General features: G+C 36.6%; 33 protein-coding genes and 1 other RNA gene. 9 read left to right on the forward strand and 25 right to left on the reverse strand.

The window, feature by feature from the left end; all coding sequences use genetic code 11:
* From KO502_RS16835 to fabB, 4 genes are all read right to left on the reverse strand, one after another.
* A partial coding sequence (locus tag KO502_RS16835; RefSeq protein ID WP_289846798.1) for a FimV/HubP family polar landmark protein occupies window positions 1-1603 on the reverse strand: 1603 nt, incomplete at its 3' end.
* A 407-nt stretch (window positions 1604-2010) separates the two neighbouring features.
* Entirely contained in the window at window positions 2011-3030 is a 1020-nt protein-coding gene (locus KO502_RS16840) for an aspartate-semialdehyde dehydrogenase (RefSeq protein WP_216023739.1), read from the reverse strand.
* 13 nt (window positions 3031-3043) lie between these two features.
* A complete protein-coding gene (locus tag KO502_RS16845) occupies window positions 3044-4216 on the reverse strand; it encodes a 4-phosphoerythronate dehydrogenase (protein WP_216023740.1) in 1173 nt (390 codons plus the stop codon).
* Between the two features lie 218 nt (window positions 4217-4434).
* Complete coding sequence (gene fabB, locus KO502_RS16850) at window positions 4435-5646, reverse strand: beta-ketoacyl-ACP synthase I (protein ID WP_216023741.1); 1212 nt, start codon at window positions 5644-5646, stop codon at window positions 4435-4437.
* A 309-nt stretch (window positions 5647-5955) separates the two neighbouring features.
* On the opposite strand from fabB, the gene mnmC reads away from it, so the two are divergent.
* Window positions 5956-8010, forward strand: a complete 2055-nt coding sequence (gene mnmC / locus KO502_RS16855; RefSeq protein WP_216023742.1) for a bifunctional tRNA (5-methylaminomethyl-2-thiouridine)(34)-methyltransferase MnmD/FAD-dependent 5-carboxymethylaminomethyl-2-thiouridine(34) oxidoreductase MnmC — start codon at window positions 5956-5958, stop codon at window positions 8008-8010.
* A gap of 84 nt (window positions 8011-8094) precedes the next feature.
* On the opposite strand, the gene KO502_RS16860 is transcribed toward mnmC, so the two are convergent.
* The 9 genes from KO502_RS16860 to KO502_RS16900 all read right to left on the reverse strand — a co-directional run bounded on the left by KO502_RS16860 (window position 8095) and on the right by KO502_RS16900 (window position 16190).
* Complete coding sequence (locus KO502_RS16860) at window positions 8095-8415, reverse strand: YfcL family protein (protein WP_216023743.1); 321 nt, start codon at window positions 8413-8415, stop codon at window positions 8095-8097.
* A gap of 66 nt (window positions 8416-8481) precedes the next feature.
* Entirely contained in the window at window positions 8482-9651 is a 1170-nt protein-coding gene (locus KO502_RS16865; protein WP_216023744.1) for an ATP-NAD kinase family protein, read from the reverse strand.
* Window positions 9644-10210: an elongation factor P hydroxylase gene (locus tag KO502_RS16870; RefSeq protein WP_289846799.1), complete on the reverse strand. Its 567-nt coding sequence runs from the start codon at window positions 10208-10210 to the stop codon at window positions 9644-9646. Before KO502_RS16870 ends, KO502_RS16865 begins: the two co-directional genes overlap by 8 nt.
* 154 nt (window positions 10211-10364) lie before the next feature.
* Window positions 10365-10697, reverse strand: coding sequence for a Na+/H+ antiporter subunit G (locus KO502_RS16875; protein WP_216023746.1), 333 nt, complete (start codon window positions 10695-10697; stop codon window positions 10365-10367).
* Between the two features lie 10 nt (window positions 10698-10707).
* Window positions 10708-10977 carry a K+/H+ antiporter subunit F gene (locus tag KO502_RS16880; protein WP_216023747.1) on the reverse strand — a complete coding sequence of 90 codons (270 nt, stop codon included), beginning with the start codon at window positions 10975-10977 and terminating at the stop codon, window positions 10708-10710.
* Window positions 10971-11507: a Na+/H+ antiporter subunit E gene (locus KO502_RS16885; protein ID WP_216023748.1), complete on the reverse strand. Its 537-nt coding sequence runs from the start codon at window positions 11505-11507 to the stop codon at window positions 10971-10973. Before KO502_RS16885 ends, KO502_RS16880 begins: the two co-directional genes overlap by 7 nt.
* On the reverse strand, window positions 11507-13054 hold the full coding sequence (locus tag KO502_RS16890; RefSeq protein ID WP_216023749.1) for a monovalent cation/H+ antiporter subunit D: 1548 nt from the start codon (window positions 13052-13054) through the stop codon (window positions 11507-11509). The genes KO502_RS16885 and KO502_RS16890 overlap by 1 nt, the downstream gene beginning before the upstream one ends.
* A complete protein-coding gene (locus KO502_RS16895) occupies window positions 13051-13398 on the reverse strand; it encodes a Na+/H+ antiporter subunit C (RefSeq protein ID WP_216023750.1) in 348 nt (115 codons plus the stop codon). The genes KO502_RS16890 and KO502_RS16895 overlap by 4 nt, the downstream gene beginning before the upstream one ends.
* On the reverse strand, window positions 13398-16190 hold the full coding sequence (locus tag KO502_RS16900) for a monovalent cation/H+ antiporter subunit A (RefSeq protein WP_216023751.1): 2793 nt from the start codon (window positions 16188-16190) through the stop codon (window positions 13398-13400). Before KO502_RS16900 ends, KO502_RS16895 begins: the two co-directional genes overlap by 1 nt.
* A gap of 315 nt (window positions 16191-16505) precedes the next feature.
* Between KO502_RS16900 and KO502_RS16905 the strand changes: the two genes are divergently transcribed.
* Window positions 16506-16973, forward strand: a complete 468-nt coding sequence (locus KO502_RS16905) for an Lrp/AsnC family transcriptional regulator (RefSeq protein WP_216023752.1) — start codon at window positions 16506-16508, stop codon at window positions 16971-16973.
* 73 nt (window positions 16974-17046) lie between these two features.
* On the opposite strand, the gene dnaJ is transcribed toward KO502_RS16905, so the two are convergent.
* From dnaJ to grpE, 3 genes are all read right to left on the reverse strand, one after another.
* Window positions 17047-18183 carry a molecular chaperone DnaJ gene (dnaJ, locus tag KO502_RS16910; protein WP_216023753.1) on the reverse strand — a complete coding sequence of 379 codons (1137 nt, stop codon included), beginning with the start codon at window positions 18181-18183 and terminating at the stop codon, window positions 17047-17049.
* Window positions 18184-18557: 374 nt separating this feature from the next.
* Window positions 18558-20474 (reverse strand): molecular chaperone DnaK, encoded by a 1917-nt coding sequence (gene dnaK, locus KO502_RS16915; RefSeq protein WP_216023754.1) that lies wholly within the window; start codon window positions 20472-20474, stop codon window positions 18558-18560.
* A 229-nt stretch (window positions 20475-20703) separates the two neighbouring features.
* Window positions 20704-21348, reverse strand: coding sequence for a nucleotide exchange factor GrpE (gene grpE, locus KO502_RS16920; RefSeq protein ID WP_216023755.1), 645 nt, complete (start codon window positions 21346-21348; stop codon window positions 20704-20706).
* Window positions 21349-21500: 152 nt separating this feature from the next.
* On the opposite strand from grpE, the gene nadK reads away from it, so the two are divergent.
* The 3 genes from nadK to bamE all read left to right on the forward strand — a co-directional run bounded on the left by nadK (window position 21501) and on the right by bamE (window position 25027).
* On the forward strand, window positions 21501-22382 hold the full coding sequence (nadK, locus tag KO502_RS16925; RefSeq protein WP_216023756.1) for an NAD(+) kinase: 882 nt from the start codon (window positions 21501-21503) through the stop codon (window positions 22380-22382).
* A gap of 271 nt (window positions 22383-22653) precedes the next feature.
* Complete coding sequence (gene recN, locus KO502_RS16930) at window positions 22654-24351, forward strand: DNA repair protein RecN (RefSeq protein WP_216023757.1); 1698 nt, start codon at window positions 22654-22656, stop codon at window positions 24349-24351.
* Window positions 24352-24571: 220 nt separating this feature from the next.
* Window positions 24572-25027: an outer membrane protein assembly factor BamE gene (bamE, locus tag KO502_RS16935; protein WP_216023758.1), complete on the forward strand. Its 456-nt coding sequence runs from the start codon at window positions 24572-24574 to the stop codon at window positions 25025-25027.
* Between the two features lie 259 nt (window positions 25028-25286).
* Here bamE and KO502_RS16940 read toward each other — a convergent pair whose 3' ends face one another.
* Both KO502_RS16940 and KO502_RS16945 read right to left on the reverse strand, forming a co-directional pair.
* Window positions 25287-25685, reverse strand: a complete 399-nt coding sequence (locus KO502_RS16940; RefSeq protein WP_216023759.1) for an RnfH family protein — start codon at window positions 25683-25685, stop codon at window positions 25287-25289.
* Window positions 25686-25687: 2 nt separating this feature from the next.
* Window positions 25688-26128, reverse strand: coding sequence for a type II toxin-antitoxin system RatA family toxin (locus KO502_RS16945; RefSeq protein ID WP_216023760.1), 441 nt, complete (start codon window positions 26126-26128; stop codon window positions 25688-25690).
* Between the two features lie 187 nt (window positions 26129-26315).
* Here KO502_RS16945 and smpB point away from each other — a divergent pair, with 187 nt between their 5' ends.
* The 4 genes from smpB to KO502_RS16965 all read left to right on the forward strand — a co-directional run bounded on the left by smpB (window position 26316) and on the right by KO502_RS16965 (window position 29895).
* Window positions 26316-26807 carry an SsrA-binding protein SmpB gene (gene smpB / locus KO502_RS16950; protein ID WP_216023761.1) on the forward strand — a complete coding sequence of 164 codons (492 nt, stop codon included), beginning with the start codon at window positions 26316-26318 and terminating at the stop codon, window positions 26805-26807.
* A gap of 123 nt (window positions 26808-26930) precedes the next feature.
* Window positions 26931-27281: a transfer-messenger RNA gene (ssrA, locus tag KO502_RS16955) on the forward strand.
* Window positions 27282-27980: 699 nt separating this feature from the next.
* A complete protein-coding gene (locus tag KO502_RS16960; RefSeq protein ID WP_216023762.1) occupies window positions 27981-29174 on the forward strand; it encodes a reverse transcriptase family protein in 1194 nt (397 codons plus the stop codon).
* Window positions 29161-29895 (forward strand): retron Ec48 family effector membrane protein, encoded by a 735-nt coding sequence (locus KO502_RS16965; protein ID WP_216023763.1) that lies wholly within the window; start codon window positions 29161-29163, stop codon window positions 29893-29895. Before KO502_RS16960 ends, KO502_RS16965 begins: the two co-directional genes overlap by 14 nt.
* Before the next feature lie 262 nt (window positions 29896-30157).
* Here the strand turns inward: KO502_RS16965 and KO502_RS16970 are convergent, their stop codons facing one another.
* The 7 genes from KO502_RS16970 to KO502_RS17275 all read right to left on the reverse strand — a co-directional run.
* Window positions 30158-32104: an EAL domain-containing protein gene (locus KO502_RS16970; RefSeq protein WP_216023764.1), complete on the reverse strand. Its 1947-nt coding sequence runs from the start codon at window positions 32102-32104 to the stop codon at window positions 30158-30160.
* Window positions 32105-32108: 4 nt separating this feature from the next.
* Window positions 32109-32744, reverse strand: a complete 636-nt coding sequence (locus tag KO502_RS16975) for a transglutaminase-like cysteine peptidase (RefSeq protein WP_216023765.1) — start codon at window positions 32742-32744, stop codon at window positions 32109-32111.
* A gap of 70 nt (window positions 32745-32814) precedes the next feature.
* A complete protein-coding gene (locus tag KO502_RS16980; protein ID WP_216023766.1) occupies window positions 32815-33417 on the reverse strand; it encodes an OmpA family protein in 603 nt (200 codons plus the stop codon).
* Window positions 33414-34811, reverse strand: a complete 1398-nt coding sequence (locus KO502_RS16985; RefSeq protein ID WP_216023767.1) for a TolC family outer membrane protein — start codon at window positions 34809-34811, stop codon at window positions 33414-33416. The genes KO502_RS16980 and KO502_RS16985 overlap by 4 nt, the downstream gene beginning before the upstream one ends.
* A gap of 122 nt (window positions 34812-34933) precedes the next feature.
* Window positions 34934-36307, reverse strand: a complete 1374-nt coding sequence (locus tag KO502_RS16990; protein ID WP_216023768.1) for an HlyD family type I secretion periplasmic adaptor subunit — start codon at window positions 36305-36307, stop codon at window positions 34934-34936.
* The gene (locus tag KO502_RS16995) at window positions 36304-38478 is read right to left on the reverse strand and encodes a type I secretion system permease/ATPase (protein ID WP_216023769.1); all 2175 of its coding nucleotides are present in this window, start codon (window positions 38476-38478) and stop codon (window positions 36304-36306) included. The genes KO502_RS16990 and KO502_RS16995 overlap by 4 nt, the downstream gene beginning before the upstream one ends.
* 153 nt (window positions 38479-38631) lie before the next feature.
* Window positions 38632-41339 (reverse strand): VCBS domain-containing protein (locus KO502_RS17275; RefSeq protein WP_216023770.1); only part of this gene is annotated, 2708 nt, incomplete at its 5' end.

Consider the following 41339-nt stretch of genomic DNA (forward strand, 5'->3'; position numbering starts at 1 on the left):
CATCATTTGCTGAGTCATCGTTTACTGACTCATTGCTTACTGAGTCAAGCAAGGCATCAATGTCATCTGGATCTGTTATGTCAGCTTCTGGCTCTGCTTCAGCTGGCTTAACTGTTTCAGCTGTTATTTCATCAGTATCTTCAGAGTCATCATCATTCAAGCCGTTTAAAAGATCATTTAAATCATCCTGATTTAATTCGCCGCCTTCAAGTTCTTCACTCTCTTGTTCTTCTGTTAATTCAATTTCATCATCTAAATCAGATAACAACGAATCTAAATCATCTTGACTTAATTCTCCGTTTTCAAGTTCTTCATCAACTGGATCAGCAGTTTTAACAGGTTCATCATCTAGGCCTGATAATAAAGAATTGAGTTCATCATCTTCTGCATCACTAACGTCTGGCAGTGCGCTGTCAGAATCATCATCGAGTAATATATCGTCAAGATCATCTAAGTCATCAAGATCATCTAAGTCGTCATCGTCATCTAAATGAATGACATCATCATCAACAGATAATTCATCCTCAATCGATAGATCAAGATCACCGTCAAGTGACACATCAAGTTCATCATCAAGGGATAAGTCAAGCTCATCATCCAAGGATAGATCTAAATCGTCATCAAGTGATAAATCTAATTCATCATCGGCTTTAGATTCTTTTACCGCTGTTTCAGCAGGGGCTTTAGGCGCCGACTCTTTATTCTCTAGTTCACTAAAGAAAACTTCATCAGAAGCTTGTTTTCTTCGCTTAAATAAAAAGGCTAATAACCCTAAAACAAGAGCCGCGGGTAGTGTGGCCATAAGCATAATAAACCACCATTGTGAGGTGATATCTTGCTTAGACAATTCAGCTAATTGCTTTTCTAGTAATAATTCTTTTTCTCTCGCTTCAGCTTTGGCTAATAAGGCTTGTTGCAATTTGATCATATCGTCCATTTGCAATTTGATCTCTTTGCCTTTTGCCACTTCTTCTTGCATTACGCCAAGTTTGTCGCTAAAAGTGCTCAGACGCTGACGTAAATCATCATTCTCTTTTAAAATAGTTTGTAAGCCGTCAATTGAATCGGTTATATCATTTTGAATAACTTCTAGACGTTTTTGCTGCTCACCGTCAAACTTTTGCATTTGGTCATTAATTTCAACCTTAACGCTGTCTAAATCTTCTTTTTTAACACTAGGTACTGTGGGTACGACTTTTTTTGCTTGGGCTGGTTTACTTAAAACCTTACTGGCCTTTTGAAAGTTAGCTTTAGCTTCATCGGCACTTACTGAGGTCATTTCATTAAGCGAGGGTATTTTTAAATATTGTCCTTCAACTAAGTGATTAATATTATTGTCTAAAAAACCCTGTGGGTTTTCTATATATAAGGCGTGCATTACCTGATAAATAGTTACGCGAGCATTGGGGCGTACTCGGGTTGCAATATTCCATAAAGTATCTGATGACAGTATAGGTCCGTATCTATCATAAGAAGACACATCAGTATTTTTAGGACCGAGCATGCGAATGCCACGCTCTTCTTCAGCATAGCTTGGAAAATGAACGGTTAGTATGCTGAGAATAATAGCCTGCCACAGGCACAGGCGTAATAATTTTTGCATCGGGATGTCCTAATTTATATGTCGAATTTAAGTATCTAATTTAACTGACTAATGTAAATAATGGCCTAAAAAATAGGTTTAGCGCCAAAAAAATATCATATTACTTCACTCTTTTGAGATAAAGCTTCCTATTAGATAAAATGCAATGTTTATTCCAAAAAAGCATTAACTAACAAGATAATAGCAAATTAAGCGAAGAAGTCTCGCTTTTTATACGTGTTCTATTAATGATTAGTAGTCCGTAAAGCCTGTTTACTTTAAAGCCTAATATTGATTTTAACTAGGCTGTAATTGGATAAAAAAAACTCGCCGTTATCTATATTGCTACAGTTAACGGCGAGTTTAATAAATTCTAAAATACTTTCTAAATGTTTTTAAGTATTTTATTTACCTTAAAAAAGTATCAATTAACTTAAATGATCTTTAATAAGTAATTCTGCAATTTGTACGCTATTTGTTGCCGCACCTTTACGAATGTTATCCGCAACAATCCACAAGTTGATGCCGTTTGGATGACTGATGTCTTCACGAATACGACCAACAAATGTTTCATCTTTACCGCTTGCTTCACCAATTTGCGTCGGGAAGTCAGCATCGTTTTCACATAAAACAACGCCTGGAGCGTCTTTTAATAATGCTTTAACTTCATCAACAGAAATTTGGCTACGTGTTTCAATATGTAATGCTTCAGCATGACCGAAGAAAACAGGTACACGAACAGCAGTAGGGTTAACTAATACATTTTCGTCGCCGAAGATTTTCTTTGTTTCCCACACCATTTTCATTTCTTCTTTGGTGTAACCATTATCAAGGAATACATCAATTTGCGGTATTACATTGAAAGCGATTTGACGTGAGAAGTTTACACTCTCAACTGGCTTACCTTGTAATAAATCAGCAGTTTGTTTTGCTAATTCGTCCATTGACTCTTTACCGCCACCAGAAACTGATTGATAAGTACAAACGTTAATACGATCAATACCTACAGCGTCTTGAATTGGTTTCAATGCCACTAACATTTGAATTGTAGAACAGTTAGGGTTAGCAATAATGTTACGGTTGCGGTACTCAGCTAATGCGCCTGGGTTTACTTCAGGTACAACTAATGGAATATCTTCTTCGTAACGGAACTCTGAAGTGTTATCAATAACGATACAACCAGCTTCACCTGCAATTGGTGCAAATTTAGCTGAAATAGAACCGCCAGCTGAGAAAAAGCCGATTTGAGCTTGGCTAAAGTCGAATTCATCAGCGTTAAGCACTTCAATACTTTCGCCTTTAAATTCAATAATTTCGCCAGCTGAACGAGCACTTGCTAATGGATAAAGCTTATTAATTGGGAAATCTCTTTCTTCTAAGATTTCCATAATTGTTTTGCCAACTAATCCAGTTGCGCCAAGTATACATACGTCAAATTTCTGTGCCATGATCCTCTCTCTTCTAGTTGGATTTTTTACTAAAACCTAAGCGATGTGGCACACCACTATGGTCATTGTATAATAAAGTTACTTCGACAGCTGAGAACTCCCTACGAACAGGGTAATTCTTACGTAAGCTATCAAAGCCTTGAGTAAATAATTGTTGACGAAATATAGCATCGTCTCTTCTTACATCGTAAACCATTTTAACAAGCTGGTTTAGTAGTATTTGGTCAAACTCGGCATTAACTTCTACCGCAGCAATATTCGCCGGAGGAAGAAATTTTTTCAGCTTGTGTTTAGGTTCAATACTTAACTGCTGACATAATGCCTGATAGAGCATTTCACTACCACGAGCTTTTCCTTCTAAGCTATAACCAGCAATATGTGCCGTCGCTATTTCAGTATAAGGAATTAACGCTTCAAGTACGTTTGGCTCACCTTGCCACACATCAAGTACAACCTTTAAACCATGGCCTGACTCTTTTAACGCCAATAACGCATGGTTATCAATAACATCGCCACGACAAGCACTGATCAATATTTGATCATCTCGCAATAAAGCTAAGTTATCAGCATTTAATAATTTATTTGTTGCGTGCTCTCCGCCTACCACTTTAGGTACATGTAAGGAGATAACATCACAGCTTAATATTTCAGACAACGAAACGTATTCACGTTTATCGGTATTGCTAGCTTCAGCTTGTTTTTGGGCGAGTAAAGGATCGCATATTTTATACTGAATACCTAACGCCTGTAACTTTTCACTAAGCCTTGTACCCGTGTTACCGCCACCAACAATACCAACCGTCAATTCAGACAAGTTAATTAAGTAACGCTCAGCCAAAACAACTAACGCACTTAAAACATATTCAGCAACCGATACTGCATTACAACCTGGCGCGGAATGAAAGGCTACTTTACGACTTGCAAGGTAGTCTAAATCAATATGATCTGTACCAATAGTGGCACTACCTACAAACTTCAATTTACTATTTAAATGAAGTAACTGTTCGTTCACCTGTGTTATTGAACGTACTAAAAGCACATCAGCATCAGCAACCTGCTCTGCTGTTAATGTTCTCCCAGAAAAAGGAACTAGTTCCTCAACGTTATCGCCATCGACATTCAGTTGACAGAGTTCGCTAAAAAACTCTTTAGCAAAAGGCATGTTCTCATCAAAATATATTTTCATTAAGGCTAACTTTTATCTGTAAATTTTTGGCTGCAAATATTAAAGCGCGTAATTATACCTTTATTAAGGACAATAACGCTATGCTTTAGGCAAATGATGGGTATTTAGATTGCAAATTCAGACAATAAAAAACCACATTAAAGTAATTTAATGTGGTTTTTACACTACTCATAAAGAAAAATAACTAAATGCTATTTTTCTTTAATAAATATAAGTAGTTATTTATATTTTTTCATGACTAAGGTAGCGTTTGTACCACCAAAACCGAAGCTATTAGACATAATTAAGTCTAATTCAACATCGCGCTTTTCAGTAACAATGTCTAAGCCTTGTGCTTGTTCATCTAAATTTTCAACATTAATTGATGGGGCAACAAAGCTGTTTTCCATCATCAAAATTGAGTAAATAGCTTCATGAACACCTGCAGCACCTAACGCGTGACCTGTCATAGCTTTAGTTGCACTAATTGCTGGTGAGTCTTCGCCAAATAATTCTTGAATAGCGCCTAACTCTTTAACATCGCCAACAGGTGTAGAAGTACCGTGTGTGTTTAAGTAATCAACTTTACCTTCTACACCTTGCATAGCTTGTTGCATACAACGAACTGCACCTTCACCACTTGGAGCAACCATGTCGTAACCATCAGAGGTTGCGCCATAGCCAACTAATTCAGCATAGATATGCGCGCCACGAGCAAGTGCATGTTCTAGTTCTTCAACTACAACCATACCGCCACCACCTGAGATAACAAAACCGTCACGGTCAGCATCATAAGTACGTGAAGCAAGCTCTGGTGTATCGTTACGACCCGCAGATAATGCGCCCATGCCGTCAAACATCATAGCCAATGACCAATGAACTTCTTCACCACCACCAGCAAAAACAACATCTTGTTTACCAAGTTGAATAAGCTCCATCGCATTACCAATACAATGCGCACTAGTTGCACAAGCAGAGCTAATAGAATAGTTAACACCTTTAATTTTAAATGGTGTTGCTAAACAAGCTGATACTGTACTACCCATAGTTTTAGGAACAGCATAAGGACCTACACGACGAATACCACGCTCACGTAATGTATCAGTAGAAGCTACAATATTTTCTGAAGATGCACCACCAGATCCAGCAACAATACCAGTACGAACATTTGAAATTTGTTCTTCAGTTAATTTAGCATCTTTAATCGCTTGATCCATAGCAACGTATGCATAACCTGCTGCATCACCCATAAAACGAATCGCTTTACGGTCAATATGATCTTTAGTTTCAAGTGTAGGTTTACCCCAAACTTGGCTGCGCAAGCCTTGCTCTGCGAAGCTTTCTGCACGAGATATACCTGATTTACCTGCTTTTAATGAAGCTAAAACTTCATCAGCGTTATTACCAATACTTGAGACAATACCTAAGCCTGTTATTACGACACGTTTCATTTAACTAACCATCTATAATTATAAAATTTTGCGCTATTATATCGAGGGATTGACTTTCAATCTACCGCGATAATAGCCATTAAACTGGTTAAAATTATTTACCTATTTCTTAGTAAGTTCTTAGTAAGAGTTTTACGAAGAAAACCAGCGTACACTTGTACTCTATAATAAGTGATCCACTTTAATATATCTATGACAATTTAATGAATCTTTAGAAATTTTCTGATCAAAATATATATTTTTCACGTAAAATACTACGGATATACTTCTCAGCTCTAGCAAATTCAGTGGTAGCACATAAATATTTCTATGAATGACACAGATAAATGTAACAATACCAGTCAATTATCTTATCAAAAAGATGGGGCTCCCTACTGCGAGCGCTTTGATGATATTTATTTTGATAGTGAATCAGGTTATGCACAAAGTGATTTAGTTTTTATTCAAAAAAATGACATTAAGTCACGGTTACAAAAGGTAAAAAATACATTCACCATTGCTGAAACAGGTTTTGGTACTGGCTTAAATTTTTTATTAACATTACAAGCATACCAAGCCGCACAACAAGCTTCTAATAGCCAACTGGCTCCCCTACATTTTATTAGTGTTGAGAAATATCCGTTATCAAAAGCACAATTAATAAAATCCTTATCAATATTGCCACAACTACAAGAATTCGCTTTTGCGTTAACCGAGGCTTATCCCGAAGACTTAAAGCAAATCACTCTTAATGCTGACAAACAATTTACGACCCGCTTTTTAGACGATAAAGTACAACTTACCCTAATTTTTGATGACGCTGCCAACGGTTTATCTTCTATTAAATCAACAAAAAAAGGTGTAGTTGATGCTTGGTATTTAGATGGCTTTTCACCCGCTAAAAACCCTGATATGTGGAGTGAAGCGCTTTTTGCTGAAATAGGTAGATTATCTAAAGAGCAAGCCAGTCTAACAACTTTTACTGTGGCCGGCTTGGTAAAAAGGCAATTACGAAAAATAGGCTTTCGCCTTGAAAAACAGTTAACTCATGGTAAAAAGAAAGAAATGTTTTTCGGAATTATGCAAAGTAACCCCTTAACTAACAAAGGTTATCAATTAAGACCACGAATTATAAAGCCGCAACACGTAACAATTATTGGTGGCGGTATAGCTTCAGCTTGCGCCGTTTATGCGCTAACGAAACAAGGCATAAAGGTCACCTTATATTGTAAAGACAGCACCTTAGCGCAAGGGGGGTCAAGTAATGCTATTGGCGCATTATTTCCTTTACTGCATCAACAAAGTGATGATATCAGTGCTTTTTATCAACAAGCCTTTTGGCGTGCTAGAGAATTATACGATGAAATTAACGATACAGGATTTACCTTTGAACATCAGTGGTGTGGCTTATTAGAAGTTTCGTACAAGGATGCATTAGTAAAAAGGCAATGTACTTTTGAACAACTTAATACATGGCCCAAAGAGCTTATTCATGGCGTAAATGCCAAACAAGCAACAGATCTCGCTAATATAAGCTTACCTTACGGGGGTTTATTTATGCCAAATGCAGGTTGGGTATCACCACCTGATTTAGTTAAAAAAATATTTGCAGCCGCGCAAGCAACTAACCATTTAAGAGTGTTCACCGATACCCATGTCACTAAAATTAAACAAGTAGCCAGTGCTGCTAATAATGAACATACCTGGCGTTTATCGAGCAACCAAGGAGAGTTTACTGCTGATGTTTTAGTCCTTTGCGCTGGCGCAGACTCGATTGAAATTGAGCAACTAAAAGCATTACCGATAACGCCTACCCGTGGGCAAATTACCAGTATGAAAAGCAATAGCGCGATTAACAAACTTGCTACGGTAATATGCCACAAAGGTTACCTGACCCCAGAAAGTAATGGCATTCATTGTATTGGCGCAACATTTCAAAAAAATGATACTGATATCACTACTAATGACGCCGATAATCAATATAACTTAACCACGTTAGCTAAGTGTTTACCTGATCTAGCTGAGCGTATTAATTGGCAGACTGAAGATATTTCAGCAAGTAAAGCTAGGTTGCGTTGTATGTCGCAAGATCATTTACCTTTAGTAGGCGCAGTTCCAGATATTAGTGCACATAAAGAAAGTTATAGTCATTTAGCAAAAGATAAAAATTGGAAGTACAAACAAGCAGCGCCTTGTATTGATAACTTGTATGTATTGTTAGGGCTTGGCGCCAGAGGTTTATGCTCAGCGCCTTTAGCAGCAGATATTTTAGCCGCAGATTTATGTAATACACCTTATCCGATGGATAACAATATGCTTTTTAATTTAAGTCCGAATCGATTTATTGTTCGAGATATTATAAAAAGAAAAGTTAATGTCGAATAAACCATGTAGATTGTGGTTAAGCTTTGAGTCTTATCTTAAAAATTATATTAAAGTTGCCTCAGGATTAACTTGAACTTTATATTATTAATTTTCTAGTGCTATTTTCGTTTGTAGCTGTAACCAAAAGTTAGTCACAATAGCGAAGTCTTGTGGCGATAATTCACTTTTAGCCAAGCTAATTTTTTGTGTTACTTCGGTACATAACTCAGATGAAAGCAATTGACTTTCATCACCAAAGTCAGTGGCAACTAAAGAGAAAATGCCTCGAATATACCCACCCGCAAATAGCGTATCGCTATCAGAGTCTTGATCAAATAAACCATCTAAATGCTGATATATATCTGCAGGAGTGTTTAATAGATTATTTGATGGCACTTGGGTAGGTGTAGCTGAGTTATTTGACATAGTTTTCACTTAAAAATTAATGAGCGGTTAGTATTACTTACATTCTTTACATTACTTGTGCGTATTCTACTGCGGGCTAGCAACGTGGTAAAGCACCTGATCTTTGTAACCTGTGGTTATTGCCATAAAACCTGACAATAACTGATCTAATTCGCTATCTCCCGTGTCACAAATTAATGGTTTATTCGATAACTCGGCGAGTTTAGTTTTGGTGGCAATAATTTTAATATTATCTTTACCACCTGGTTGTTGCAAAATATAACGTATTACTCTCGGGCTTAGCTGCTGATTACCACGACCGAATATATGCCCTTGCCCACCAATTAAGGTAACCACTAAGGTTACGTTGGCTTGTTCGGCAGAGTTAAGTTGCAGCCATAGTTGCGCTTCGGTCATATCATTAGCGAGCAAGCTTTGATCTTTTACTAAGTCTACTCCTAATAAAGTATTATCTAACCCTAACTCTTGCATCAAAAAGTCAGTGGTAGAGCCCGAGCCAATAATAAACAATGCTTTATCGTTATCTTGCATAATAGAAATGATATCGGCGCTAATATCTTGTAAAACTAATTCGTCAGACTCTTTACCGCCAGATTTAACCGCTTGTACATACCTTAGTTCGCTGGGGATTTGCATCTCTCCAAAACGTTTGGCTTTAACAACCCCTTGTCGAAATAATGTTTCGTCAATATCCATCACATCACCATCGGTTAAGGTGACTAATTGTTTGGTTACCATCAACTCAACCACGCGCCCTGCTGCAATAGGCGTAATGCCATAAACACCTGAATGAATTTTACAACCTGCAGGAATACCTAACACAGGTACTTGTGCTACATTACTTTGTTCGGTGTGTAAATTAACAGCTTTAGCAATATTACGTGCGGTACCGTCTCCGCCCGCAAATAAAATAATATCAACTTGTTTGGCAAGTAAAGCTTTTATCGCTTGCTCAGTATCTTCTGGCTGGGTGTCATCTGAAGTTGTTTGATAAACTAACTCAACGTTAAAGCCTAAGCTTTTCGCTGCTTGCTCTCCCATTTGCTTGTTAACGGTATAAACGGTGATTTCGTCTTTATAGGGTAATAAAATGTTTAAAGCGGTTTGCGTACGAGCATTAGCTTTTAGCTCAGCACCTAATGTTAACGCCTGGGTTAACATATCATCACTACCTTTTAAGGCTACACTACCACCAACACCAGCAATAGGATTAATAACTAAACCTAGTTTAAACATATTGTTCTTCTTTATTTATAGTTTTAGTTTTAGTTTTAGAGAAACTATCAAGTGTTAACGGTAATGGCGTATTATAAAACGCAGCTAAAGCGTTAATAAATTGTGTGGCTCTAGGTGGAAAGCCTTGTTCTAAAAAAACTTCAACTTGCTGAAATACTTTCGCTTTAAACTTTTCAGTATCGGCTTGAAAACCATCTAAATTATCGGATGAAACATTAAACTCTTTTTGCGCTGCAGCATTAAATGCCCATTCTATCGCTTGTGGAATAATTTCAACTTGTTCAAATTGTGCTTGCTGTTGTTCATTTCTGCCATCAGGCTCATACCAATAACCGTAATCTTCTAATAAGCGTCTTTTTTCGCCAGCATGACACCAGTGCGCAATTTCGTGAAAAGCACTAGCATAATAACCATGAGCAAAAACAACTTGGTGATAAGTACAATCATTACCCGCAGGAGTATATATTGGCTCATCACCGCCTTTAATTAAACGCGTATTAAAGCTTTCACTAAAACAACGATTAAACAAGGTAATAAGATCTTGATACTGATAAGTCATAAACAAGCTGGAATGTTAAAGGGTGATAAAAAAAGTGGGCTATTGTAACCAAAAATGGCGCTTGTTACAGCGCCATTTTACCTTGTTTCTTGCAAAATAGTTTATTGCAAAATATTAAAGCTACAGTTGACGCAGCAACTACTTTATTTTTGATTTAAATATCATCTTCAATATTTTGTTTTCCTTTGGTGCGTTCAATACTTTCTAATTTATGATGTATAGCTGACTTGATCATAATATAACCACTAATAGGCGCGGTAAGTAATAAAAATATTGATATAAGTATTTCTTTCACACTTAAACTATCTTGGGTAGTACTAAAGAAAACCATGGCAGCAATTAATAAAGATGCCATGCCTAATGTTGTTGCTTTAGTAGGGCCATGTAATCTCATAAAAAAATCAGGCATTTTTACTAAACCAATAGAGCCAATAAGCACAAAAGCGCCACCAATTAGCAATAATATTGAAATAATCCATTCTGACATAACACTCACCCTATTCTATAATATCGCCACGTAACAAGTATTTACATACAGCAACGGTACTTACAAAGCCTAGCATTGCGATTAGTAATGCGGCTTCAAAGTATAATTCTGTGCCCATGTTAATACCGTATAAAATAATTAAAGCGATACTATTTATGTACATGGTATCAAGGGCAAGTATTCTATCCGGTACTGATGGTCCCACTAATAAACGCCACACATTTAATAACAATGATATACCTATCATCGCAAAGACAATTAAAATCACTGTATCTAACATTGAAATATCTCCTTAAGAGGCGCTTCATAACGTGTTTTTATCGTATCAATTAATGCTTGTTCATCTTTTAAATCTAATACATGAATTAATAAAAATCGTTGTTCAAGATCTTCGTCTTTTTTAAAATCTTCTCGCCAAGGGTATACCTCCGCACTAACCGTTCCCGGTGTTAATGATACCGTACTCGCTAAGATAGTAATGGGCATGCTATGAGTTAAGTCTAAAGGTACTTTAACAAAGCCCGGCGTTAACTTTTTAGTAGGTCCAAGAATTAATACCGCTACCTGAAAGTTTGCGGTAATAATGTCATATAACACTAACAACAAGTGACGAAATGCCAGCCCATATTTAATTACTAACGGTTGCTTTGTTCTAAATGGACTAGTTGCCAAAGGAATAAAAATGGCTAAAATTGCAGCCAATAATAAATGCCCATTGGACATACTATTATTTAGAAACAACCACACCAAAAATAATAAAATACTTAATATAGGTGCAGGTAACCACTTAAACCGACTTTCTAAGCGCATTACTTACCTCCTAAAAGAATGATATTAATATTGTTATTAAAATTATGAAGATCAGTTGCCGCACCAACAGCGTATTCGCTTAATGGTCCTGCAAAAACACTCATTAAAGGTGCTCCTGCAATTAAAATAAGTAAAGCGGCTAACTGCGCTGGATGAACACCTTCTTGCTGAGCTTTTTCGGCTAACTTATGTTCAGAAATCTTATGCTTATTTGTCGTAGCTTTATGCTGCCAAAACAAAGTACTACCCGCTTTAGCTACCGCAAATAAAACAGCTAAACTCGCTAATAAATAAAGCGTCCAAAATATTACGCCATATTCAGTTTCCCAAGTTGCTTTAAGTAACCAAATTTTTGCAATAAAGCCAGACAATGGTGGCATACCTATAACCGCAACGGCAGCAATTAAAAAGCAAATACCGAGTAACATCGGTTGCGAAACCGGAGTTCCCGCGGTAATACGATCAGCCACCTTGCCGCGTTGATGCCCGATTAAATCAGCCAAAATAAATAGTGCAGCAGTAACCAGTGTAGAGTGTACTAAATAATAAATAGCCACCGAACTGGCTTCTACCGTTTGCACTGTCACTAAAGCCACTAGAGTTCCTACAGAAACAATAACTAAATTAGCGACGAGCTTTCTTAAATCTTGACTCGCTAAAACCCCTAATGCCCCCATAGCAATTGTTGCCACCGCTAACCACCACAACCAGTTTTGTGCCATATGTGTTAATTGGCCAGCTTCTTCTCCAAAAATAAAGGTATAAACTCGCATCATAGAGTAAACCCCTACCTTGGTCATAATGGCAAATAATGCCGCCACAATAGGCATTGCCGTAGCATAGGTATTAGGTAACCATAAATGTAAAGGTAACAAGGCGCCTTTTAATGCAAAAACAACAATAAGTAACAAACCACCAATTTTAGCAAGGTATACATCATCACCTTGTAATAACGCGACTTTCTGTGCCATATCGGCCATATTCAGCGTACCTAATACACCGTATAAAATGCCTAAAGCAATCAAAAATACCGCTGAGCCAACAAGGTTCATGATCACATATTGCAACGCTGCTCGTGTATTTTTTTTATCTCCACCGTGCATTAATAAAGCGTATGAGGAAATCAACAATACTTCAAAAAATACAAACAGGTTGAAAGCATCGCCTGTTAAAAAAGCACCATTGACACCAAAAATTAAAAAATGAACAAGCGGGTGAAAAAAGCTACCTTTTTCATCATCGCCAGCAGTGGCATATAACACACAAACAGCGCCAAGTAATGCTGACAAACACACCAATAACGTCGATAATGGATCGGCAACTAAAACAATACCAAACGGAGCACTCCAGTTACCAATGGCATAAACTTGCATACCGTCAGTTTGAACGCTAAACAATAAAGCTAAAGAAACAAAGAAAGTGATAAACCCTAAAGTAACCGAGGCTATTCTTCTAATGGCTTTGTTTTTACCACACGGCGGCATTAATAAAATAATACCTGTCAACATGGGTAATAACACAGGTAAAGAGGTTAAATGCTGGATCATACTCTACCCTTTTTAATATTTTCTGGAACGTGACCATTAACATGATCATTACCTAAGTCAGCTCGCCCTCTAATAGATAAAATAACCACAAAAGCCGTCATTGCAAAACCAATAACAATAGCGGTTAAAACAAAAGCTTGCGGCAATGGATCGGCATATTTGGTACTTTCACCCAATATTACCGCGCTGTTCAAACTAAGTCGCCCTGATGCAAATAAAAACAAGTTAACCGCATAAGAAAGCATGGTTAACCCTAAAACAACAGGGAATGTTCTCGACCTTAATATTAAAAACACACCACAAAAGACTAAAAGCCCCACACAGGCTGCATAGAGTAATTCCATTAAATATTTACCTCTTCTTTAGGGGTATTAGCGGTTAATTCACCAAGGCTAGCTAAAATCATTAAGGTTGCTCCAACCACTGTAATATAAACGCCTAAATCAAATAATAAGGCACTTGCCAGTTCAATTTCACCAATAAAAGGAATATCGAAATAATCAAACCATGTCGTCATAAATGGCTTATCGAAGAACCAACTGCCAATACCAGTGAATAAAGCAATAGCCAAACCTGAGCCTATAATTTTACGATAATTAATGGTTAAGCGTACTGCTATCCAATTAGAGCCGTGAGCAATATATTGCAAAATAAAAGCAATCGCGGTAATTAGACCAGCAATAAAACCACCACCTGGTAAGTTGTGTCCGCGTAAGAAAATATAAAAAGAAACTAATAACGCTAACGGTAATAACGACTGCGATATACTTGCTAATAAAACAGGGTAACGCTCTTTCGCCCAAGGTCGTCCTTCGCTATCACTACCCGGCATAAATAAAGGTAAATTACCTAACAATTTATAAATACCTAACGCAGCAATACCTAATACACAAATTTCACCCAAAGTATCAAAACCGCGGAAATCAACCAAAATAACGTTAACCACGTTTGTGCCACCGCCTCCAGTTTTTGAATTAGCGACAAAAAAGTCTGAAATAGATTCAAATGGACGAGTAATGATTGCATAACAAATACTGCCGATAACAATACCTAAAGCTGAAGAAATACCTAAGTCACGTAGAATACGCATCGAGCTAGACTCTCTCGGCGAGTGTTGCGGTAAGAAAAATAACGCGAGCATCAATAAAACAATGGTAACCACTTCAACAGTTAATTGCGTTAAGGCTAAATCTGGCGCAGAAAAACGCGTAAAAGCAACTGATACCATTAAGCCAACAACGGAAATCATCAATAAAGAAACCATACGCGTGCGATACCAAATAACCGTACTAATTGCCCCAATCATTAATAAAGCAGCACCAAGCGCATTATGTAAACCGATAGGAGTAAGCTCTTTTGCACCCACTAATTTATTCATCTCAAATAATGGCCAACCAGCAGCGAGTAATACCACCAAAAACATTAGCATTAAATAACGTTGTAACGAGCCATTTTCTATTGCGTTTATCTTTTGTTGACTCCATTTAATTAAAACATAGATAGCATTATCAAAAGATTTTTTAGCATTTACCGTCGGTAATGACGCTTGGAATAAGAATAAATAACGGCGTTGTGTATATATTAAAATACCGCCCATTACCGCAAAAGCACTCATTAATAATGGCAAATTAAAACCATGCCATAAGGCAACTTTGAACTCAGGTACATAACCGCCAAGCACTGCATGAGATGCTGAAACTAAAATATCATCAACAACAAAATTTGGAAAAATTCCGACGATTAAACACAAGGCGACTAATATTTCAATTGGCACTCGCATATAACGTGGTGGCTCATGTGGCTGTTTTGGTAAATCAATAGGGTCACCATTAAAGAACACATCATGAATAAATCGTGCAGAGTACGCTACAGAAAAAGCCGCAGCTACAGTAGCGAGCACAGGAATAACCCAAGATAAAGAGCCAAGTAATTGTTGGTGTAGTGTTTCAGCAAAAAACATCTCTTTTGACAAGAAACCATTTAACAGAGGTACACCAGCCATTGATGCTGCAGCAACCATGGCAAGAGTTGCGGTATATGGCATAAACTTCCACATGCCATTAATTTTCCGCATATCACGCGTACCTGTTTCGTGATCGATAATCCCCGTCGCCATAAATAATGAAGCTTTAAAAGTTGCGTGATTGATAATATGGAAGATAGCCGCGACAGTCGCTAAATCGGTATTTAGACCAAATAATAAAGTAATCAAACCTAAGTGACTAATTGTTGAATAAGCTAATAAGCCTTTTAAATCATGTTTAAATAATGCGACATAAGCGCCAAATAATAAGGTGGTTAAACCGGTAATACTGACAATAAAGAACCAAAGATCTGTGCCCGCTAATACAGGATAAAAACGTGCTAATAAAAAAATCCCCGCTTTTACCATAGTCGCAGAATGAAGATAAGCACTAACCGGTGTTGGCGCTGCCATCGCATGCGGCAACCAAAAGTGAAATGGAAACTGGGCTGACTTGGTGAAGGCACCAAGGAGAATTAAAATGAGGCTAACTTCGTACCACTGGCTTGCTTGAATAACTTCTTTACTAGCTAAAATAATATCCAGATTATAACTACCAACAATATTTCCTAATATCAGTAAACCCGCTAGTAAAGCTAAACCACCACCACCAGTAATGGTTAATGCCATTAATGCGCCTTTACGCGCTTCAGACTTATACCACCAATAACTAATTAACAAAAACGAGCTAATACTGGTTAGCTCCCAAAAAAACCAGAGCTGAATAACATTATTTGACATAACAATACCCAGCATTGCCGTCATAAATAACATTAAATAAGAGTAAAGCTTTGGCATGGAGTCATTTTTACTTAGGTAATAGCGTGCATAAAAGATAACTAAAATGCCAATTGCTAAAATCATAAAAACAAAGAGAAGTGCTAAGCCATCTAAACGAAAAGCAATATTAATACCTAACAACGGAAGCCAAGATATGGTTTCACGTATTTCTTCACCAGCAAATACCGCAGGAGCCATATTGACACACATGAATAAAGCGATAATAGGCATAATTAATGACAACGTAGTCGACTGATTACGCGATAATTTACCCGTCATTGAAGAAATAATACTGCCAAGTAAGGATAACAAGGGTATCCAAAGCAAAGTCATAGAGTAAACCTTTTTAATAATGTCTTAATAAAGTCGAATTAGTACGACTGTAAATGATATTTCACGTGGTGATTCATGTATTTAATAGCATATTATAACATACAAATTAGTTACAATTTTACTGTATTATTCTTTTCAATGTCTATAATTTGTAATTATACTTTACATGCGTTAAATCAATATAGATGCTGTTAGCTAGATAACAAATATAAACCAAAAGTTCATATAATTGTCAGCTTACTGTAAGACTAGTTATAACACTTCAATTTCATGTATTATTCTTATCACTACAATCGTAAAGTTTAAATTTAACCAATGAAAAAACTCGATAATATAGATCTGCAAATATTAACATTGCTATATGACGATGCCGATATAACCAACAAAGACCTTGCTGCCCAAATTGGTATTGCACCATCCACCTGCTTAGAGCGAGTAAAAAGATTAAAACAAAGCGGCGTGATAAAAGGCTCATTGATTGATGTAAACCTAAAGACTATTGGCGGTAACATTGAAGCAATAGCAGCCATTAGACTGCAACCCTACTCTGAAGAAATAGTAAACCAGTTTAGAGATGATTTACTACAATTTCCTGAAATACTTAACCTATATCACATGGGTGGTAGTTATGATTATTATATTCATATGTCGGTTAAAGATAGTGAACACTTACGTCAGTTTGTATTTGAAAAAATAACTTCACGTGATGAAGTAACTACTGTAGAAACCTCACTGGTATTTGAACATAGTCGCAGTGGTATTTTGCCTAACTTTGATGACTAAAATTCCCTCCATAAAAAAATCCCGCGTTATAAAATATAAGGCGGGATTTTAAATTTAGCCTGTCGCTTTTAAACTAGCTTTTAAGGTCGTCAAAAAACTTTTTAACGCCATCAAAGAAACCTGTTTCTTTCGGGCTATGTTTTTTGCTACTGCCAGCCATTTTTTCTTCTAACTGACGTAATAAGTCGGCTTGATCACCTGATAAGTTCACTGGCGTTTCAATCACAACTTTACACATTAAGTCACCCGTAACAGAACTACGTACTGACTTAACACCTTTACCACGTAAACGGAACATTTTACCTGTTTGCGTTTCTTTAGGTACTTTAAGCTTAACTTTGCCGCCTAAGGTTGGTACTTCAATTTCACCACCAAGTGCCGCTGTTACAAAGCTAATAGGTACTTCACAGTATAAGTGGTTTTCATCACGAACAAAGATACCATGATCACGTACACTCACTTGTACGTATAAATCACCTGCCGGTGCACCGTGCTCGCCCGCTTCACCTTCACCTGATAAACGAATTCTGTCACCGGTATCAACACCTGCAGGAATTTTAACTGATAACGTTTTAGTTTTCTCAACACGTCCTTGACCGCGACATGAAGTACACTTATCTGTGATGACTTTACCAGTGCCATTACAAGTAGGACAGGTTTGTTGAACCGCAAATAACCCCTGGCGCATTTGTACTTGGCCATGCCCATGACAAGTGCCACAAGTTTTAGCCGAAGTACCTGGTTTAGCACCTGTGCCATCACAAGGCTCACAACTAACGTAAGTTGGTACTTTAATTTCTAAACTTTTGCCTTTAACTGCATCTTCCAGTGATAAATCTACGTTATAACGTAAGTCTGAACCACGTTGTTGGCGTTGACGACCGCGACCACCACCGCCGCCAAAAATATCACCGAATATATCGCCGAAGTCTTGACCGAATCCACCGCCGCCAAAACCACCACCGCCACCACCGTGACCACCTTGTTCAAAAGCAGCATGACCATATTGGTCGTAAGCAGCACGTTTTTGATCATCTTTTAAAACTTCATAAGCTTCTTGGACTTCTTTAAAAGTTTCTTCCATCGCTTTATCGCCTTTCGTACGATCAGGATGATACTTCATTGCTAACTTTTTATAAGCTTTTTTAATTTCTTTCTCATCAGCGCTTTTTGAAACACCAAGAGATTCATAATAATCACGTTTTGACATAAATTTATTTCTTTACTTCTAGTTGATAGACTAATTTTCTTCATTTTTTTCTATTCATTTACACCGAAGATAGATGCAAAAAAAACAATAAAAAATCGAGAAAAGTAGCAGCAAGTCATTTACTCATACTTGCTAATACTTACTTATATTTAACTATGACGTCGATATGCTTTACAAACAAAAGCGCCGATAGTTCGACGCTTTACGTTAGCTAGTAAATAAGCTACGAAGATAGCTCAAGCCTTTTGCTCGTTAAGATTAAGTTATATCGCTTTAGTTCAAAGAGAAAGCACGCAGCATATAAGTATATGTGAGTACTTTCGATGAAGAAATTAAGCGATATAACAACAGCTTAGCGAGTAAAAAACTATTATCTACTTATCGTCTTTAACTTCTTCAAATTCGGCATCAACTACATCGTCAGCAGGAGCTTCTTGCTGTGCTTCACCTTCTGGTGCGCCACCTTGAGCTTGTTGCTTAGCTTGAGCAATTTCCATTAACTTAGCTGATGCTTCGATTAATGCTTGTTGCTTAGTATCAATGGCTTCTTTGTCGTCGCCTTTGATAGCTGTTTCAAGTTCAGTAATTGCTGCTTCAATTTTCTCTTTATCTTCTTCTGGTAAATCATCACCAGCTTCAGTTACTTGAGTACGAGTAGCGTGAACCATACCGTCAGCTTGGTTACGAGCAGTGACTAATTCTTCAAATTTAACATCTGCATCAGCGTTAGCTTCAGCGTCACGTACCATTTGATCTACTTCTTCATCAGATAAACCTGAAGACGCTTTAATCGTAATTTTTTGCTCTTTACCTGTATTCTTATCTTTCGCTGTAACATGTAAAATACCATCAGCATCAATATCGAAAGTTACTTCGATTTGTGGCGTACCACGTGGTGCTGGATCAATACCTTCAAGGTTGAACTGACCAAGTGACTTGTTAGCCGACGCTTGCTTACGCTCACCTTGAACAACATGAACCGTTACCGCAGCTTGGTTATCGTCAGCTGTTGAGAACGTTTGTGATTGTTTAGTTGGGATAGTGGTGTTTTTGTCGATAACTTTCGTCATCACGCCGCCCATTGTTTCAATACCTAATGATAACGGCGTAACGTCTAATAAAAGAACGTCTGTTACGTCACCAGAAAGAACACCCGCTTGAATCGCCGCACCAGAAGCTACTGCTTCATCAGGGTTAACATCTTTACGTGGTTCTTTACCGAAAAACTCAGTTACTGTCGCTTGTACTAAAGGCATACGAGTTTGACCACCAACTAAGATAACATCGTTGATGTCACTAATTGATAAGTCAGCATCTTTAAGTGCTTGTTTTAATGGCTCTAAAGTTGCTTTAACCATGTCGCCAACTAAAGATTCTAACTTAGCACGTGTTACTTTAACGTTCATGTGCTTAGGACCAGACGCATCTGCAGTGATGTAAGGTAAGTTAACATCTGTTTGTTGTGCAGAAGAAAGTTCACATTTAGCTTTTTCAGCGCCTTCTTTAAGACGTTGCATAGCTAATGGATCTTTAGTTAAGTCCATACCTGAATCTTTTTTGAATTCAGCTACAAGGTAATCGATTAAACGGTTATCGAAATCTTCACCACCTAAGTGAGTGTCACCATTGGTAGCAAGTACTTCAAATGTATGTTCGCCGTCCATTTCGTCAATTTCAATGATTGAAATATCAAATGTACCACCACCTAAATCGTAAACAGCAACAACTTTGTCACCTTGTTGCTTGTCCATACCGTAAGCAAGTGCCGCTGCCGTTGGTTCGTTGATAATACGTTTAACTTCAAGGCCAGCAATACGACCAGCATCTTTAGTTGCTTGACGTTGTGAATCGTTAAAGTAAGCAGGAACGGTAATTACCGCTTCAGTTACTGCTTCACCTAAGTAGTCTTCAGCTGTTTTCTTCATTTTTTTAAGAACTTCAGCAGAAACTTGTGGTGGAGCAACGTTTTTATCACGTGCCGTAACCCAAGCATCACCGTTGTCAGCTTTAACAATACCGAAAGGCATAATGTCTAAATCGCGTTGAACTTCTTTGTCTTCAAAACGACGACCGATTAAACGCTTAATAGCGAATAATGTATTTTTTGGGTTTGTTACAGATTGACGTTTAGCAGGTTGACCAACTAATGTTTCACCGTCTTCAGTGTAAGCGATGATTGATGGCGTTGTACGATCGCCTTCTGCGTTTTCAATTACACGTGCTTTGCCGCCATCTAAAACAGCAACACATGAGTTAGTTGTACCTAAATCTATACCAATGATTCTGCCCATTTTGGGAGCTCCTATTCAGTAGTCTCTACCTGTAATAGGTAGAGTGAAATTAATTAAATTGTTTGTTGAATAATAAGTGGGGTCTGCAATTTGCTTTTCAACTATTCACAAGAAAAAAAACAAAAAAAGTTACACTTTTATTTAACGTTTCCATTTCAAAAACAAAAAAGCCAAACAATCGTCTGACTTTTTATATGAACTGCTACCTAAAAGTAGCTGCATTAAATAATTACGCGGTAGCATCTACACTTGGCGCGGCTTTAGAAACCATTACCATTGCTGGGCGAATTAATCGACCATTAAGCTCGTAACCTTTTTGCATTACGGCAATAACCGTATTAGGCGCCACATCTGGAACTTCTTGCATAGACATTGCTTGATGAAGTTCTGGATTAAATGGTTGATCTTGAGGATCAACAGCCGTTACACCAAATTTTTCTAATGAACTAATTAAGCCTTGAAGTGTTAATTCTACACCTTCAACAATCGCTTTATTACTTTCATCATCTTTATCTATGTTTTGTAATCCACGCTCTAAGTTATCAACCGTAGTTAACATCTCGCCTGCAAATTTTTCTAACGCAAACTTACGCGCTTTTTCTACATCTTGTGCAGCACGGCGACGAATATTATCTACTTCTGCCTTAGCACGAGTTACTGAATCTTTTTGATCCGCAACAGTAGATTGAGCCGCAGCAACAGCAAGCTCTAACTCATTAATTCTTTCTTGCTCTGCACTAATAACTTCATGCGCATGCTCATGTTGCTCTTCAACTTGCTCTTCAGCCTGTTGAACAATTTCATCAGCTAATTGCTCTGCAGTTAAGTCTTGTTCGTTTACTTCTTGCTCGGTATTTTTTGACTCTGTTGTCATGGAATTTCCTTAATTTTTAACTAATGCAGATATTATGGGGCTTGTGAAATAGGATTCAACCTCGATTTAAGACATTTTATAAAAAAGTGAACTTTACAAGCGTTTAAAATACAGCGAAACTGCTACATATATTGTAATAATAAAAAATAACCATGGCTCAACTCTATAAAACCATTGGCCTTATAGGCAAACCAGATCACGATGGCGCAAGCGCGACTATTGAAATTTTACATGACTATTTATTAACAAATAACTATCCCGTAATTATCGAGCACACAGTTGCCCAATCAGTTAACCTACAAAATGTCGATACAGGTACGTTAACTGATATAGGCGAGCAAGCAGACCTTGCCATAGTAGTTGGCGGTGATGGCTATATGTTAGGCGCTGCAAGAGTGTTGGCTTGTTTTGATATTGGTGTTATTGGTGTAAACCGCGGTAATTTAGGCTTTTTAACCGACTTATCTCCAGATGATATTATTCCACCATTAGAACAAATATTAGCCGGTAAATCACGTTGTGAACAACGTTTTATCATAGAAGCCGAAGTTTACCGTCATGGAAAACTTAAAAGCAGTAACAGCGCAGTAAATGAAGCAGTACTTCATGCAGGCAAAGTGGCCAGCATGATAGAGTTTGAAGTATATATAGACGGCAGTTTTATGTTTAGCCAGCGTTCTGATGGCTTAATTGTTTCAACACCTACCGGCTCTACCGCTTATTCAATGTCTGCCGGTGGGCCAATATTAACACCTAATTTAAACGCCCTTTCACTTGTACCTATGTTTCCTCATACGTTAACAAGTCGCCCTATTGTGGTGGATGGTAATAGTGAAATTAAATTAATACTCGCTAATGACAATCAAGAAAACTTGCAAGTAAGCTGTGATGGTCATGTTATTTTAGCCGTGATGCCGGGCGATGAAGTAATTATTAAAAAGAGCGATGCCAGTATTTGTTTAATTCACCCACTTGATCACAACTACTTTACCGTATTACGGAATAAATTAAGCTGGGGTAATAAACTTTATTAATTTCACCAATCTTTATTGTCACTACCTGTATAAAAAATTATACAGGTAGTGACATCAATATTTGAGTTATAACAATTGTATCAAGCATAATTTAATCATTTCGATAAAAATAAATAGTTAAATTTATCAATCAATTAGTCAATTCCTAGTTAAAACCTAACAAATAATAAACAAATTAAGTTGAATAAAAAACAATTACTGTATAAATTAACAGTTACTGGTTTTTTATTCATATCTTAATTTTTTTGCTTAGGAATACTTAGGATTAACTATGCTACTGCAACTTAACATTCAAAACTTTGCCATTGTGCGTTCATTAGATATTGATTGGCAATCAGGCATGACCACAATTACAGGCGAAACCGGCGCTGGTAAATCTATTGCTATCGACGCTTTAGGTTTATGTTTAGGTGACAGAGCAACAACCAATGTAGTTAGACCTAACTGCAAAAAAGCTGATTTAGCCGCTACTTTTGAAATTAAAAAAAATAAACTAGCCATTGCTTGGTTAAAACAACATGAGCTTATTTCTGAGCATGATAGTGAATGTATATTACGTAGAGTTATTTCTGCAGAAGGTCGTTCAAAAGCTTACATTAACGGAAGCCAAGTCCCGTTAATACAACTTAAAGAAATAGGCCAATTATTAATTAATATTCACGGCCAACATGATCATCAACTTATTGTCAAAGCAAGCCAACAATGTCGTTTACTCGATAACTACGCCAATCATCCTGCATTATTGAACGACGTAAAACATTATGCTCAGCAATGGAGCAAGCTCAATAAAGAACTCGCGTTATTACAACAAAGTAAACAACAGCGTGAAGCTGAACAACAATTAATACAATACCAAGTTAACGAACTAGACGAATTTGCTCTACAAGCTGGAGAGTTTGCCACGTTGGAGCAAGATTATAAACGCCACAGCAACGCACAAGACTTATTAGATTCAGCATTAAATTCATTACAAAAACTGTCTGAAAACGAAAATTTTAATATTGTTGATGCATTAAGAGAATGCAGTGAAAATGTTCATTCTATTGCACGTATTGATCCACAGCTTAACAATGTGGCAAGTATACTAGCCGAAGCGTTAATTCAACTAGAAGAAGCAAGTGGCGACTTAAGTCATTATTACCAGCAGTTAGAATTAGACCCGCAAAGCTACGCATTAATTGAAGACAGATATTCTACGGCCTTACAATTAGCCAAAAAACATCAATTATCACCAGAAGGTTTAGTTGATTTTCATAGTGAATTAACGCAACAACTTGCCGCGATTAGTGGTGATGAATCACGTATCAATACAATTATCGAATCGTTAGAAACAACCAAACAACATTATTTTGATAGTGCTAATCTACTTTCTATTTCAAGACAAAAATCAGCACAGCGTTTAAGTAAGTTAATTACTAAAAGTATGCAAGAGTTGAATATGCCACACGGTCAGTTTTATATCTCAACAGATCACAGCAAATCAACTGATATTGTAAAAGCTACATGTAAGGACACTATTAATAGCAATGGTATAGATCATATTAGTTTTCAGGTTAGTATTAACCCAGGGCAAGCACTAGAAGCAATGCATAAAGTCGCCTCGGGTGGTGAGTTATCAAGAATTAGTTTAGCCATGCAAGTTATTTTGGCTGATAAAGTTATCACACCAACACTTATTTTTGATGAAGTCGATGTCGGTATAAGTGGCCCAACAGCAGCAATGGTAGGTAAAAAACTGCAACAATTAGCTAAAAATACACAAGTAATCTGTGTTACCCATTTACCGCAAGTCGCTTGTAAAGGTCATCAGCAATTATTTGTCAGTAAGACTACTGATGGTGAGTTAACAGAAACTCACGTAAGTGAACTTAGTGAATCAAATAGGGTCAAAGAAATTGCACGCTTGTTAGCTGGCGATAAAATATCTCAACACAGCCTAGCTAACGCACAAGAGCTATTAGCAAGTTAACAAGAATTATCCGACATATAACCTCGTTTAATGAAGCTAACTGACCATGACTAAAAACCTATAGTTTATCGCTGACAAATTATAGGTAACTTAGCTATGGTCATAGTTTTTTATCTTTAATAAGTTAAAATAGCTTTGATTCAGTGCTTTGCTTGGGTATCATCCCTGTTCGCACTTATAGTGCTATTTGTTTTACTACTTATTTAAGGTAATAGTTTTTATGTATTTTCGTGTTGCCATCATCATTACAGCTATGGTTTTATCTTCTTGTTCTAGTTGGGTTTTTCGTTATGATATTCCTCAAGGGAACTATCTAGATAAAGAAAGTGTTAACCAATTACAAATAGGTATGAATAAAGAACAAGTTAAATTCGTTTTAGGAAGCCCTGTACTTGTTGACTCTTTTAACAATGATACTTGGAGTTATGTATATAAATTAATATCAGGTCGAGACAAAAAGTTTGATATTAATAAAAAACTCATTCTAAAATTCTCCAATGATAAATTAATATCGGCAACTGGGGATTATGTATTACCTGAGACTTTTAATACGCCTTTTAACGCTTCTGTACCTTTAGAGTTAGCGATAGAAGATACAAATAAAGAGATGAACACCACAGAAGTTACCGATACAAACAGTCCTTCTGCAACAACAAAAAACACTGATTCTGAGTAAAGTATTTATTCATATCTGCAGCAATTAATAGGTATGCTTCATAAAGTTTAGCGGCTATATTATCGCTATATTCAGACATAAAAAAACGGCACTTAAGCCGTTTTTTTATGTCTGATATATAAGTAATCTGAACTTTGTTATACCAATTCCGATAATTAAGAGAGCTATTTTAGACGGAGATAAAATTATTAAATAACACTATAGTTAGTGCTTTTAGCCCGTATAAATGATCACTTAGTTTGTGAGATTAGTATAACCATTATTTTTTGGTATCAACTCGTAAATGGTTAACACGTCCACCTGTAGTTTTATCTGCTCGACCTTCTAACTTGGCTTTTTCAGCTCGACGTTTTCTAACATCTTTTGGATCAGCAATTAACGGCCTATAAACTTCAATTCGATCTAAATCTTCCACTATGTCAGTCAATTTAACCGTTCGATTCCAAATACCAACTTTATTCACGTCTAAATTAATCTCAGGAAATAACGTAATAATTCCTGATTCAATAATGGTTTGTTCAACCGTCGTACCTGCTGTTATAGACAAAGCTAATATTGTTTGTTTTTGTGGGGTACCGTAAACAATCTCAACAGTAATTTTATTATCATCCACCGAGGTATCAACACTATCAATAATTGTATTATTTTCAAAAGTCATAATTAAGCATTAACTCCGTAAATATCTTTTGCTCGTTGGGTAAAAACTTTCACTAAGCTATTACTAAAGTGTCCGAATACTTTACCAAACGCAAGTGAAACAAGTTTACTCGAAAACTCATACTCAAGCTCTAAACTTACTTTACACGCATCGTCAGACAAAGGTGTTAACAGCCAATAACCTTCAAGTTTTTTAAAAGGACCATCTACTAAGGAAAGGTGTATTTTCTCATTAGAGACGAGCGTATTTTTCGTCGTAAACCACTTACTTAAACCACCTTTTGAAACCAATAACGCTGCCGTTACCGATTCATCGTCCGAGCTTATAATTTTACTATCATTACAATCAGGTAAAAATTTAGGATACGATGGAATATCATTTATTAATTGGTACATTTGATCAACGCTGTGCATTACTAAAGCACTACGACTTATGGTTGGCATTTTCACTCCGTATGTCACCCAATTGAATGGGCGACATAATAGCAAAAACCTTACAAAAAGCGCATTATTCTAAGCTATTTTCTGTTAAATATGCCTTTATTCTTTCAATCAAGGATGTAATAACACGTTATTATCAGTATAATCATCGCGTTTGCAGCTTATTGCGGCAAAGAAATGGAAGATAAAAATGGCTAAGAAAAAATCTAAAGATAAATCCAATAGTAATACTATCGCATTAAATAAAAAGGCTAGGCACAACTACACCCTAACCGATAAATATGAAGGCGGTATGAGCTTACAAGGTTGGGAAATTAAAAGTATACGAAGTGGTAAAGTAAACATTTCTGACTGTTACGTACATATTAAAGACCGTGAAGCTTACTTACTTGGCGCTGAAATAATGCCGCTAAATGCTGCATCAAGTCATGTAGTGTGTGAGCCAAATCGCGATAGAAAGTTATTACTTAACCGCAGAGAGTTAGACAAAATCACCGCGGCGGTTGAACGTGATGGTTACTCTTTAATTGCTACCGCAATGTATTGGCGTAAAAACTGGGTAAAACTAGAGTTTTATTTAGGCAAAGGTAAAAAAGATCATGATAAACGTTCTGATATCAAAGACCGAGAATGGGCTGTTGATAAAGGGCGATTAATGAAAAATAAAAACTTAGACCGCTAATACTTTGTTTAATAGACACAGTGGTTAAAAATTACCACGTTGTCTATTGTAAGTAAGCGATGTATAATTAGTTTTATAGGCAGTTCGAGCCTAGAAAGTGTAGAATAAAAAATGTAAAACTTTGGGGCGGATCTAGGATTCGACAAGATTCATGAAACCCAAGGTGCATGCCCAGGGGCGGTTGGCCTGGTAAAAAGCCGCAAAACTATAATTGCAAACGACGAAACGTTCGCACTAGCCGCTTAAGGCTAGCCATCACCTCATAAATTGTCCTGTTGTTTCGAGGATTGATGGTCACCCCAAATAGGATAGCGAGGGAAGCATGCTTAAGGCTGAACCGCGAAATAGTATTAAGCTCACCATGACGAAGCCTGTCGCTTGGCGTCTAATTGGTTAAATAAATAAGCGACTAAGCATGTAGTACCGAGGATGTAGGCTTTTTGGACGGGGGTTCGATTCCCCCCCGCTCCACCAAATAAAGACCTTTTTAGTCTTTAAGTTATACCTAGTGACTTTTAGATTTGGCGATGAACAACAGTGTTATTAAATAATATTTGTTGTTTATGATAAGAAACCGCTTAATTGCGGTTTTTTTATGTCTGAAATTTGTATTAAAATATCCCAATACACGTTGTTCTTTAAGATGTTATTAAGGGGCAGTATTGCTATATCAACAAGTTGCCTTCATACAATTTAGTCACCGAGTGAGTATTTCATATTGATCAAGAATAACCTGATTTTCGTCAATAAGCAGGACTATATTGTAATAACTTAAGCATAGACTTTAGTAACTATAAGTGAGTGTCACCTATAATCAAGCAGAACTTTGTTGGGTTTGATTAAAATTTAATACTTAGAATTATTAATAATCAGCACTATACAGCACAGAGTTAAAGTGTTATTTTTATCTTGCATGGGCGTATCGCTCAGCTTACTGCAATCGTTATTAAAAACATTTGGCTTGTATGCCTTTCACAGGGCGCCTAGCAATAGGCATGTGCTTCGGCCACACCCTCCGACTACTCGAAACCAACAGTAGCCGAGGACGATGGGCTTAATCATAGAAATGGTGGCTGTTACCAAATGTTTTCGATGAATGTAACACCATTTCTTGCGCTCTAGAGGATGAGTTGATTAAGTCTTTATTGTTTTCTTAATTACAAGGACGTACTTTTGGAAAGGTTATCCCCTATAAAATCGTCTTCCAAATCAATTTCTAATAAACTAAACCTGTGTAAAACATTAGATATTACAATTGATGAATTAGATTCCGCGTTAACTCTACCTAACAATCAAAAATATATAACTGCCTATATTGATAAACCAAATGGTGAGCAACGAAAAATACATAAACCTCATTATAAAATACGAAAAATTCAACGACGGATAAACAACCGGATATTTAAAAGACTTGTGTTATGGCCAAGTTATATATATGGGTGTATTCCAAATGAAAAAGACGAGACAACGAACATAACAATCCAAGCTAGAGATTATGTCAGTTGCGCAGCTGAGCACTGCACATCTACTAGCTTATTAAAAATTGATATTAAAGATTTTTTCGATAATATTAGCTTTTATCTTGTCAATGACATGTTTTTAAATTTTTTTAAATATCCTACAGAAGTATCTAAGATACTTAGTGAAATATGCTGTTATAAAGGCAACTTGATTCAAGGAGCATTGACTTCCAGTTACATAGCGGCTCTTTGCTTATGGGACTGCGAAGAAAAGTTAGTAGCCCGCTTAAAGAGAAAGGGATTAAGATATACAAGACTAGTTGATGATATAACGATATCTTCAACTATATCAAATTACCAATTTGATTATGCAATATCATGTGTAACCAATACATTAAATGAAAAAGAATTACCAATAAACCCAGAAAAGACTTCAATCAGTTATGAATCTATAACCCCTTTAATGGTTCATGGTATGAGAATCAACTTCCCAGAGCCTAGGTATCCAGCTAATGAAGTAAAAAAGTTAAGGGCTGCTGTCCATAATATTGAAAGACTAGCGTCTGAACCTGGCTATAGAATAACATTTGCATATCGTAAAGATTTTAGCAGGTGCATGGGGCGTATTAATAAATTAAAAAGAGTCAAACACTCTTCTCATGGGAAGCTAGTTAGTCGATTACAAAAAATATTACCATTACCAGCCAAGGTTGATATAAAACGAGCTAAGATCATGGTTGATCGGCTAGTAAAAGACTTCGATGAAAAAAAAGATACATATTGGTACCACCGAAGGTTTTATAGAGCTCATGATCGATTAAATGTTTTACAACGAACATACAATAAAACATCTAAAATATTAAGAGAAAAGTTAAAAGGAAAGTCTCCTACTTATGACAACAAATAACTCACTTATCAGCGAATCATATTCATTGTTTTTTAATATTTTTAAGTGGGCATTAATAGTAAGTCTAATTTTCCTACTGCTTTCTATCATTGCAACAACAATTTCAGTGTTCAAGTCTCCTGATGTCGGCTTCTCTTTTTGTTTAACTAATGACTGCTTAAAAATGACAATTAACTTATACTCTGCTTCTATACATATTATGCAAAGTATATTGATTTTATTTACTTCTATAGCAACAATAGGCGGTATATTTATTGCACTTAAAAGCTATATCAATACATATAATAGTTCGCTATTACATAATCATATTTCACACTTTACTTTATTCAAGGACTTCTTTAAAAGCGAGATAGATAAAAGAGATAAATTAAAAATATCAAACTTTGATATTTTTAGATGGTATAATTTGATGTATCCTGATTCTAAAATAGGTTCGATGAATACTTCCGATAATTACATAGATATAATCACCAATATAAATGTAGTTATTGCATCATCAAACGAACAAGTTAGCATAGCGTCAGACGGTTCATTTCTTTACAGAAAACATCAACATAAGTTAATAGAGGCCACCTTAGTTCTTGGGGTTGAGTTAAGCACATTGCCTAGGAATAACTTCTATGATGTAGAAACACAATTGTTATCGCTAATTTCCGTGATAAATAATGAATTTTGTGGTGATAGTCGAATAGCTAAAATAGAGAAAAGAGATTATATTTAACAATAATATTTTAAGTGGTTGATAAAATGATAAATTACAAAGGTTCGATTCCCTCCACCAAATAAAGACCTTTTTAGTCTTTAAGTTATACCTAATGACTTTTAGATTTGGTGATAGACAACCACTGTTAATAAACAATTAGTGTTTATGACAAAAAACCGCTTAATTGCGGTTTTTTATGTCTGAAGTTCGCTATCGTTAAGTTAGCTCAACAAGGTTAAAGCCTAGCTATAGTTGTTATTGCATAACTAGGTTTTAATTATTACGAGGTAATCGTTTTAATTTCTACCGGTCTATTGATATAGCCTTGATAACCCTCAGCCCTTAACGGTTTAATCGTTTGTAAGTGCTTGTCGTCTTCAATACCGGTAATGATAACTTTAATACTTAAACCTTTGGCAATATTGACTAATGCCCGACAAAGTTCAAAGTTTTGTAGGTTTTCTTTATTGGTTTCACTGTCGTAGCAAGCCAGTGACATATCTAACTTAATGTAGTCAGGTTTTAGCTCTTGCAAGTACGTTAATGAGCCCATTTGTCTACCACAGTTATCAACGCCAAACTTAGCACCTGCAGCTTCAATAATTTCACGCAATTGTATTGATGCAGCTAAATTTTGAGTAATACCTGCTTCTGATGTTTCAAAGTGAATTCTTTCTGGCTTTTCTACATTATCTAAGTAATTCTTAAGCCACTGATGGAACTCGGTGTTGGGGATACATTTGCGAGATAAATTAACAGCAATAGGATCGTTATTTAAAGAGAATAAGTTATCAGAAACAATTGCATCTAATATACAGCGGTCTAATTTAGAGCCCAACGATAGCTGTTCAATATAAGGCATAAACTGCCCTGCTGGCATTATTTTACCTTCAATCTCTAAACGACAATAAAGTTCACGATGGATTACTTTGTTATCAGTACATTGTTGAATAGTCTGCCATTGAAAAATAAAATCATTATGGTCGATCGCTTTTACTAATTGCTTTCTCCAGTCTTCTTTGCTGAATGCTTTTTCTGTTTCGAGGTAAAACCAGTGATTCGTTTTTTGGTCGTTTAATGCTTTTTGTAAGGCGCTATCGGCTTGTGATAATAGCTCTTCTCTAGTTACATCGTCACTACGCTGCGCAATACCAATAGCAAACTGTTTATTAGGCTCAAAGCCTGCATTGATAATTTCTTGGTTTATTAGGCGAATTAGTGATTGTAAGTAATGACTGACTTGTTCTTTTTCTGCGTTACGGATTAAGAAAGCAAACTCAGTATTAGAGATACGAGCAACTAAAGTTTCATCAGGTTGCGGCAGTTTAGTTGATAATTTATTGGCAAACGTTTTAATGGTTTGATCTCGCATTTGATAACCGAACTTGCTGTGTACTTCGTCTAGCCAACTAAAATCAGCTAATAAAAGTGCACCAAAATCTGGCTCACTCAACCAACTGTTTAATTGTCCGGTTAGGTATAAACGATTTGGAAGCTGCGATACTTGGTCACACAATGTATGCTTTTTCAAGTTGTCTACTTCATCATCTAAGGCATTAAATACATGCTTTAATTGTCCTGACATTGAGTTTATTGCGACTACAACTTCTTTTAATTCTGTGGTTGATGGCATGGCCATTTTAGAGTGAAACTTTCGTTGAGAAATATCTCTGGCGTGCTTTGCCACTTGATCTAATGGTTTTAAAATAACCTTTAATCGTAAACGTAAAGCTATCACTGATAGTAAAAACAGCGCCGACAACACCATAAGAGTGTCATTCATGATCCGCCATAATTCGCGATACCCTATTGCAGGGTTAGCTTCTACTTTAAGCGTTGCAAGTTGTAACCAACCTGAAGTGATTAATACTTCTTTGCTTTGTGTTTCAAAAAGGTTTAAATCGGTAAACCAATTAGGCACATTTTCTATAGTAATATTATTTTCCCAGACGTCTTGCTTTTGATTAGCAATCCAAGTGAGTTGTACTTTTTTATAAAAACCACCTTCAAAAATTACATTCACTAGGGTATTTGCAGCAACTTCATCGCCTATTTCTAAATGAGGTTTGAGTCCTAAACTAAGTGATGTGACTGTGTTATTTAAGTCTGATTCCATTTGTTCAATCATAAAACTTTTAGTTTCAGTAAACTGAAAATAGACCAAGCTCGACATCATTAATAAAAACAATGTAAATAACAGTGAGTTTATTTGATTAAATAGCGTCATTATTTTACTCCATTCTCAATTTCGGTTGTTTCATGTTCAATATCCCCATGCGCTGATTTAAGTCGGTCCATTGTTTAAGGCGTTGTGATTTACCGGCAAGAACACCTTGGTTTTTCTTTTTATTAAGCCAAAGCTGCTTACCGTTAAAACTGTAAACAGGAATAAGATCTTTACGCTCGGTGGCGGGTTTAATACTGCCAATAATGTTGTCAAGAATCACCGGTATTGAACCTGGCGTATGATAATAAGCAACAACCATGTGATATTGATTTAATGTTACGGCTTTAACCATGGTAATTCGCATTTTTTCATCAGGAACACCAAGCTCTAATAACGTAAAGTATTTAGCAATAGCAAAGTCTTCGCAATCTCCCGCATTAGCACCTAAAAACTCAAGTGGCGTTGCCCAGTAATTAGATTCACCCCACAGTCTTATATCACTGGTAAAATGTAATTGATTGAAGAAGTTATTTACTTTTTCCAGTTTATTATCGTCATCAAGTGGGTAAGACTTGTCGATTAGTTGAACCCAAGCTTTTCCTCTTTTTCCTGCTCGTTCTCCGTAGTTACTGGTAAGCGCATTTACAATTTGTGCTTCGTCTAATTTAGTCGTTTTTTTTGCGTGTAAGATAGCGTTCATAACCAGCAATAATGTACTGATTATTAGTATTTTAAAAACGAGTAAAATACTTTTATTGTTCACTAATCATTTACTCTACTTCATTATCAACGCTATAAATGGTCCACTTCATTTCGACAAAACTTTTATCACTGCTAATTTCGGCAACAATTCGTCTATTTTTTTGATGGCTCAATTCGTCATACCCTGCGGATATGAGTTTACTTGAGCCATAACCTACTGTAGTAATACGATTAGCTGCTATTCCGTATTCTTTCGTGAGCTTATTTTTAATCGCTAGCGCTCTATTTTCAGAAAGCTTCAAATTATGTTTAGCTGTTCCTCTAATGCTTGTGTGCCCTTCAATTAACACGGTAATATCTGGATATTCAGACATAAAAATAGCTAAACCTTCTATTTCAGCATTGTATTTGTCTTTGACTGCGTAAGAGTTGATATCAAAGTTAACATCAAGTCGGTGTCGTATGGTATAAACCGTCTTTGAGCCACAGCCATTATTATCAACTTTGGCACCCGCATTACTTTCTGGGCATGCATCTCTAGCTTGAATAATACCGTCACCTTCACTATCAGAAAGATCATATTTTTGTACTGTTGGCTCTGGTGTCATATCAATAATGTGTGTTGAACAAGCCGAGATAAATAACACACATAGACATACTATAAACTTCACTTTTCGTCCTCTTCGTAATCATTTTCGCCTAACCAGCTATTTGGTCGAGTCACTCGTAACGCTTCTACTAGTAATCCCATAGAATGCAATATTCTGTATTGCGCTGAAATTTCAGAGAATTCAGCTTCTAAGAAGTCACGACGAGCTTGATATAGTTCATTTTCTGTATCTAATAAATCGAGCAGACTACGTCGCCCTACTTTAAACTGATCTATATAGTCTGATTGGGTATTTTTAGAAGAAACCACATGTAATTTTATATATTTCTTTTGTAGATTTAACTGCTCAAAAGCATTCCAAGCTAGGATAAAACCTTCAGTGACTTGGCGGTTAATATTTTTATTGAGTTCTTGCGCTTCATTTATTTTATAAGCGGTTTCTTTTGCATAAGCACTGTGTCTACCGCCAGAAAAAATATTGTATGAAACACGCAACATTGCTGCTACTTCGTTATTTTCACCACCAACATCACCCAAGCTAGTAATGCCATCTTCACCATCTAAATTGTCATTGTAATTTGCAGTAATTTCAAAAGAGACTTTAGGGTAATAATTAGATTTAGCTGCTTTGTATTGTGCGCGAGCGGCTTTAACATCACTCACTGCCGACTTCATTACAGGGTGATTTTGAAGTGTTTTTTCCAATCCTTCAGCTTCTGTTTGAGGTAATAAAGCAGCATCAGGGATCGGAATCACTAAGTTTTTAGGTCTTTGCTCTACAACTCTATAGAAAATAACTTCGCGATCTAAGTAGTTATTTTTAGCGGCGATTAAGTTAGAGTGCGCTTTAGCTAAACGGCCATCTATTTGTGACAAATCAGCTGAGCTACTAAAACCAGACTCTGTTCTTTGCTTAATTTGTTCATAAATATCTTGATGTGATTTTAGGTTTCGCTCTGCTAAACCGACTAATTGCTTAGCCTTAATAACATCAATATAAACTTTACTCACCTCTAACGCTAAATCTTCAGCAATGCCGTTTAAACGCCATTGATCCGCTCTAGCGGTTGAGCTAGTACGATCTACTTCACTTTGGGTATGAAAGCCGCTAAACAACTCTTGTTTAACAATTAAGCCGAGTTCACGTCGAGCTAATTCAGCCGTATCTTCTCCATTAGTCGCTATTTGTCTACGCGTACCAGGACTATCGGTGTATTCGTAACCAATAGCAGCTGAGGCGTCAACAGTTGGTAAATAAGCAGCTTTTGCTTGATCTACTTGTTTTTCGCTGACTTTAAAGCGAGTGTAAGCTGCCCTTAATTCAGGGTGAGTGTCAAAGGTAAATGCTACCGCTTGCTCAAGGGATTGAGCACTAACTGTTGTCTGAAAAAACATGGCAAAAGACAAAAGTGATACTGTGCCAATGCTTCTTCGCCTAAAATTTTTTTGTTTCATATTAATCCATACTTCTAATATAAATACATAGCTTTTATAAACGTCGTTATGAACTAGGTGTTTATAAAAGCTATTACGATTTTGAGCGAGTACATAATATTTAACTTATGTACTCAATATTTTTAATATTCTCTAAGCGCTAGCTCTTTAGCTCGCATAATAGGATTGAGAATATATTCGAGTACTGTTCGTTTACTGATAATGACATCAACACTTGTCATCATTCCCGGAATTATTGGCATAATGGTATTATCACGACTATGCATGTTTGATTCGTTTGTTCTTACTCGTATAATATAAAAGCTATTGCCATCTTCATCTTGTGTGGTGTCTGCACTTATATGCTCTACTACACCTTCAAGGCCACCATAACGCGTAAAATCATATGCGGTAACCTTTACCATAGCTTTTAGCCCAACCGAGATAAATGCAATGTCTTTAGGAATAATTTTAGCTTCGACTAGAAGTTTATCTTCTGATGGTACTATTTCGAGTAATACTTCTCCTGGTTTGATAACACCACCAAGTGTTGTAATACGTAAGGTTTTTACCGTACCAACAACGGGAGATAATATTAACGCTTTGCTTACTTTATCTTGCGCACCAACTTGCGCTTCGTTTAAGCGTGAAAGCTTAGCTTGCAATTCATTTAATAAAGCTCTCGCATCAGCTCTATATTTATAAACAGCTTCGCGGCGCTTTAAAATGGCTTCATCAAGTGAAGACTTCACTTTAGGTTTTAATAATTCTAAAGCGCTAAGCTCACCTTCTAAGTCATTAACAATACGTTTTAGCTTTAATAATTCAACTTCAGGGACTATCTTTTTCTTTGCTAAAGGAATTGTTAATTCAAGCTCACTATTTGCTAACGCTAAACTACCTTTGAGGGTAGATATTTTAGAAGTTAGCTCTTTAACTTCTTGTTCACGTTGGGTTATCTGTTGACCTTGAATAGCGACTTGGTTTTCAATGTTATTTAAGCGTGTATTGTACTCGTCTTGATTACGAATCACGAGTTCTAGAGATTTATTAGTAAGATCGTCCGGAAATTGTAGTTGCGTTTTTTCTATTTTTACCTGTAATTTCCAGTCTTCAACATCTGCAACTAACACATTACTTAGTTCGGTACGTAATCGAATAATATTTGCTCGTAATGCATCGACTTCTTGTGTTTGTTGCGCCATATCTGAGCGAAAACGCGTATCGTCTATTCGCGCTATCACTTGACCTTTGGTGACTTGCATACCTTCTTTAACATACAGCTCTTGTAGTATACCACCGTCAAGACTTTGAATAATTTGTACTTGTGTAGAGGGAATTATTTTTCCTTCGCCACGAGTTACCCGATCTAATTCAGCAAAATAAGACCAAATAAGAAAACAGCTGAAAAGAGCCGCTAATGCCCAAATAGTTAAACGATGGGCCGTTGGGGTTTGTGTTAAAATAGCACCATATACATCATCTGCCATTTCTAAATCTTCTTTACTTATTTTCATCCTTGAGCCCCTTCTTTAGCAGCATGTAGCTTGCCTGTTTTTAGTTGCTCTAAGATGAATGATTTTTCTCCGTCCGCGACTAAGTGACCGTTATCCATCACAATAATACGGTCAACTAATTGCAATAAGTGCATTTTATGAGTGATGAGTAGTAGAGTTCTATTTTCAGCTGTTTCTTTCATTGATTTAATAAATAGCTTTTCTGCGCGAGCATCTAAACTAGCGGTGGGTTCATCAAGCAATAACATTTGCGGATCATTTAAAATAGCTCTTGCTAATGCCACAGCTTGGCGTTGACCGCGCGATAATGATAAACCACCCTCTCCTACTTGTAGATCAAGGCCTTGTGACTCCATATCAGTAAATAAATTAACACCTGATAATTGCACCGCTCGCATTAATTGATATTCGGTTACTTGCTTAGTACCAAAGAGGATATTGTCTTTAATTGAACCATGAAAAAGTACAATATCTTGCGGTAGATAGCCTATGTTACGACGCAAGTCACTTGGGTGAATTTGTCCTTGATGTAAACCGTCATAACGAATACTACCCTGCTTTGGGCTAAATAAGCCTAAAACCAACTTAGCTAGTGTTGTTTTTCCTGAGCCATTACGACCAATAATTGCTATTTTTTCTCCAGGCGCTACTTTGAGTGATAATGGATAAATAGCCTGTTTTTCAATCTCAGGATAATTAAAGTTAACATGTTCTAAAACAATATTACCTTCAAGTTTGGTATGTGTGCCTAATTGACCTTTGCTTTCAAATTCACCTTCTTGATTCATAATACCATCAAGCTGTCTTAATGAACTTACCGTTTGGTTGTAACGAGTCATTAATGAGGCTATTTTTGCCATAGGTCCTACTGCTCGACTTGATAACATCACTGCAGCAATTATTCCGCCCATTGAAATAAGTCCATCAGAAACGCGGTATACTCCTAAAATAATAACCGCAACGACAACCATTTGTACTATAAAACTAGAAAAATTAGCTACTGAGTTAGTAATAACTTTGGTTTTAAGTTGCCAGTTAGACGTATGACCAAGCATTTGTTGCCATGCATTTTGTACTATGCCTTCAGCGCCATTTGCTTTAATTGACTCAAGAGAAGATAAGCTTTCAACAAGATGACCATGGCGTAAGCCTGAAAATTTATTACTTTCTTCAATCGCGTGTCGTAACTTAGTTTGTACTAAAAAGGCATAACCTAAAATTAATACCGTTGCGATAACTGAAAATACAGCGAGATCTCCAGCGACAATATAAATAATAAAAACAAACAGTATTGAAAAAGGTAAATCAACTAACGCGGTTATAGTCGCTGAAGATAGAAAGTCTCGAACGCTTTCAAATTCACCAATTTGTTTAGCCATGCCACCAACACTAGGGGCTTTTTTTTCTAACGATATTCCTACAACTTTGGCATACAATTTCGAAGAGGTTTGAATATCAATTTTCTTACCTGCGACATCAATTAAATAGCCTCTTAACTGTTTAAGTACAAAATCGAAGATATATGCAATAGTTGCTCCAACGGCAAGTACCCATAAGCTTTCAAAAGCTAAATTAGGTACTATTTTGTCATAGATATTCATAACTAATAGCGGTGAAACTAAAGCGAATATATTCACTAAAATTGAGGCAATAATCACATCACGATATATAGGTGCGGATTCTCGAATGGTATCCCACAACCAATGCTCTTGTGCATCAGCAATATGTACATCAAAGTCTCGATCTGCGTGATACTTTTGCTTTATTAAAAATAAATAACCAACATAAACTGACTCTAATTCTTCAATAGTAAGTTGTTCTTCACCGCCAGTTTCAGGTAATGAAATAATAGCGACATTGGCTTTAAAATCTAACGACTGCAATATGCAGGCTTTTTGATCTTTTAGCATTAAAATACAAGGCAGTAACATTTGCGGAATGTTATCAAGGCTTTTGCGACTTAATTTAGCACTTAAGCCTGCTCGCATAGCTGCTTGTGGTAATAATTCAGGGGTTAGTACGCTACTCGTTAAAGGTAAACCTGCAGCCAGTGCTTCAGCTGAGCAAGGGTTACCAAAATTTTCACTTAATAAAACTAAGCAATCTAAGAGCGGATCTTCACTAATACGTTGTGAGCTATTAATTGTCCATTGAGACTTTTCTGATGTCATTTAAATGCTTGTGCCCATGAAATTATTACCTAAGTATATAACTTATAAAGAAATATATGAGGAATAATTTACAATATATGTAAATTATTATTGCGTTAAGTTGTATCGCATGTTCAAACGATACAACTTACATTAACTTACCTGATTTATAGGTTATTCATCAGGAAGTGGTTCTATGGTAACCATGTCAACCACACTACTATCACCAATAAATAATGAACCTTTATGGTCACCCGTTAGCATGTCGTTAATAATGGTAACGTCATCATCACCTAAGTCGACATTATCTAAAACAATTGTTTGAGTAACTACATTATCGCCGTCAGCATGTACGGTAATTGTTGTGTCAACACCATCACTTTCAAAGTCTAAAAACTCGTTTAGGTTATCACCATCACTCAAGTGTAAAAGATCACTAATATCAATTACATCTTCGTTTAAATCAAAACCATTGATATGATCTGTGCCTGTGTCGTTATCTAACCAAATAAAGGTATCTGTATCTAAACCACCTGACATAGTGTCATCGCCTAACCCACCAATTAAAGTATCACTGCCGTCATCTCCAATAAGTATGTCATTACCGATCCCACCATTTAATGTATCATCACCTTCATCACCGCGAAGAACATCATCACCACTATTACCAATTAGTGTGTCATTACCCTCGCCTCCACGAAGTGCATCGTTACCATTCGAACTTGCATCTAAGTAATCGTTACCTGTTAAGGTGTCATTACCTGCAGCGCCAAAGGCGGTTAAATTGCCACCACCGCCGTAAACAATATCATCGCCGACACCAAGGTTAACAGTATCGGATATAGGCTGTAATGGTGCTAATATGGATGTTTCTAAATTCCCATCTGCATTAGTAATATCGCTTAAGCTCATAAAGTCAGTATCAGCAAAAAATGCTTGTGTTGTACCGTCACTTTCACTATTAGGAATAGATGTGCCGGTGTATACAGTATTATTCCCCGTACTAAAGCTTAACTCGACATAATCATTACTACTGCCAGAATTGATGGTAAGGTCAGCTGATTTTGATATTTCGGTATAGATTTGCTCAGCTGTATCCCCGCCATGAAAAGCAGCAAACTGACCATTTAAAATTGCATTACTATCAGTAGTGTAGGCACTGACTATAAATGAATCTACACCACTATTAACGTCACCCGTAATGTTGCTGCCTAAGCTACTATAAGTATTTTCAGAAGTTACATTTTGCACTCTTACACTTATTTCTTTAGTTGTAGAGGCACTTTCACCTGTAGACTGTTCGGTACTTGTTGCAACTACATTCAATGTGTAAATGGTAGCTTCATCAACATTTGGTACCGTTAAGGTTAAGTTATCTAAATCCCAATCAGTTACTGTTGCTGAGGTTATTGAATTATTGGCTGTAAATGAATTTACTCCATCTGACAGTGTAGCACCACTAGGTATATCTTGAATATCAAGAGTAAGAGCTTCAGTAGTATCTACTAACGAAGTAGAAATACCCGGTAAGTTTATTGGAGTGCCTTCTGCACCGATATCGTAAGTATGACTAAGCGATAAATTATCAAGTAAACCACCTGTGGAGTCACTATCAGTTGCTTTAAATTCAAGTCTATATTCACCATCAGCTTCCACTTCTAATGGGATGCTATAAGATTGAAAACCAACGTTTTGATTATCTAGTGTTGCGACTACTACACCATTCCACATAACCTCAACCACTGAGTCTTCTAATGAGCCAGCTCTTGGTGAGTAATCAAATGAGACTGTGTATATGTCACCTTCTTTAGCTTCAATTGTTGTGTAAATATTTGATGCATCACCATGGTGGCGCTCTAATTCAATAACGTTATTATCTTTTTCGCCATCTCTAATATAAGTATCTTGTAAACCTATTTCAATTTGATTATTTGAATTATCTGTCTGCCATTTCCCATCAAGTAATTTGCTTACATCTGCACTGCTTGTATAAGAATTTCCATTTAAATCATATTCATCAAAGCCTGTTTCAACAACGATATTATTTGGCGTTATTGTTAAGTTTGGAGCATCAGGTTTAGGTGTTACAGACGGATCAACGTTTGCAATATTACCATCTGCTATACCGTCATTAGGTGTTAATTTGAACGCTGGTAAGTCTGTTCCTTCATTAACTAACGTTAAGCCTGCTTCAGTTAAAACAACTTTATTACCATCAATTTTATAGTGAGTAGTATCATCTAGGCTTACGTTAACAGTATCACCATTATCTGGGTCTTTAGTAGTAAAGGTTGCAACTGTAGAGCCTACTTTATTGCTCGCCGCATCTTCAGTGAAGTTGAAAGTTTCAACGAGAGTAATACTTGGTTTATCATTATTACCATTAATAGTAATAATGACCGTTTGGCTCGTTACACCATCTGCACCCAATACGATAAACTCTTCAGTTAAAATATCACCGTTACCTAAAGCTTGAATATCAGTATTACTATTTCGTGCTGAATATGACCAATCGCCACTTTCTGAAACTCTAAAAGAACCATAATCTCCTGCTACATTAGTTTGAGCAATAAATAAATTCTCTCCTGCATCACCACCCGAAATAGTTAAACTACCTGATGTTCTTAATGAAGGTGCGCTGTCTTCTGTAACACTACTAGTATTATCACCGGTAATTGTTGGAACATCATCGGCGCCGGTAATAGTAATAGTTTGGGTTTCGATAGTGCCATCATCACTGGTGAAAGTAATTGTATCGGTTAAGGTTTCCCCCTCTGGTAAGGCTTGTACATCTGCATTCGTATTATCAAGGCTGTAAGTCCATTGCCCCCCGGCATCAACCACAACCGTACCGTAGTTAGCGGTACTACTCGCTAATGTGC

This window comes from Colwellia sp. E2M01, from assembly GCF_018860585.1.
Classification (GTDB): domain Bacteria; phylum Pseudomonadota; class Gammaproteobacteria; order Enterobacterales; family Alteromonadaceae; genus Colwellia.

Coding starts and splice junctions, on each gene's coding strand:
- KO502_RS16840 (WP_216023739.1), bottom strand. CDS start 3,030: ATGGCACAGAAATTTGACGTATGTATACTTGGCGCAACTGGATTAGTT.
- KO502_RS16845 (WP_216023740.1), bottom strand. CDS start 4,216: ATGAAAATATATTTTGATGAGAACATGCCTTTTGCTAAAGAGTTTTTT.
- fabB (WP_216023741.1), bottom strand. CDS start 5,646: ATGAAACGTGTCGTAATAACAGGCTTAGGTATTGTCTCAAGTATTGGT.
- mnmC (WP_216023742.1), top strand. CDS start 5,956: ATGAATGACACAGATAAATGTAACAATACCAGTCAATTATCTTATCAA.
- KO502_RS16860 (WP_216023743.1), bottom strand. CDS start 8,415: ATGTCAAATAACTCAGCTACACCTACCCAAGTGCCATCAAATAATCTA.
- KO502_RS16865 (WP_216023744.1), bottom strand. CDS start 9,651: ATGTTTAAACTAGGTTTAGTTATTAATCCTATTGCTGGTGTTGGTGGT.
- KO502_RS16870 (WP_289846799.1), bottom strand. CDS start 10,210: ATGACTTATCAGTATCAAGATCTTATTACCTTGTTTAATCGTTGTTTT.
- KO502_RS16875 (WP_216023746.1), bottom strand. CDS start 10,697: ATGTCAGAATGGATTATTTCAATATTATTGCTAATTGGTGGCGCTTTT.
- KO502_RS16880 (WP_216023747.1), bottom strand. CDS start 10,977: ATGTTAGATACAGTGATTTTAATTGTCTTTGCGATGATAGGTATATCA.
- KO502_RS16885 (WP_216023748.1), bottom strand. CDS start 11,507: ATGCGCTTAGAAAGTCGGTTTAAGTGGTTACCTGCACCTATATTAAGT.
- KO502_RS16890 (WP_216023749.1), bottom strand. CDS start 13,054: ATGATCCAGCATTTAACCTCTTTACCTGTGTTATTACCCATGTTGACA.
- KO502_RS16895 (WP_216023750.1), bottom strand. CDS start 13,398: ATGGAATTACTCTATGCAGCCTGTGTGGGGCTTTTAGTCTTTTGTGGT.
- KO502_RS16900 (WP_216023751.1), bottom strand. CDS start 16,190: ATGACTTTGCTTTGGATACCCTTGTTATCCTTACTTGGCAGTATTATT.
- KO502_RS16905 (WP_216023752.1), top strand. CDS start 16,506: ATGAAAAAACTCGATAATATAGATCTGCAAATATTAACATTGCTATAT.
- dnaJ (WP_216023753.1), bottom strand. CDS start 18,183: ATGTCAAAACGTGATTATTATGAATCTCTTGGTGTTTCAAAAAGCGCT.
- dnaK (WP_216023754.1), bottom strand. CDS start 20,474: ATGGGCAGAATCATTGGTATAGATTTAGGTACAACTAACTCATGTGTT.
- grpE (WP_216023755.1), bottom strand. CDS start 21,348: ATGACAACAGAGTCAAAAAATACCGAGCAAGAAGTAAACGAACAAGAC.
- nadK (WP_216023756.1), top strand. CDS start 21,501: ATGGCTCAACTCTATAAAACCATTGGCCTTATAGGCAAACCAGATCAC.
- recN (WP_216023757.1), top strand. CDS start 22,654: ATGCTACTGCAACTTAACATTCAAAACTTTGCCATTGTGCGTTCATTA.
- bamE (WP_216023758.1), top strand. CDS start 24,572: ATGTATTTTCGTGTTGCCATCATCATTACAGCTATGGTTTTATCTTCT.
- KO502_RS16940 (WP_216023759.1), bottom strand. CDS start 25,685: ATGACTTTTGAAAATAATACAATTATTGATAGTGTTGATACCTCGGTG.
- KO502_RS16945 (WP_216023760.1), bottom strand. CDS start 26,128: ATGCCAACCATAAGTCGTAGTGCTTTAGTAATGCACAGCGTTGATCAA.
- smpB (WP_216023761.1), top strand. CDS start 26,316: ATGGCTAAGAAAAAATCTAAAGATAAATCCAATAGTAATACTATCGCA.
- KO502_RS16965 (WP_216023763.1), top strand. CDS start 29,161: ATGACAACAAATAACTCACTTATCAGCGAATCATATTCATTGTTTTTT.
- KO502_RS16970 (WP_216023764.1), bottom strand. CDS start 32,104: ATGACGCTATTTAATCAAATAAACTCACTGTTATTTACATTGTTTTTA.
- KO502_RS16975 (WP_216023765.1), bottom strand. CDS start 32,744: ATGAACGCTATCTTACACGCAAAAAAAACGACTAAATTAGACGAAGCA.
- KO502_RS16985 (WP_216023767.1), bottom strand. CDS start 34,811: ATGAAACAAAAAAATTTTAGGCGAAGAAGCATTGGCACAGTATCACTT.
- KO502_RS16990 (WP_216023768.1), bottom strand. CDS start 36,307: ATGAAAATAAGTAAAGAAGATTTAGAAATGGCAGATGATGTATATGGT.
- KO502_RS16995 (WP_216023769.1), bottom strand. CDS start 38,478: ATGACATCAGAAAAGTCTCAATGGACAATTAATAGCTCACAACGTATT.